The organism is Wolbachia endosymbiont of Kerria lacca (genome assembly GCF_051602725.1).
Taxonomy (GTDB): domain Bacteria; phylum Pseudomonadota; class Alphaproteobacteria; order Rickettsiales; family Anaplasmataceae; genus Wolbachia.
Genome location: NZ_CP192272.1, coordinates 922,739 through 980,409 on the forward strand (window position 1 = coordinate 922,739; position 57,671 = coordinate 980,409).

The window sequence follows — 57,671 nt, forward strand, 5'->3', positions numbered from 1 at the left end:
GCTGTGGAACAAGATTATTGAAGTAGGAGTTGTACCGCTTATTAATATCAGCGATCAAGAAGTGGATGATGCAAGAAAGCAAAAAGAGAAGTCTGATTACCTTATTACGTTTCAGGAGTTCATAATTCCCGATCAGAAGATAGCTGAAGACTTAGTAAAAAAATTACGTACCAGTAATAATCCAGAATCTTCAATAAAGATGAGCAAAGCAACCGTTAATTTAAGTCAGCTAAAAGGTAAACTCAAGGACGTTTTGGAAGGATTAGAAATCAGTGATGTAGCAGGTCCGGTTAGTTTAAGCGAAGGTTACTCTGTTATAAAAGTCATAGATAAGGTACAGCTCGATCATACACTGCTGAAAAGTACTTTAAAACTGAAACAGGTTGTAGTTGAAGGTTCAGAAAGTTTACTCTCTAGTTTTAAGGAGCAAAAGGTCAGTTGTTTAAATTTTGACAAGTTAGCAGATGATTTCAAGTTGCCAAGCGTAAAAGAGTTTGAAATAAAAATGCGAAATTTAAATCCTGATTTACAGATTTTATTTAGTAAAACAAATATGAATGAAATAGTAGAATTAAGAGAAAATAGCACTGCAAAGTTGATGATGTTATGTGATATCAAAAATAATGCAATGGATATAGAAGCAATCAAACAGGAAATGTATCAACAAAAGATTATGATACAAAGCAACCTGTTATTGGATAATATGCGTAAAAATGCAGCTGTTAGTTATCAGTTTAATTGAAGTTAGAGAGGTTTTCTACTCCATAAAAAGTTTATGAAGAATATAATGCTCATTGGCGGTGGAGTTGGAAATGCAGTGTTATTTTCGATAGGGAAGGCATGTCTTGAAAACAATCATAAGGTTTTATATTTCGCTGGCTATAAAAAATTAAGTGATGTATTTAAACGAGCACTGATAGAACGTGCATCAAGTGCAGTAATTTGGGCATGTGAAGAAGGATTGATAGAAACAAGCAGAGAACAGGATAAATCCTTTCATGGTAATATAGTTGATGCAATAATCTCATATCAGCAAGGAAAGTTAGGTAAAATTACTATTAGTTTAAACACTATAGATAAAATCATCACTATTGGTTCTGATAAAATGATGAAAGCTATAAATGAAGCTAGAAAAACAATTTTAAAGCCATATCTAAAACCAAAACACATAGCAATATCATCAGTTAACTCTCCTATGCAGTGCATGATGAAAGAAATCTGCGCTCAATGTATTCAGCAACACATAAATAAGGAAACAGGAGAAATAAGTTTTGTTTATAGTTGCAGTAATCAAGACCAGGATATGGAGCTTGTTGACTTTGATTTTTTAAGTGAGCGCTTGAAGCAAAATAGTTTACAAGAAAAGCTCACTGCAAAATGGATAGAACATGTTCAAAGACACTAAACAGCACAAAGAGGAACTAAGGAAGCAATATAGAACCATAAGAAAAGATGTTGATGAAAGTTATTCCAGTTATGCAGCAAGTTCCCTTATTAATCTCTTTAATCAGAACTTAAGCTACGTTAAAGGTAAAACAATAGCAGCGTACATTCCAACAGACGGAGAAATTAATGTTGTGCCTTTGATGCATCGTTTACTCGATTTAGATTATAAAGTAGCAGTCCCTAATAAAAACAAGTTATTAAAATTTGAGGAATGGAATAAAGCAGATGAAGATATAATCCCCGATACAATCATTACTCCTGTTATTGCTTTTGATGATCATTTTAATAGGTTAGGTTTTGGCGGTGGTTGGTATGATGAAATGATAAAAAAATTACGGCCACTTGGAAAAATATTTATAGGTGTAGCCTATGAGAAGCAATATTGTAAAAATTTACCTGTGGAAAAACACGATCAAAAATTGGATATTATAATTACTGAGATGTGTGTTAGACTTGAAAGCAGGTTGCTCAAGAAAACGGATAGAAAGGAGTAGCATAGTCTACCTCTTTCTGATAGTAATTGCTTATCTGTTTAGATGCATGCAAATATTGAAACCTGTCTTGTCATCAGAGTAGCTGACACTGGGATGGCTTTGTTGCACCACTCAAGGAAAGAACAGGCAGTTACTGATGGAATTTGTTATAAAATAGATATTTAGCCGACAAAGGAAAAATATGCCAATAAGAATGAAAGTCAGTAACTGCAATGAATATAACAAATTTCTTCAAGAAAGGGGAAATGTTTTTCATTATATCAACGATGCCATTGAAAATTGGTACGAAAATAGTCCAAAAGTAGCAGGTGGCAACAATGTCTACAGCGACAAAGTAGTGATTCTAATTCACATAATAACCTATCTATTCAGGATTGGTCTTAGGCAAACAGTGGGATTTATAGAGAAATATCTTGAGCAAATAGGGAAAATTTTGCAAATTATCAGCTATTCGCAGGCTTCAAGAAGGTTTAAAAAGCTTAATATCAAAATCAACGACTGCAGAGTTGATAAGAACGATATGGAAGATATTGAAATTGCTATAGATAGTACAGGTATCAGCATCTACAATAATATTCCAGGCCATAGTAAGGCAAATGGTACAGATAGAAAGTATCGCCGCTATGAGCAAACAAGAAAGCTACATGTAATGCTAGAGATAGGTAGTAAAAAAGTTATAGCTGCAAAATACAGTAGTGGAGTTTATTCCGACCACTATGGAGCCTGTGATCTTATTGAAAGAGTGGATACCAAGTATAACATAAGCACGATATATGCAGATAGGGCATATAATCGAAAGAAGTTATACAAACTGTGCGATGAGCTTGACATAAAGACAAGGATTCCTCCGCAAAATAATGCAGTAGAGCATCCAAAGTTGGATTATATGAATGAGAGAAATTCTACAATCAAGCTCATAAAGTCATATGATGAAGATGGTATGAAGAGGTGGAAAAAAGAGATAAATTATTGGAAGAGATCTTATATAGAAAGTTTTTTCTCGCGACTGAAGCAAATATTTGGATTTAGTTTTAGGAATAAATCTGAGATTAATCGTGAGAAGGAACTGCTACTCAAGTGTTATTTGCTTAACAAATTTACTGAAATAGGCATGGCTAAGTTTGATATAGCTTCATGAATTTATTATACATTACCCACTATCCGAAGAGCTGTGCAACAAAGCCCACTGGGATCCAACTAAGTTACTTTACAACGTTTTTTGCACAAAAGGACTGGATTCTAGTGTCACGCGCTAGAATGACATCAACTTTTAAATTCCAGTTATGCAAGAAATCTATTCATTTGAAACTTGTTTGAGAAACGTAGCTATAAAAACCGCAGGTACCAGTTGGTTTTTATTAGCTAAAGTAAAGGTCAAATATCTGGAATTCTGGACATAAAATCCCCCTGTAAAAAAGATTAGAAAAAAATGCAGTGCACATACGACAGATATACACTGAAGAATACATTTTTAATAAGTTTGATTAAAAAGTCTGCAGACTAAAGATAGATTTTGAGCTCTTAAAATATCTCTATTTGTAATTATAATGAGATTGAAAATATGCGGAAGTAATTTTTTGTGTCCGATTAGCAGGGTGACAAAATAAGATAGACAGATACATTAAAACGCTCTTCAAATGTATCAATTCACCCCTTTCCTTTCCCTTCTTTCCCTTGCTTCAAACTGACATTCTCTACTTGAGAATATGGCTTCATTTCTTCAACTTTCTTATTAACTATTTCTTCCACTTTCTCTATTTCATTATTACCACTTGCCATAATTGCAGGTAGAAAATCTTTCATCAAATCTAGCAATTTCTGCATATCTTCCTCATGAGTACTGAGGCCCTTTTCCAGAAGTCTGATCATATCAGCTTCTGAAAAATTTTGAATAGTTCCATTCTTTACTAACTCTTGTATAGCAGATTGCTGACCTTCATTTCGGAGCATTTCTATTATCTGTGCTTTATCCTGAATGTTTTTTATTTCACTACCTTCTTTACCAGATTGTAAGAGAAGTTGAGATAATTCCTGAAGTAATTTATAAAAATTTTTATCTCTGTCTTGAATCGTAGGCAATTTATCGATCAGATCTTTCACAAGACTTTTCACTGCTTTTCCTGAATCAATCGCACCTTCTTTTATCTCACCTCTATGCTGATATATAGCATAACCAATAGCAGCTATAGCAACTAGTGCCATAAACCCTAAGAATGCTGCTCCACCAACAATTAATGCACCGGTCACTCCTCCTACTGTTAATAAACCTGCTAGTGCACCTGTTAGTGCTGTCACTGCTGCTCCACTTATCAATCCTTGAGCTAACAGTTGATTGCCTAAAGTTTCAAGCTCTTTCTCCATGCCTTTTACTTTATTTACTTGTTTAAGCAATATTTTTAATTGATTATCGTCTTTCTCAATATACTCCTTTACAATACTTACTACACCCTCAAAAAGATCTTTTTTTTCTATCAGAAGTTTAGATATAGCTGATTCATTTAAAGTTTCACCTTCCTTTAAAAGTTCTTCTGCTTTTAATAGAGTCTCCAATTCTTTCACCAAATCTGGCTTTTCCCTAATATACTTTAATATATTTTCAATGAACTCGTCCGAATTGGTTGGGTTTACTACACCACCTTGTACCATATTCAATTCCCATCAATTATAAATATACCTAATTATATATACTAATTATTAATTATATTATAATTGACATAAAACAATTACTCCTTTCCAAATATGGAATTTGTATTACAATACCTAGATTATATGAAATCAAGGTATTTTATGGGTGAGAAAAAATTAAGAGCCGCTGTGGTTTTATCAGGATGCGGCCACCTCGACGGCACAGAGGTGAGAGAAGCAGTCTTAACTCTGCTTGTGTTTGATCAGCAGGAAGTTGAAGTCACGTGCTTTGCTCCTGATGTTGATATCACACAAGTTATGAATCACAAAACAAAAGAAGCAGTAAAAGAAAAAAGGAATGTACTTGTAGAAGCAGCAAGAATTGCAAGAGGTGAGATAAATGATTTAAGAGAAGCTAAAGCTGAAAATTTTGACATGCTAGTCGTACCTGGTGGATATGGAGTTGCGAAAAATTTATCTGACTTAGCTGAAAATAAAACAGTAATGCCTGAGTTTGAAAGATTAGTCTTAGAGTTCTTTGTTGCAAAAAAGCCAATAGGAACTATATGCATATCTCCAGCCATTATTGTTTTAATTTTAAGTAGCAAGATAGGTAAAGAAGAAAGTAAGATTAAGGTAACTATAGGAGACGACAAAGACCAGTTGATAGAGAAGCTCGGCGGCGAACATATAACATGCGATACAAAGCTATCAATAGAAGACGAAAAGCATAATATATTTTCCTGCTCTGCTTATATGCGTAGTGATGAAAGTACACACTCTGTATATCAAGGAATAAAACACATGATTGACAGTATGGTGAAAAAAATGAATAAAAAAACCAAACAACCATTTCTCTAAAGTGTAGTTTCTTATACAATTAATTATGTCAGTTGCATTATTGTTGTAGCTAAAGTAATCTGTAGTTGCTTATTAAGAGTAAGCTATATTTAGTATATAAGTTTAGTTCTTTTTTTTATAGATGTAAATATGTTAGACCTTTTTTATATTGAAAGTGAGTGTTGTGTAGATGGTCAGTGTGATACTTATGCAGGAGAAGTGAGTATTAATGATGTCATGTTGGGCAAGTTTAGTCTAAATTCAGACAATGGGAAAAAAGCCATGGTAAATATAGACATCGTTACATTCGATATCCATATTGCTATGGATGGCCAAGATGGAAAGACAATAAAAAGAGACCTCAAGAGTCCTGAATTTACAATTAAAGATGACGGTTCCTGGTATATTAACAAGAGTCTTGGTAGTGATAAATTTGAAATTATAGTAAAGCAGTCATGATATGAAACATAGTGAGCGGAGCTTACTTTTTAGCAATGTTTACATACTTACTTAAAAAATGGAGATTATCTTAGCTGAACCACGCGGTTTCTGTGCAGGGGTTAAAAGAGCTGTAGACATATTAGCAATCACTTTAGAGAAATACAAAAATGAACGCCAAGTTTATGTACTACACGAAATCGTTCATAATAAGTATATAGTAGAGGACTTCAAGAAACAAGGAGTGGTTTTTGTAAGCAGCATAGAAGACATTAAAGACAATAGAGGAATATTGATCTTTAGCGCACATGGAGTGTCGAAAAGTATAGAGGATGAGGCAAAAAGAAAGGGTGTTCAAGTGATTGATGCAACATGTCCATTAGTTAGCAAAGTACATAAAGAGGCAAAAAGGTATGAGGATAGTGGTAAAGAATTAATTCTAATTGGACATGAAAATCATCCAGAAGTTAAAGGAATTATGGGAAGAGTAAGTAATCCTATATCTCTAGTGCAAACTATGCAAGACGTATACAATTTACAAATCAAAGATCCAGATAATTTATCTTATGTAACACAAACCACGTTAAGTATTGACGATACCAAAGAAATTATTGCTACACTGAAGCTCAGATTTCCAAGCATTACAGGCCCCGACTTAAAAGATATATGCTATGCAACACAAAATAGGCAGAACGCTGTTAAAAAATTGGCTAAAATTACAGACGTAGTGTTAATTGTAGGAAGCAAAAACAGTTCAAATTCAAACCGTTTATTAGACCTGTGTATTTCCAGAGGAAAAAGAGCCTATTTGATTGATAATTATAAATGTATGAACAAAAATTGGTTGCAGGGCGCAGAAAAAATAGGAATTACTGCAGGTGCTTCTGCTCCTGATATATTAGTTGATGAGCTAGTAAATTACTTAAAAATAAATATGAATACAAAAGTTTCAGTCATGCCAGATGGATTCACTGAAAATGTTCAGTTCAAGTATACTAAATGGTAATGTGCAACAACGTGCGTCAAATCAAGTCTTTAGCTCAATTCAATTTTCAGTCTGTTGGAGAATAAAATATCAAGCTGAGATATAATTAATCCTCGTTTGTCAGGTTAAGTTGTGTCTAGCACAAATATAAAAAACCTTCATCATACAAAAGGGTTAATATTACTACTAATTTTATCAAAAACTTATAATATAAGTAATATTGTCATCTAATGTTTAATGAATTTCAATAAATTACCTTTTTAATTCTAGATGAGTATACACTTTGTTAATATGTTTGGGTCAAAACCCAAAAGTAAGTTTATGCTTTCTATAGGAAAAGAAGGCACAATGTTACTATATTTTAAAAATGATACTTTAAATAAAAGATATTTTGCTAAGGACAAAAATAATAAAGTTGTTTCTGACTTAATTTCATGTCTCTCATCAGATAAAAAAGCACCCTTATATCTGGTTCTCAATCACACTGATCAGAACTATTTGCTACAGTCTATCCCAAGAGTAAATAGGATTAGTGCTTATCTATCAGCAAAAACAAAAGTAGAGCATTTTGCTCATAATAACGATATAAATTCTATTCTCTTGGTCGAAAAGCCGAATAAATTTAATCAAAACTGGTGGTATCTATTTGTTTCATCAAAAGCAAATCATTTAATAGAATATTGGTTGGACGTGTTTGTTGAAATAGGCTCTAACTTTAAAGGAATATTAATGTTTCCTATAGAACTAGTCAGTATAGCAAAAAAGATTCTACACAAAGATCCTAGTAACTGGAAAATTATAGTTGCTGCAACTAAAACAGGTGGCTATAGACAAGTGGTTCTTAAAGAGAACAAAATGATATTTACACGTTTAATACCATTTACTAATGATAATTTACCAGGAATCATTGCTGGTGAAATATATCAGGAAGTGAAAAATACAATTCAATCTTTAACTAAGTTTGGATTTGAAAAAAATGACCCTGTCGACCTCTGCATTATAGTATCAGAAGCTATTAAATCTAGTTTATCAGTTATAAATTTTTCAGAGAATAGTGTGAACATATTGACTCCATATGAGCTGGGTAAACTATTGGGGGCAGAATTAGCTATAAGCGAAAAAGATAGCTTTTGTGATACTACAATTTTGTTTCACAGCTTTAAGAATAAGCCAATAAATATTTTTAACACAAAAGAAACTAAAGAATTTTATCTATTTAATTATCTTTATTTAAATTCTCCTCAAATTTTTCTATACCTACTCTTGGTTTTAGTTGTAATTAACGCCTTTTGTTTGCAAAATTTGTATTCAAATTTTAATGTTGCTGATAATTTATCTGCAACGCGGAGTGCTTTAAATAACAAACTAATAAAACTTAGCCAAATCTATAATGTAAAAAAGATAGATGAAGTTTACGATTTTATTAATATAAATAATATTTTATCAAAAATAGAGTACTCTCCCCTTACACAAATTAAGTATGCAGAAAAGTTAAAAGTACCAGGTGTAGAGCTTCAATCGTTTGAGTGGAATTATAATGAGGCAAAAAGTTATATTACCACAACTTTAAGGTTTAATTTTCAATCTGGTAAAGACATTTCTTATCAATACGAGAAACTACAGAAAAATTTAAACGATAATTTCCGTACTCATGATATTAGTATCTCTAGCTTACCTACTACTAAAGAGAAAAATCTATCTATTGATGTTGAAATAGGAGAGGCAATGTAGATTGATGACTATCTCTCAACTAAAAAGAAAAGCTACAATTCAGTGCATATATTACTTATTGTTATCTATTGTATTAATAGGGTTATCAACGTGTTTTATTATCTATAACAAAAAGGTTTATAATAAAAATCAAACTGCAGCTGAGGAAATACGCTCTATTAATTTACAGATCATTGAAATTCAAAAGAAAGAAGTCGTTCTAAATAAAAACCTAGATTTATGGAAAAGAATTTCTTCTTCAAACTTACATAGTAGCAGATACATTACAAATTTAAATTTTGAGCTTAACAAGCTATATAAAAAACACTACATGTTAGAACCTGAAATATCAATTTCTATACCTGAAGAAGCTGAACTCCACAATAAAAGTGAACATACAAAAGTAATAAGAAGTGAAGTGGTTCTAAGTTTAAGCTCAATTAGCGATAAGCATATTTTTTTATTTCTACAGTCTATTCCAAATCTTCCTGGTTATGTTATGATCAGATCTCTTACCTTGAATAAGCAGAGAAATATAGATGCTAAAGTTATAAACCAGATTTTAAGTGGTAATATGATAGAGATAGTGAGAGCTAGTATAGTTTTTGATTGGTATACCATATTAAGTAGATGAATATAAAGTTGTTTTTTATTTTTACGCTGCTGTTTTTTAATGTTAGTGCATATTGCAATTGCGAAGATCTTGTAGAAAATATAGGGATTTGTAAAAAATATTCTTGCCAACAGCATATTAGTAATGAAGATTTTATTGAGCATAAAATATTAGGGTTAAATAGTGAAAATTTATGTGTATATATAGAAAGACAAGGCAATGATGAAATGGTCTGTCATCATTCTAATGATGGAATCATTATAGAAAAGAAGTACTTAAAAAGTATTTTAAAAGTTGGAAATCAAGAAATAAATGACTTCATTGATATAGCAAATTTGCGTGCGAAGGAGTGTTTTTTTATCAACAATTATTATATAGATCGAGACGATATAATAAAAGAGGCAGCAGAGAGTACTTTATCGCAATATGGTAGCATAAAAAGCATTTTTTTTGATGAAGAGCAGGTTAATAGAATAGTTAGTGAGATGGAAAAGTTTAACTTACAGTCTTCAGGAGTTACAGAGGAAGAAAATTTCAATTGTAAAGTAGTCAGTTTAGATTCAATTTTATACTTTTCCCCCGATACATGGAAAATATGGGTAAATGGAAAGTTGTTTATAAATACTAAGGATTTAAAAGTGCACTCAGTAACTGAAAATTATGTAACTTTTTCATGGGCTGTAAACCAAAAGATAACAAAAGAACGGATAAGCAATTCTAAAAATGTACATTTTGGACATGGAGGTATTATGTTTACGCTTTATCCAGAACAAAAATTTGATTTAGATAGTTTATCTATTAAATAATCTAATACATCTGCGCTTGTAGCTCAGTTGGATAGAGCGTTGCCCTCCGGAGGCAAAGGTCGTGGGTTCGAATCCCTCCAAGCGCGTTTTTAATTAAATTTGACAATAATACTCTCACATAAGATAATAAAGAGATTTATTTTAAAGCATAATTATGTCTAGTGGTACTATAAATAAAGTCATATTAGTTGGTAATTTAGGAAAAGATCCTGAAATTAGGACTACACAAAATGGAAAAGAGATGGCAAGTTTTTCGATAGCCACATCTGAAAGTTGGACTGACAAATTTTCTGGTACGCGCTCTGAAAAGACAGAATGGCATAATATTGTAATTTTTAGTGAAGGACTAGTAAAAATTGTTAAAGACTTTGCACGGAAAGGTAGTAAAGTTTACGTTGAAGGTTCTCTGAGAACTAGAAAATGGACTGACCAAAATGGTAGTGAAAGGTATACGACAGAGGTGGTGCTATATAACTTTAATAGTGCCCTTACCCTTTTAGATTCACGAAACAGTATGTCAAACTCTGATTACAAGCCAAGTGAATACAAACAAAATGAAACAGAACAAAAAGATAAACACGGAAGTTTTGACAACGATATAAAAGACGAACTAATCGATGATGAAATACCATTTTAATAACTTCAATTGAAATCTACATTTTTATGGACTGCTTGTGTTACTCCTTTTAATTGCAGTGGAGATAGTATAGATTACCAAAGCTTGCAGCGTTTACTAACAATGCAAGCTGAAGCTGAAAATGGTGTAGTGTTGCTAGGTAGCACAGGTGAAAGCTTATCACTTACTGATTCTGAAAAGCGCACATTAGTTGAATTTGTATGTGAGCTAAAATTAAATACGAAAATTATAATTGGTGTACCAGGAGTGAATCTATATCAGACTCTTGAATGGCTTGATTTTTGCAAGGGTATGCCTATTCATGGCTATCTAATGACAACTCCCATTTATGCAAAGCCTGGAATCATGGGGCAAACTTTATGGTTTGAAAAGCTGCTTGAAAAAGCACATGTGCCAGCCATGCTTTACAATATTCCATCAAGAGCAGGAGTGAGTCTTCACGCTGAAACTGTACGCAACTTATCCAGCCACGAAAAATTTTGGGCTATCAAAGATTCAAGTGGCACCGTTGATACTTTAACTCAGTATAAGAAAGTTGCACCAAATATTGAGGTGTTTTGTGGGGACGATAATATGATATTTGATATGGCTGCTAAGGGTGCGGCTGGTCTGGTTTCTGTTGCTGCCAATGTTTGGCCAAGTGTAGTACATGAATATGTTAAGCAATGCATGAGCGGCAAGAACCCTCAAGCAGACAGTTTGCAACAAGCTTGCAAAGCTCTATTTACTGCCAGCAATCCAATACCTACTAAAGCACTTTTGCATGACATTGGGCTCATAGAACACAAAACTGTTCGTCTACCACTAAGCACAGAAGACTTGCCTTCTATTGAAACATTGAGGCAAGCTAATAAAATGATTCTTGGATGGAAAGAATTGACTAATAGCTAAAGCTAGGAACACACATCATCAACTTCTACACCTGCATCAAATAAACTAACTTGTTATAAGAAAACTAACCATGTGAAATTCTTGTTGATATGACTTAATGAATAATTATTTTAGGTTACTAAGTTATTTAAGAAACTTTGATAATATTTAGCCCACTTACTTTTCTATTTTCCATGTCACGATGAGCCTCTATTATTTCATCAAATTTATATTTTTTATTAATTCGTACAATTAAAAGTTTTTTTCTTATCATTTCAAAAATTTCCATTGCAGTAAGCACTAACGTAAGTCTATTGTGCTTGTAGTGATATATCGAAGTTCCAGCTGCAAATAACGAACGCGAACTAAGTAAAGAGAAATTAATAGGAGCATTACCTGATATCTGCCCATAGGAAACATATATGCCAAACTTACCTAAAGATTCAAAAGAGAGCTTGCTTGTAGCGTAACCTATAGGGTCATACACCGCACCTACTCCTCTATTTTTCGTAATCTCCATGATTTTAGAAACGAAGTCTTTATCATTGTAGTTTATTGCGTATGTGCAGCCACTTTGTAAAGCTATCTTCATTTTTTCGTCAGAGCTTATAGAACCTATCACTACACCTTTTTTATCCTTTGCCCATTGGCATATTATTTGCCCCAAACCACCATTAGCTCCATGAACTAGTACAAAAGCACCAGGCCTGATTCTATAAGATTGATTAACTAAATAGTGAGCTGTCATACCTTTAAACAATACTGCAGCAGCAACTTCATCAGGTATATCATTCGGAATTTTTATCAAATATTTCTGGTGTACAATGCGCTTTTCACAATATGCCCCTGGAAGAGCTGTGCAATATCCAACTCTATCTCCAACCTTAAGTCCATCACTAATTTTTTTACCAAGCTTTTCAACAACTCCTACTGCCTCTACTCCAAGTACTGATGGCAGATCTTTAATTTTGCGTATACCTTTTCTATGTTCTAAATCATAACGATTTAAGCCGATAGTTGTATGACGTATTAAGACTTCCTCATCTTTTGGCTCACCTATGCTCTTATCTACAAATTCTAATACTTCTGGCCCCCCAGTTTTTTTAATTTGTATAGCTCTAACCATGATAAATGTAAGACAAAAACTTTAATTATGTTATCTAGCAATTAATATTTTGCAAAATGTTATTTAGAGTTTATACACTACATAAGCGTATTGTTAATAGTTTTGAGGCACAAATTATCATGAACAGAGAAATTTGGCTTTATGGTGTTTTATTCAATGTGTTGTGCAAAGTGGATGAAGATAATGATTTGGATGTTAACAATGTAATAAAAAAAATAAAAGAAAGGTTAGAATATAGAATACAAAAATCAGATAAAAAAAGAGATTATTGTAAATATTTATATACTTCTTGGGAAAAAAAAGGATTTGATATTAATCACCAATTTGACTTGAAAGATTATGATGGCTTTCCAATAGATAGTCTTTTTTCTATTGACATTAATTATAAATTATACACTTTAACAAATTTAGCGCAAGTTTTAATAAAAGCAGGAGCTAATGTGCAAAATGAAAAAGGATATTTACATGCCTGTGTTTTGACCCATTCTCCGGACATATTAAAGGCTCTCATAAAAGCGGGAGTGAATGATAGCCCAGATGAAAACTACAATGGAAACACTGCTTTAGAGTGTGTTGCTGAATTATATTGTAAGGATAAGTCAATTGAACGCAAAAATTGCTGTGAGATTCTAATTAAGCATACATTAGAAAAAAATCCCAACATAGAAATACCAGATTCTGTAAAAAATAATAAGGAGTTGGCTCAATGTTGGAATGCTTGTGAAGCAAATAATGAAGGATGGGAATTAGCAACAACGAACACTGAAACACAAGTAGTCAGTGTGCAAAAAGCAAATAAGAGCTCCTGCTCAATTCAATAGATATATCGTACAACCTTGTTCGGATTACAATAGGAAAAGGTTTGTTATTTAAGCTTAAAAAACGTATATGATAGTGTTATTTCACTTAAATCTTTTGTACTATTGTCACGCATTATTTCAGGGTCTACGTAAAAGGATACGGGCATAGCCGCTTTTTGTTTTGGTAGCAGCATTTGCTCTTCAAAACAAAAGCATGCAACTTTATTGAAATATTTACCTGCTTTAAAAGGTGTGACATTATACACTGCCATTCCAAAAGAAGGCTGATCAGATAAATTTTTTGCATAATAAAATACTAAACTTTGTTGCCCTATATTTGTATCGATGTAGTTAGTTTCTGATTTAAATTCCCAAGGCAGACCGGACATTACATCAGCATTGAAGTAAACCCTGATTTTTTGGTCAGTTGCATTTATTGTCGTATTAGTTGCTTTTCTCGTTGTGCCACCATATCCAGTAGCTTTGCAAAAGATGCTATACAACGGTACTGAAGCATATGCAATACACAGCATCAATACCACTAAAGATATTAGGAGGAAAACTATAGAACTTTTATTGTTTCCCCTTAAAAAGGAAATCATCTAATCCTTATTGTTGAACAAGTTAAGTAACCTGAGTAAATTGAGGAATATATTGATGAAGTCAAAGTAAAGATTAGTTGCACCAAGTATTGCCAGCTTAGTAGTTGCAACTTCTGAGCCATCATTATATCTATAATAAACATCTTTGATTCTCTGAGCATCGTATGCAGTCATTAAAGTAAACACTATCACTGATACAAACGATATTGCAAAATAGAGAGGACTGCTTCCAAGAAACAGATTAACTATAGATGCAATGATTAACCCCCAGATTCCCATAATCAAAAAAGAACCCATGCTGGTAAGATCTTTTTTTGTAGTATTACCATATAAAGCCATAGAACCAAACATGATCGATGTAATGAAAAATGCTCTCGCTATATTTTCTGCAGTATAAATTATAAAAATATGAGATAAAGAAATTCCCATTAAAACTGAGAATAGAAAAAATACAGTAAGTGTTGACTGAGCACTTAGGTGTTGAAGCCTCAAAGACATATAAAACACCAATGCAACTGGAGATAGCATTACCACAAGCGATAGAACAGGATTGGAATAAATCACCTGGAAAAGACCAGAAAACACTGTTAAAAACGCAACAAGCCCTGTAACACCTAAAGCTAAAGCCATATAATTGTATACTTTAGTTAGGTAACTCCTGAGTCCAGCACTATAATAAACGCCCTGAGAGCGAATATCCTGTTCGTTTTTCATATAAGACATATGTAACTCCTTATTATCTCTTGATGATATATTATAATACAATACAGCGTTTTTATCAAGTATAAAATGACATACTACAATTGAATGGTGTGGTATGCAATTAGAGAATTTCTTCCATAACTATAAGCAAATCGGTTTTCAGCAGCATTTAACTATTATAACAACCTCTGGCAATAGAAATTACTTTCACCATTCCCTCTATCATGATTTAAGGGGAATGGTGAAAGTAGTTTTTGCATTTACTAAAGCATTCTTCTTATAGATACTATACCAACAATCCACTATTTTTTCTATGTCTCGCGGTTTAACCTCCGGACCTATACTGATTCTAATTGAACATTCTGCTTGCTCTTTTGTTGCTCCCATTGCAAGCAAAACATGAGAAGGCCCAACTTTTCCAGAAGAGCATGCAGAACCATTGCTGACTGCAATATTATTTAAGTCAAAATGCATGAGCTGCAGATCATTCTTTACCCTCGGCATATAAATAAAACTTGTATTTGGCAATCTTTCAGAATTTCTGCCAAAGATCTTGATATCACTGACAAGACTTAATAATTCACACTCCAATTGATCACGCAGCTTCTCCACTTCATTCATTTTTGATAGAAGATCTGGAATGTTTTGCAATGCAGCAGAAAGACCTGCAATTGCAACAATGTTTTCTGTACCACCACGCAATCCTCTTTCTTGCCCACCACCTATTATAGTAGGTTCTATTACAAGCTTTTTGTCAAATATTAAAACTCCACTACCTGCTATACCACCAAATTTGTGAGCAGATAAAGTAAGTAAATCCACTTCTAAATCTTTCATATTTAATTCGATTTTCCCAACACTTTGAGCAGCGTCAGTGTGACAGATTGCCCCGAATTTATGTGCCATTTTAGCTATTTCCTTAACAGGCTGGATAACTCCAGTTTCGTTATTAGCCATCATCACTGAAATTATTACTTTATTCCCTTCAAGTTCGCTTAGAATTTTTTCTAGCTCTAAAAAGTCAACAATACCCTCTTGATTAACGGGTATTATATGTGGATTATATGCAGAATTAAGAATTGAAGGATGCTCTGTAGCTGAAATTACATGCAGATAGCCTTTCATTCCTCTCATGACGAGGTTGTTTGCTTCAGTTGCACCAGACGTAAAAACTATTTCTTTATCATTTGGAACGTCAAGAGCATCACGTACGTTATCTCTTACCTCTTTAAGAATCTTCCTCGCTTCTTGTCCTCTTTTATGCAGCGATGATGGATTTAGTGTTTGTTTCGACAAAATCTCAAGTATACTTTTTTTTACATTTTTACTCACTGGAGCAGTTGCATTATAATCAGCATACACGCAACTACTTTCTTCCAGAGAGAATAAACTCACAGGCTTATTTGTCACTTACCATCAACCAATTATGTATGTTAACTTTAACACGATAAAAATTTATTGCAAAAACAGGGAAATTAATACATAATTAATAAACAATTTACATTATCAATCCCTGTCAAAACAGGTTTTTATTAGGAGTCATCATGGTAGAAGTCTTTTTAAATAATTCAACAAAAAAGATAGAAGGTAGATACCATCAAAGCAAAGATGCCAATGCACCAGTTGTGCTAATTTTACATCATAACCCTCAATATGGTGGTAGTATGGATAGTAAGATTATACATACTATATATGAATCTTTTATCGATAATAACTTTTCTGCATTGACAATTAATTTTCGTGGTGTCGGAAAATCTACCGGAACTTTTGATAAGGGTATAGGAGAATTAACTGATGCTGCAGTAGCTATTGATTGGCTTCAGGAGCATAACTCTAACAATGTTCCAATTTGGATAGTTGGTTTTTCTTTTGGAGCATGGGTAGCTATGCAGTTGACAATGCGCCGTCCAGAGATAGTAAGTTTTGTTGCCCTTTCTCTTCCAGCAACTAAGTACGATTTCTCTTTTCTCTCTCCTTGCCCAGTTCCTGGACTTATAATACAAAGTAATAATGATACAATTTCAGAAGAAAGCGATGTAACAGAATTAGCACAAAGGTTAATAAATTCGGTAAAAAATAACCATATGGAATACCATATAGTAGACGATACTAACCACTTTTTAAGGGATAAAGAAGAGGAAGTAGCTCAAATTATAGATAATTATATAAAACTACGCTTAAACAGTGCAGTCACTTCCTCCAAAAAAGTTAAAAAAGAGATAAGGGTAAAAGAATATGCCTAACTTTACAAATGAGAGAAATGAACGTATTAATATAAATAAAAAAAGTCTTGTTATGTTTAGGCAATTATTATTTCTCGTTTTAGCAATGTTTATGCTGTCAGGATGCTTTCTAAGTAAACAGCGTAAGTTAAAGAGTCCGTGTATAAAAAATAATGAAAGCATTTCATGCGAATTATACTCCGTTAATGACCATTGGTTAAATAAGTACAAGTTATAGGTAGCTTTGTATTGTACTTGTTTCTTCCATTTACAGCTTTACTAATGATCGGTTTTTTAACTGAAAAATGTGATCTGCTTTTTCTGCAAGGATATAGTTGTGTGTTACTATAAGCATAGAGCTGTTATTTTCCTTTACATATGAATGTAATAGCAAAAACACATTCAAAGAATTTGTTGGGTCTAAATTTCCCGTTGGCTCATCTGCAAGTAAAAGCTTTGGAGAGTTTACAATACTTCTTGCAATTGCAACCCTCTGCCTTTCTCCACCAGAAATTTCAGATACCATACTACTTGCTTTATTTTCCAGACCAAATTTTTCTAATATTGCTTGCGATTTTTTTTTTGCTTCAGCTTTGCTTCTTCTTGCAATAAGCTGAGGAAGCATAACGTTTTCCAACACTGATAACTCTTGTAATAAATAGTGAAATTGATAAACAAAGCTAAGAAAATTTCTTCTTACATGAGTTTTATATTTATTGCTGGCTTGCGTACAATTTACTCCATCTATTGTCACTACACCTAAAGTTGGCTTATCCAATAGGCCTGCAATTTGCAATATAGTTGTTTTTCCTGATCCTGAACTGCCGATCAATGCAACTACTTGCCCTCTTGTAAGACTCAGATTGATATCTTCTACAATAGCAGGACTTTTTTTGAAGCTCTTACTCACAGAAGCTAGCTCTAGTGCTACATCACTGTCCATATTATAAAAAGATCCAGGAGGGAGAATTAGACCGAGAAACTGTTACCACACCCACATCGAGACTTAGCGAGAGCATTCTTGATTTGAAAACCAGAACCACTTAGATCTTCAGTATAATCTATAGTTGAATTATTTAAAAATTTCGCTGAACAATTATCAACCATTAACACAGGGTTTCCATTCTCATCATTAATTACTATATCTTTACCTTTTTCACTAAAACTGGAGTGGCTTCTATAATCCTCGCTATCTTCGTCATCGTCAAAATCGTCGTCTTCATCATCGTCAAAATCGTCACCCAAAGACATCTTCTTATTTATTTGATCCATAAGAAAATTATACTTGAAGCCAGAGCATCCACCACCTGAAACTGCAACCCGCAAAACAGAACTCTCATCTCCTTCCTGTTCTACAAGGGAGTGGATTTTCCTTAATGCATTGTCAGTTAAGCTAATATTGTAATCTGTTGACATAACAACCACCGTTCATTATTGATAACCTATTATAGTAGAAATTTTACATGTCAAACAATAATTTTCTATTAAGTTACGCGTGCTTTCCAAATAAAACAAAAGGAAGAAATTTTAAAGAGCCAGAAGATGAAAATCGCAGCTGCTTTCAGCGTGATAGGGACCGCATTATTCACTCTAATGCGTTTAGGAAATTGGGGTACAAAACACAAGTTTTTATCAATTATGAGCATGATTACTATCGTACTCGGCTAACTCATAGCCTTGAAGTTGCACAAATTGCAAGATCCATCGCACGCAGGCTCAGATTAGATGAGGACATCACCGAATGCATAGCGCTTGCACATGACCTTGGTCATCCTCCATTTGGTCACACAGGTGAGAATGCTCTAGTTCAAATTGATAACGAGAAGTATAAGTTTGATCATAACGTTCAAGCTATAAGGATTTTAACTTATCTTGAACAAAAACATGCTGACTTTAATGGTATGAATCTAAGTTGGGAAGTGATTGAAGGCGTTGCAAAGCATAACGGTCCTTTACTCGGTCAAAATACGGTATCCCACACAAATAATCAGCTACTATTAGAATACAATGAAAAATATGATCTAAAGCTTGAAGAATTTTCAAGTCTTGAAGCACAAGTTGCTTCGATTGCTGATGACATTGCTTATAGTGTTCATGATCTTGATGATGCACTCAGGGCAAATTTAGTAATAACCGAAGATTTGCTCGATGTTCCTTTAATTGGCAAAATGTTCAAAGAAGTAAAAAGCGAATATTCAGAATTGGCTCAAAGCAAACTCATACATGAATCACTGAGTAGAACTATAGGAATTATGATAAATGATGTCGTTTTTCAGACTGAAAGAAATATTAAAGATCACAAAATAAAAAGCGTAGAAGATGTAAGAGGTCTAAATACAATGCTAGTCACATTTTCACCAGAAATTGCAAATGCCACAAAAGAGATGAAAAAATTTAACATGGAAAAAATATACAGAAGTTATAAACTGACCAGAACAATGAACAAAGCAAAACGTATAGTACAGGAGCTTTTTCAATGTTTTTATGAAAACCCAAGGTTATTACCCACAGAGTGGAACAAGCTTGCTTGTGAATCTCAGCGTTCAGTAATAATATGTGATTATATCTCAGGTATGACAGATAGATTTGCCATACACGAGCACAGAAGAATTTTTGATACCTCATACGAAATGACTTCTTTCTAATGACCGATGATTATTTCATGTCGATCGCATTAAAACTTGCAGAAAAAAGTCTTGGAAGTGTTGCACCAAATCCCGCTGTTGGATGTATCATTGTAAAAGATGGTATGATAATTGGTGAAGGCTACACAGGAATCGGTGGACGTCCACATGCAGAAGTAATTGCTCTACAAAATGCTAAAGATTTAACTCATGGTGCAACTATGTACGTCACTCTTGAACCATGCTGCCACTTTGGAGTTACAGAACCTTGCACTGCAGAAATCATAAGATCTGGAATAAAAATGGTAGTAATTGCAACTATTGACCCAGATAGTAGAGTTTCAGGTAGAGGGATAAAAGCTTTAGCAGATGCAGGAATTGAAGTAAAACAAGGGATTATGCAGAAAGAAGCAGAGAAACTGAATGTTGGCTTTTTTACCACCAAGAAACTCCATAGACCATTCATAGCTTGCAAAATCGCAACAACTCTTGACGGAAAAATCGCAACATTTACAGGTGATAGCAAATGGATAACAAGCGAAGATACAAGAAATTGGGTACATGAGCTCAGAGCAAAATACGATGCAATTATGATTGGCAGTAGTACCCTTATCAATGACGATCCTCTCTTAACTTGCAGATTACCAGGACTCGAAGACAGGTCGCCAATAAGGCTAATTATCGATAGCCAAGGGAAATTGAAGGAAGAGCATAATATTGCAAAAACTGCAGACAAAATAACAACTTGGGTGATTACAAACAGAGAAATAGAGAAAAAAATAAAAAACATTAATTATTTGATAGTCAATTCAAATCACAAACCTCCTGTTATTCCAGATGTTACCCCAACACACTCTCCTGTCATTCCAATGCCTTCTCCTGTCATCCCAGTGCCAAGACCAGAAAACTTCAAGCAATTGCATAATGAAAACTGGTCACGCGCTGGAATGACATCGGAGCCTGACATTATCGATAAAGTCTGCCTAAAAGACATGGCATCAAAACTTGTTTCAGAAATTGGCATAACAAGGTTATTAGTTGAAGGTGGAGGAATATTAATTACAGAGCTATTAAAGCATAATTTGATTGATAGATTAATAATCTGTCGCAGTGGTAAAATTCTAGGCAATGATGCCACTCCTTTTATAGGAGATCTAGGGATTCAATCCATAAACAACTGCCATAAATTCAAAAAAGTAAAGATAATAGAGTTCAGTGAGGATGTAGTTGAGGTGTGGGATAGATCTTACGTACCTAAATGATAGAGAAAAGAAGTAGAGATAACTCTACCTCTTTTTTTCTCGATTTAAAACTGCTTACTTCTGAGCAATTTTTGATAGAGCTGCATTTACTGCAACCTCTACTAATTTAGCTTGAACTTCATTCTTTAAAGCTTCAAGATCTTTATCACCTACCGCAACTGTTAATGACTTAGAATCAGGAGCCATAGCTAACTTTTCTTTCATTTCAGCAACAGTTGTTTTTTCAGCAACTTTAGTTATTTGCACCTTATATTCAGTAGCATTATTTTCGGGACCTAAGTGTGCAAGCTCAACAACTTTCCCATCTGCTAATAATATGTGAACTGGTTCATTATTTTTTGCTAGTTCTTTGTAATCAGCAATTGGAAGTGTCAGGAATAATTGCTGAACATCCTGCTGATTTTCGTCTTTAGTTGTTTCTTCAACAACTTCACCACTCTTTACCATATCACCAAGAAGAACAAAGAAATCTGTATCTTTACCATTCACTCCTATTTCTTCATTCTTATGCATTTGCTGATATGAAGCATAAGCTGCTGCGGCAAAATATACAGCGACAATAAACAGAACTGCAATTCCAGCAGGGCTAGCAATAAGTGCTAAAGACGCAGGTCCAGCAATTACTTTAGTAGCAATCAATAATGTTGTTATTGCTGCTGCTAAAGATGCAGTTGCAACTGTACTTTCAATACTCATTTTTGTTATGGGTGCTATATTTTTCAATTTCCATATAGTAGTCATAATTACTTTCTCCTTAATTAAGGTTAATAAAAAGTTAATTGTATATTAACAATGCACACTAGTCAAGCATTTTTATTAACAACTTAATATTTTATCTACTTTCTAAATTGTTACTAATTATGTAAGATTGATACATGGTAAATGGCTGGCTGAATCTTGATAAACCAACAGGAATGAGTTCTGCACAAGCTGTAACTCAAATTAAAAGGATTTTTGGAATAAAAAAAGCCGGACATTTGGGAACACTTGATCCTTTGGCTTCAGGTATATTACCGATCGCTCTTGGTGAAGCAACAAAAACTATACCGTATTTATCTTGTGACTTAAAGGCATACAATTTCACAATAAAATGGGGAAAACAAACAACTACGGATGATTTGGGTGGTGATATCATTAGAACTAGCGATATAAAACCCGAATATAACCAAATAAACTGTGCGATTAAGGATTTTATTGGTGAGATAACACAAACTCCTCCTCAATTTTCAGCAGTGAAAATCAAGGGAGCAAGAGCATATAAATTAGCAAGAAGTGGGCAAAAGGTAAATATAAAACCTCGACAAGTCAAAATACATGAACTAAAGATGATATTTTTGGACACCATAAATAATATTGCCGATTTTTCTATGATCTGCGGTAGCGGCGTATATGTAAGATCAATTGCAAGAGATCTTGGAATTGAATTAAATTGTTTTGGACATATTACACAATTAAGAAGAACGATGGTAGGTGATTTTAAGGAAGATGAATCAGTGACAATTGAGCAACTTACTAAAAAAAACACAACAACTTACTCTCCCCAGTGCTTGACACTGGATACAAATACTTACAAATCATGTAATGGACAAAAGATTCTAGGAGCATATGTCAAAAACAATGTTCGTGATGAAATAGGCTTGATCCCAGTGCTTGACACTGGGATGACATCGGAGGGTGGGATGACAGAAGATGATGGAGGTAATACAAAAGGCTTCATCATTCCCATTGAATCGGCTTTAAAATCGATGTTCAAAGTTGAAATTTCCTTAGAGGAAGCGGAGAAAATCAGAAAAGGTCAAGAAATTATATTAAATAACTTGCGTAATTTAAAGAATTATGATATTTTTTGTACGATAGTGGGTAATGTACCTATTGCAATTTGCAGTTTTACTCATGGTTATGTGAAGCCTATTCGTGTTTTTAATATTTTGAAATGAGGTTTAGATGTCAATAACATCCCAAAAGAAAAAAAGTTTGATTAGTACATATGCAATTAAAGAAGATGATACAGGTTCATCTTTTGTACAGTGTGCAATTTTAACCGAGAGGATCAGTAATTTAACTGAGCATTTTAAAGCGCATAAGCATGACCATAATTCTAAGCGCGGTTTACTTATATTGATAGGTAGAAGGCGCAAGCACTTAAATTATATAAAACGTAAATTTGGTAATGAAGCCTATCAAGAGTTAATAGAGAAGTTAGGCATTAGAAAATAATCGAGGAATTTTGTATGTTTGAAATTATAAAAAAATCTATAGATTGGGAGGGGCGTACCTTATCTTTAGAAACTGGGAAAATAGCACGTCAAGCTGATGGTTCATTAGTTGTAAATTATGGAGATACTTCTATCTTAGTCACTGTTGTACGAAAAAAGAAGGAAGAAAGTGTTGATTTTCTCCCTTTAAATGTGCAGTTTATTGCAAAAAGTTATGCCATGGGTAAGATTCCTGGTGGTTTTTTTAAAAGAGAAGGAAAACCATCTGATAGAGAAACTTTAATTTCAAGAGTAATAGATAGAAGTATAAGGCCGTTATTTCCTGAAGGTTTTCATGATGAAATTAGTGTAGTATGTAATCTGTTAACTTACGATACGGTCAATTCTCCTGAAGTACCAGCATTGATAGGTACCGTCGCAGCTCTTGCAATTTCTGGTGTTCCTTTCCACTTTACTATAGCTGGAGTCATGGTCGGTTGTGATGAAAATAACAATTATATACTCAATCCTTCCGTTCAAGAGATGAAAGCGAGCAACTTGGATCTGTTTTTGTCTGGTGATGAAAATTCGATCTTAATGGTCGAATCGGAAGTCAAAGAGCTCTCTGAAGAAAATGTTTTAAACGCAATAAAATTTGGTCATGAACACCTTCAACCTGTTATTAAGCTCATAAAAGAATTTGCTGATACAGTTGGCAATAAACCTGAAAGCTTTGCTCCTGTTGATATATCAGATATAACTCAAGAACTTGAAAAATATCGAAAAGACTTTGAAGAAGCATATTCAAAAACAGTAAAACAAGAGCGAGTCCAAGCTCTAGAAGTAGTCAGGAATAATATATTGAATACTCTTAAAGAGGCTGGAAAAGACGAAAAGTTAATTACTTATGCAGTAAAAAGCTTTGAAAGATCTTTAGTGCGTGAAATGATTAGAAGGAAAAGTGTGAGAATAGACAGCCGTAAGTATGATGAAATACGCCAGATAGAAATTGAGGCTGACATTCTACCCAAGACTCACGGTTCTGCGCTATTTACAAGGGGTAGCACTCAGGCACTAGTTGTTACTGCTCTTGGTACTACACAAGATGAGCAAATTGTGGATGACATTGAAGGGGATAGACGTGAACATTTTATGTTGCATTATAATTTTCCTCCATTTGCTGTTGGAGAGGCTTCTGCTATACGCGCACCAGGAAGGAGAGAAATTGGTCATGGTAAACTTGCTTGGAAAGCAATTCATCCTGTTTTACCTGATAAATCTGAATTTCCTTATACAATAAGGGTAGTATCTGAGATTATGGAATCTGATGGTTCTTCTTCTATGGCAACAGTTTGTGGAACTTCCATTGCATTAATGGATACAGGTGTGCCAATAAAGGCTCCCGTTGCAGGAATTGCTATGGGCCTCATCAAAGACAAAAATGAGCATATAATACTTTCTGATATACTGGGCGATGAAGACTATCTTGGTGATATGGACTTCAAAGTAGCAGGAACTAGCGAAGGGATTACAGCACTGCAGATGGATATGAAAATTCCTGGTATAAGCTTTGAAATTGTTGAAAAATCTTTAGAACAAGCAAAAGTCGGAAGATTACATATCTTAGAAAAAATGAATGCAGTAATTTCAGAACATCGTAAGGATATAAAAGATCATGTACCAAGAGTGTTATCGTTTTATATAGATAAAGATAAAATTTCTGCAGCTATTGGTGCTAAAGGAAAAAATATACGCAGTGTATGTGAAAGAAGTAATGCAAAAATTGAAATAGGGGATGACGGTAAAGTTTCTGTTTTTGCCATTAGTAGTACTGAAGCTGAAGCTGCAAAGAATATGATGATTGATTCAATAACAGAGCTAGAACAAGGTTCTATAATTGATGCTAAAGTTGTAAAGATAGAGAAGTCTATTGTAGAGCTAGAACTTCTTAATGGAAGAAAAGGAAAAATGCATATAAGCGAGGTAGCTAATCAACATGTAGAGTCCATTGAGGATATACTTAAACAGGGTGATACCTTCAAAGCTTTGATAATTGACTTTGAAAAAGGTGGATGTCCAAAATTATCAAGACGTCGTGTTGATCAAGAAACAGGTGAATTTTTTGAAGGTAAGCTTTACAATGAAGAAAGGAGAGATGATTTAAATAATAGGGATAATTATTATAACAACTCGTTTAATAAAAAACCTGAAGATAATTATCATAGTAATAGACCTACTCGTCCTCGTTCTGGTTTTAGTAATAGAAGCAGACCAAAATTTGGTAATAATGACTCGTCATCAGGTTTCTATTGAGGTTGAACTTACTTTCTATTATCTCAGTGTCGAAACACTGGGATAATAGGAATTTTTAAAACTGACAAGATAACAAAAATGGTTTGTGTTATCTGTAGGGTTATAACGAAAGATTTTTAAGATCGTTTACAGCCTTTTTCATGTCTTCAGCTTTAAATATTGCTGATCCAGCAACTAATATATTTGCACCTGCTTTTATTATATCAGCTGCGTTAGAAAAGTTAACTCCACCATCTACTGAAACTTGTGTTTTAAGATTACGGTCCTGTATCATTTTCCTCACAGTAGATATCTTACTCAACTGCGAATGAATAAACTCCTGTCCTCCAAATCCAGGATTGACTGTCATAATTAGCACAATATCTAGCTCATCTATTATATACTCAAGCACGCTTGGAGAAGTTGAAGGAACAATTGAAGCTCCAACTTGTATTATTTTTTTTGTATTGTTTTTATATGATTTTATCTTTCTTACTAGCCTCTCAAGATGTATCTCTGCTTCTGCATGTATAGTGATAATATCAGCACCAGCATTTATAAAACTTTCAATATGGTCACCAGGAGATTTAATCATTAAGTGCACATCAAAAGGAAGGTTGCTATATTTACGTATCGCATAGATAACATTCGGACCTATTGTAATATTTGGAACAAAATTTCCATCCATAACGTCTATGTGTATATAATCTACATTCAAGTCGCTAATTCTTTTTACTTCCTCCCCTAATTTTGCAAAGTCTGCTGAAAGTATAGAAGGTGCAATTTTAATACCCATAGACTACTTTTTACCAAAAATAAAAAAAGTAACTTATTTTTTAAACTCTGTCATCCCAATACTATATTAATCTCATTTAGAAATTTTTGTATACTTCCAGATGCATGTGCCTTTATTTTTCTCTGCCCATGCATCTGGTCATTGTAATACTCATTAGACTTCTTTCTTCGCCTTTTCTAAATATTCCAACACAGTTTCATGTAGCGCAGTCCAAGACATTTGCCTTTCCATATTCGGTATAAATTTTTGTTTCCAAGTGTCCTTAAATTCTTGAAACCATTGCTTTTCAAAATTTTGGAAATCAGATAAAATTTTCGACCTAAACTCATTAATCAAATTCGAGACTTCTATAGCCTTTTCAGGGCTTATAGACTTAAAAGATAATATTTCATTCTTTAAAATATCTAGCTTTTCAAATGAATTAAGTCTAAATGGAATATAAAGTGAAGATCTTATATTGTATCTTAGATAAGAGTCATAATATAGCTTAATCTTGTACATGAGCATAGCAAATGCATCAGAAGAAATATTATTTTCATATTCTGCAAGAGAAGATAATAAATGCTTATAATCCTCTTCATTCAAAAATGGTGGCTTTAAGCTTAATTGAGTTTTATCACTTAAAGATAAGAATTCACTAAAAATAAGATTTCTATACTTAACTAAAAATTCAGGCAAAATATCTTCTTGTTCTAATTTTAGAGGCAAGTCTTTTCTAATCTCTTTCGGCAAGTGGTGCATTGAAAACTGATTGATAACCCACGCAAAATTTTCATCAAACTCATTTGAGTAATTAGCATTATTGTCAGGAAAAATCATATTACCTTCCCTATCATTCCAAGGCAGTATTTTATAAAAAAAACCGTTTAACCTTTTTTTTAATTTCAAAATATTTTCACTCTTATCACCTACCTTATACAAAACCTCATTTACTTTTTGTTCTGCGTCTTGAGGACTGATTCTATCACCTATATGCAATCCAATACCACTTTTCTCTAATAACTCCCAATCAAATAACTTATGTGGATCAGGCTTACGCATTGCGTAACCTTCAATTGCTGAGTTGTACACTATAGTGCCTATCTCAGCGTGACTAAATATCATATCTTTTCTAATCTTAAAGCGCTTCATGAGGTACAAAATCAGATCTTTGACAGATTTCATTTGCTCTTCTGGAAAAGGCTCAAGCCCTGTGTTTACAATCTCTATACCTATAGAATAATCATTCAGTTTTCGTAGCTCTTCAACCACATTATCTACTTGAACTTTCGCATAACTTATACCAGCATGCCATGCTCGTTTTTCAAGTGGAACCATCAGAGTAATGCTACCATCTCTATCAACAATAAGCTGTACTGATATCCCTGAAGAATTTAATGCGTATTTTGTACTTTTTAATGTTGGTGATTCGGTATGGTGCACCACCACCATCAACACTTTTTTGCCTTCTCTATCATCATAATTTAAACTCGGTGCAGGATCTAAAAATATTGGATTTTTTAATGATGTTTTCAAATCTTGAAAATCGTTCTCAATATCACTTAAACAAGATTGTTGTCCATATAAAAGAGGCGCTACAAGCAGCAACAGAAATAAAACAGACAAACATTTTTTTACTATAAGTTTCATGTAGCTCTACAAATTGCCCTTAATATAACTAAATTAGCATAACACACATAAAATGTTTACTTTTTTTCAGCCAATCAAGACTTGCTACAGCTACAATTAATACTCTTATCATTACATTTTGGTGTTAAGTCAGGATAGAATGTGAGTATAGCGTCTTTCTTTCTCACAAACACTGATTGATAATTGTCATCTTCCATTTTATACAGACACATTCCATCTTTTCCCAGCTCCTTAAACGCCTTAGTTGCAGAAACTAAAATATCATCAGCATGAAGGTTATACGCGTACCCACTTGGGCACTTAACTTTCACTTCTCCATCCTTACCTAGATATTTCATTCCAAATGTGTAAACAGGTGGCTTAATATCTAATTTATTGCACAGAGATTCATTATCCCAAATCGCACCCGCCCACTTATTTTCTTGAGCCTCAACATATCTACCTACAAAATGCATACCACCTAGCCCCAATCTATCTGGTTCACCACAAAAAATATGCCCAAACCCTATAGTTTCTTTTTCAGTTCCGCTATTTGTAAACCAAATCTTAGTCAATTCATCTTTAAACAACCCCAAGTCTGCACTAGGTGTAATCACCTGATGATCAAGCTTATCGTATATCCTTTTCACCACTTCTTGATGCTGCGGACAATCAAGCAAAATTCTGAAATCTTCTTCATCAGGCTGTGTTCCCCAATCTCCACAAACCCTTAACACTCCTCTATCAAAATCAGTCAACTCTGGAAGTGGTGGAATATAGTCTGGATCTGAAGAATCTGTTTTGAAAAACGGCTCAAAGCCAATTTGTGAATTTGCATCATTGAGATAATGCTCCTTAATGTAAAAAACAAATCCTATTACTGGTATTATTAAGCACAAGATTAACTTAGCTATTTTCGACATAATCATATTCATAAAGAAGCTAGGGTATAAGCAACAACTTAAAAAAGTTTTAATCTAATGTTGATCGCAGTCCTGGCATCTCATCACCACTTAGCCAACTTAAAAACGCTCCCCCACCAGTTGAAATATATGTAAAATCTTTATCGGCAAGACCTGCAGTATTTATTGCAGATAGACTATCTCCTCCTCCTATTACACTGGTTAATTTTCCTTCGTGTGTCAAATCACTTACTACTCTCATCACCTCTACTGTACCATTTGCAAAAGCTGAATGTTCAAAAACACCAATAGGTCCGTTCCACAGCAGAGTTTTACTGCTTGCTATTATACCGCTTATTGTGCTTAAAGTTTGAGGTCCGATATCTAAAATTATATCACCGTCCAAAATGGATTCAATTTTTCTTAAAACACCAGTGCTATAATCAGAATTTACTGCAACCAAAACGTCTTCTGGCACAACTATTTTGCAATTGTTTTTATTTGCCGTCTCAACAATATCGTGCAGAAGATCATCAACGCCATTTTGAAAAAAAGACTTGCCTATATTAACTTTATTAAATAACAAAAAATTATTAGCAATTGCGCCGCCCAGAATAAGGTAATCAACCTTTTCTGCTAGCTTTATAAGCATTTTTATTTTAGTTGATATTTTAGCTCCACCAACTATCGCAGTAATAGGTTTAGCGTCAAACGATATAGCTTGCTCAAGATACTTTAGCTCATCTTGCAAGCAAAATCCTGCATAAGAAGGTAAAAATTCCGTAATGCGTGAAATAGAAGCGTGAGCTCTGTGAGAGCAAGAAAACGCATCATTTATATATATATCTGCTAGAGATGCTAATTGTTTAGCAAAATTTGAATCATTCTGCTCTTCTTCTTTATAAAACCTCAGATTCTCTAGTAATATTATATCTCCTCCATCCATCGCATTTATTGCTCTTTGTACTCTCTCACCAATACAATCATCAATAAATTTCACTTCTTTGCTTAGCAGCCGCGATAAAGTTTCAACTACGTTTTTTAGCGATAAGTTACTGTCTTTGGCTTTTGGACGCCCAAAATGTGAGATAACAATAACTTTTGCACCCGCATTTGCCAAATACTGAATGGTAGGTAGCGCTCTCAAAATACGAGTGGCATCACAAATTCTTCCATTTTTTATAGGAACATTGAAGTCAACCCTGAGCAGAACATTTTTATTGTGAAAATCACAACTCTCTATGCTAGGTACATTTATCATAAAATTAAAGAGCTATAAAATCACTATACAATAGTTTAATCCAAAGTAAAGGAAGGAAATTCCAATGCTAAATAAATTAATAAATAGGAAAATTACTACAAATACTTTCAACTTTATTTTTCACTGCTTTTTCAACATCAGGGCTATTTCCATCAATTAATCCCTGAATTATTTCATTTATCAGATCAGCTATCTCTTTAAAATCTTTTTTCTCAAGTCCGCGTGTTGTCTCAGCAGCGGTACCAAAACGGAGCCCTGAAGTAATCGTTGGCTTTTCCGTGTCAAATGGCACAGAGTTTTTATTGCAGGTAATGCCAGCTCTCTCAAGGCTATTTACAACGTCTTTTCCCTTCAACTTCTGTGATCTTAAATCAACTAGCACTATATGAGAGTCAGTGCCACCGGTTATAATGTTCAGCCCATGCCCTTGCAGCGCTTGAGCTAACACTTTCGCATTTTCCACAACTTTTTTACTATAAGTTTTAAACTCTGGCGCTAATGCTTCCTTAAATGCAACAGCTTTTGCAGCTATCACATGCATAAGGGGCCCACCTTGCAACCCTGGAAAAACCGCAGACCGAATTTTTTTATGTAATGCTTCATCATTTGTCATTACCACTCCGCCACGAGGACCACGTAGAGTTTTGTGAGTTGTAGAAGTCATAACATGCGCATATTCAGCAGGTGATGGGTAACAACCTGCAGCAATAAGCCCTGAATAGTGCGCAATATCTGCAAGCAAATATGCACCAACTTTATTCGCAATTTCACGAAAGCGCTCGAAATCTATTTCTCTTGGATAAGCGGAAGCACCAGCAATGATTAGCTTCGGTTTATGCTCTAGCGCTAGCCTTTCCACCTCATCCATATCAAGCAGGTAAGTGTCTCTATTAACTGTATACTGGATCGACTTAAACCACTTACCAGAAAGGTTTGGTGCTGCACCATGAGTTAAATGTCCACCACAATTCAGTGACAATCCAAGTATTGTATCACCCGGAGTAAGTAGTGAAGCAAACACTGCTTGATTTGCCTGAGAACCAGAGTGAGGTTGAACATTTGCAAATTTAACATTAAACAGCTTACAAAGCCTTTCTATAGCCAGATTTTCAACTTCATCTACATACTCACAGCCACAGTAATATCTTTTACCAGGATAACCTTCTGCATATTTATTAGTCAGAAAAGAACCCTGTGCTTCCATCACTGCTTTACTTGCAAAATTCTCCGATGCAATCAATTGCAACTGCGATCTTTGACGCTGCAGTTCCTTCTCTATAGAGAGATAAACTTCATTATCACAAGACTTTAAATTATTTTCAGAGTTACAAATCCTTTCTGAAGCAATTGTCATAAGACCTTTTCCTTAACCACATAAATCCAAAAACAGCCAAAAGCAGACATACAGGAATAATTGATATTGCTTTTACCAGCAAATCAGTACCATACAAAGGATTTCCTTGTATTACCGTTCCATTCCAACATAAGTCTATTATTTTTGCAATTCCAGTATGAAAAAAATAGCCAAAAACCATAACTATCATGTTTGATACAGCTGTGGCTAAGCCTACCAAGTTATTGTTTACATAACTTATTGCCTTGTAAATAGTAATTACCTGATACCCAGATGCAAAGCCGATAACAAGAAGTGTAGGTAATGCAATATATAAACCGCCAACTTGTGTAAAAAGCAAGAGGAAGCTAGCGATCATTGCAAAAGAACACGCAATAATCACCTCGTAATGTTTGTCTGGATACTTCTCCAGTAAATAAGCGAGAAAGAATGATCCAGCTCCCATACCTATAAACATGAGAGAGGAAAGTGAAGATGCCAAATCTCCGTTCATTTGATATGCTTCACATAAGAACGCTTTCGCCCAACCATCAGCAAAACCTTCTAGTGGTCCAACCATTAAGCCACCAAAAAAGCTAATCAGAATGATATGTTTGTTGAAAAGTACAGTTTTTAAATCTTGAAATATGTTATCATTTCTACTCTCTTCTATGTTAGAGTTTGGCGTTATTAAAAGCAACAGCAGAGCAAGTAAACAACCAAATGCTGAGAAAGTGTATATAACATAATTCCAACCAAATTTATTGAGCAAGAAGTCTAGAGGTAATCCACCATAAATAGCTCCTAATAACCCTATTATTATAGATAAGCTAGCCATCCTTGCTGATTTTTCTTGTGAAAAATACATGCTTGCAACTTTGAAAAGTCCAATTGCTGAAGCAGACGATCCAATTCCGACAATCATTCTACCAAGTATTGAGTAATACCACTGATCAAAGCATATTAGCGGCAATGTTCCAGCAAATGTTAAGACAATACACGCAGGTAAAACAAACTTTGGCCCAAATCTATCAAGGGCAAGACCAACAGGTATGTGAGCAAGCGTATAGCCTATATAATATAGCCCACCAAATTGACCAACATCTGTAATACTTATGTTAAATTTTGTTATTAATTCAGGCGCGATTATATTTGGAATTACACGCAATATATACTGGTATGCATAAAATAGTGATGCTAGCAACCATATGAAAAAATTTCTCTGCAATGCTAATATTACCTAAAAAACGGAATTATAGGTATTTTATCAGCAAGGAGCAACACTTTTGTAAATAGCTACTCTAATCCGAGTATCTTTCTTAAAAGAGACCTTTTAGCATATCTATAACTGGTTCATGGATAAGGTATATGAAAAAAATTATACCACAGATGATGATGATAAGGATTTTTATAATTTTACCCTTGTTCATCTTAAGCTTTATTTTTTTACTATAAGTTTTAGTTTTGTTACAAAATTCATTTTACTTACGCTTTTATTTCGTGATAACAATTATATTTTAAATAATATAATTTTTAGTAAAACTTGGCTTTAGAGACGTCTAAGTTAACTTAATATTAACCTTTTCGCGTGTAAAATATAACATAAAAGCAAGGTGAGTGAATGAACATAGATACAATAGACAATACGCTACAAAACTACATAACAAAATACATTGAACAAACATTTGCCTCACACACAGGCAATAGATACGACAAGTTATACAGGGAACTTTTAAGTAGCACAGAAGAAATAATAAAACTTACTGTAAATGAAGCAAAACAATATGATAAAATCATAGAAGAACTACATAACAATTCAATATTTCACGATAAGAAATTTATTCAAGCTGTTGCTAAACACCAGATATTAGAATTTCTGAATACTCATCCAAAGAAGAAAGAAATCGTTGCAGAATTTAAAAATGAACATCATATCAACGAAAGCGATTTAAAAATTTTAAAGGAAGGAAAAGATTTAATGAATAAAATAAACGATATTAACTTAATTCAACAAAATGAGAAAAATGAAACATTGAACATCAGAAAGGTACTTGCTAAATCAATAGGAATGCCCTCTTCAAGAACCGAAAAATCCAAGGCAACTTTAGTAGAAAGTCCTGAGATGGTAAAATAGACGTACTTAACTTTTCCTAATTGGAAAATATTTTTAATCCTATAATACCCAGCACTACCAAAGCAAGGGAAAATAAACGCCCAAAATTTACTGGGTCATTAAAAAACATTATTCCTATTATCGCTGCACCTATAGAACCTATACCAGTCCAAACTGCATAAGATGTACCAAGGGGGATAGACTTCATTGCTAACGATAGCCAGTAAAGACTTACAGAACCGCTAACTAAAATAATTACTACAGGTATAACACGAGTAAAGCCATTGCTATATTTCAGTGCTGTGGTCCATATTATTTCAACCAAACCAGCTAATAGCAAATATACCCACGCCATAAATCAACTCTATCTTACTGAAATATTATACATAAGAATATTAAAAAGTTAACTTAGCATTTCACATGCTTTAATAATACTATTACATCCAATTTCTAATTGTTCCTGAGAGGTTGCATAAGAAATTCTGATAAAATTTTTCAGACCAAACGCAATTCCTGGAACAACAGCAACTAAATGGTCTTCCAACAAATATTCAGCAAAATCAAGATCACTATTTATTACTTTACCACTTTTCGTGCTCTTACCCAATAAACCTTCACATGCGACAAACAAATAGAATGCACCTTGTGGAATAGATGCTGACAATCCTGAAGCAGAATTTAGCTTTTTTACTACAAAATCTCTACGATCCTTAAAGATTTTTGTTCTTTCTTTCAAAAAACTATGATCACCGTTTAACGCTTCAACTGCTGCTGCTTGTGCTATCGAGTTTGGGTTAGAAGTACTTTGAGACTGCAGTGTAGAAATAGCTTTTATCACATCACTCCTGCCTGCAATATAGCCTATTCTCCAGCCCGTCATTGCATAGGCTTTTGATACTCCATTGACCACAAAAACTCTATCATAAAGTTTTGGCTCAACCTGAGCAATGGTAAAAAACTTTTCGTCGTATACTATGTGCTCATAAATATCATCTGTAACAACATTCACATGTGGATGTTTAAGCAATACTTGCGCTATGCTTTTCAATTCATCATATGTATAGACAATTCCTGCTGGATTATTTGGTGAGTTGAGAATTAACCACTTAGTTTTCTCAGTTATATTGCTTTCCAGTAACTCCGGTATCAGCTTAAAGTTTTGTTTGCACTCTACAACAACTGGCAGTCCGCCAAAAAGACTTACCATATCAACATATGAAACCCAATAAGGAGCTGGTATTATAGCTTCATCCCCAGGGTTAATTGTTGCCATGAACAAATTGAATAACACCTGCTTAGCACCAGCACCAACACAGATTTGGCTAAGTGTGTATTCTAGAATGTTATCCCTTTTTAACTTATTGATTATCGCCTCTTTAAGCTCACGCGTTCCATCAACAGCAGTATATTTAGTTTTGCCTTCATTTATCGATTGAATAGCTGCCTTTTTTATATGATCTGGAGTGTCAAAATCCGGCTCTCCCGCAGCTAAAACGCAAATTTTCTTTCCTTCGCTTTTTAATCTGTTTGCCTTATCGGTCACAGCGATTGTAGGCGATGGTTTTATCAGAGACATCCTCTTTGCAAGGTCTGACATAATCTCACTAAAGTTAAATAAAAATGATAAACTCTACACAACAAAAAAGCTAGAAGTTTTATTATTTTACATAAAGGTTGGTATTTTTGTACTCTTAAATATATTAACTATAGATATTAAAAAGCTTAATAAATTTAAAAAGGCAAATAAATCCCCGTATAGCGAGTTTTGACCCTATAATAATGTAAATTGGCATTGTAATAATGTGCTAACGCTTAAAATAAGCGCGATTTGGCTGAATGTAGAAAAAATAAAAAAGACATGCAGCCGCTATAATTTTTTGTAACCTGCCAATAGATATCTGAGTTTTTTTACTGAATTTTGTCGTTGAGCCCAAAAACAAGGATAAATACTCTTATTGCCATAATAAGGAAAGTGTAAAGATTTGTCAAGTAAGGTTTTCATTCCACCCTCATAAAGGCTTTTCATACAAGAGTTTTAGTAGTTTCTTACTAGGTCCACTAATGCAGCAATATTTTCAACCGGAGTATCAGGAAGCACTCCATGTCCAAGATTAAATATAAAAGGTAACCCTCTAAAACAATCTATTATACGCTTTGCTTCTTCAATTGCTTCTGCCTTATTGTAGGCCAAAAGACTAGGATTAAGGTTCCCTTGCAGAGGAATTTTTAGATTTGCTTTCGCCCATTCTATTGGAACATTATAATCTATACTTACTGCAGATACACCTGTTTTCTCATAGTAATCCTTATAAAGATTTCCAGCAGAGCGTGGAAAACCTATTATAGGAAAATCAGGAAACTTATTCTTTATTGCTGAAACAATTTCCTTTGTTGGCTTGATTACATACCTTTCAAACAGTTCTCCCTGCAATATACCAGCATTGCTGTCGAATAACTGAATAACATCTGCTCCAAACTCTATCTGTTTGATTAGATAAATAATTGTCGCTTCTGTTATTTTTTTAATTACTTCTTCTAGTTCTAGGGAACAGAAATGTAATACTTTAGAAAAAGTTTTACTACTACCACCCTCTATGATGTAGGAAGCTACCGTCCACGGCCCTCCAGCAAAGCCTATAAGGGACTTTTCCTCTGATAATTGGCTTCTTACTTTCCTGATGGCATTTAAGATTGGAAAGGTTTTAGTTTCAAATTCTTGTGAATTTTTTAACTCCTCAGAGCTTTTCACAGGTTTTATTATTGGACCCACACCGCGAACAAAATTCACATCACAACCTAAAACGTCAGCTATTATTAAAATGTCTGAAAAAATTATGGCTGCGTCCATATCAAATCTTTTTATTGGCTGTAGCGTCAGCTCTACCACTAAATCTATGCTATAGCATATCTCCATGAAATTACTCGTTTTTTCTACGGCTTTGCGATACTCAGGAAGAGATCTACCAGCCTGGCGCATTAACCAAATAGGTACTTTTTCATTTGGCTTATTCTGCTTAATAATTCTTACTATCGCTGGTTTGTTGCTTTCCAATCTATTTTATCTACTTTTTTCTATACTAAAGTATAGTAGTAATAATAGTTCTATCAATAAATTGTTATTAACTTAAAATTCAGTAAAAATTATTGTTACTTAACTTGTGGATAAATATGTTAATAACTTCTATATACTATTGATTTTGCCTTATAATTTATGTGTATAAGTAAGATATTTATAATGTTAGTAATTTTCTTTTACGGAAAATACTTTACTATCATGTATTGTTACACAATTATGTATATGTCGTTGAGAAAGTTGTTGATCAATTGTTAGTATTTTATATTAACAAATAATTCACAAATTAATTTGACATTATTCACATGCTTATTAAACATTTAATAACAGTTTTCTTGATAGACCTTATCTAAAGATATTTTCACCATTAAAGGGAATAAATTGAATAAGAAAAGAACTTTAGTAGAAAAAATAGCATACAAAATTTTTTTCTTTCTCTTCAACAAAACTTCTGTGTTAAAAAAATGTGCGACTGAGGCATTAATGGGTGATCTGTCAGGTCTTGACATACTTAATAGTCTATTAAAATTCCGTGATTGTAGTATCATGGATATAATGACTCCACGTAAGGAGATATGTGCAATAGACATTGAATCGAGCAAGGATGAGGTAATAAAGAAGGTGAAAAACACTTACCATGCTAAGATACCAACTTATAAGAATAACTTTGACAACGTAATAGGCTTTTTTTACGTAAAAGATATCATTTTCAATAAGAATAAAGATTTTAATCTGAGAAATATTATACAAAATGTAATATTTGTCCCAGCCTCAATGAAAGCAACAAATCTTTTTGTTAGAATGAAATCTTCCAAGTCATATTTAGCTATTGTACTGGATGAATATGGCGGAACTGATGGTTTAATTTCGATAAATGATCTTATAGAAGAATTGATACCAAATATTGATAACGAGAATGAGGTAAATTCAGAACACACCATTACTGAATTATCTCAAAATAAGTTTGAAATATCGGCAAGGGCCCTTATAAAGGATATAGAGGAAAATCTAAAAATAGAGTTGTGTGACTCTGAAGAGCATTATGCCACACTTAGTGGTTTGGTTCTTTCAATTGCTGGTAAGGTACCTTCTGTAGATGAAGTTATAAGATATAAAAATGGTATAAAATTTATCATCAAGGATGCAAATGAACGATACATTAACAAAATAATACTAGACTTAAGTGATTACAAAAATTAAATTCAATATTTTTTAGTGAAAGGTACTTTATCTTGGAAGTAGGAGACATAGTAGCCAGGTATGCAATTTAAACAATTTCTTAATATACAAAAGTTTGTAGTTCTATACGTTACTGTTTGATAATTAAGGTGGGAATAGTTTTTTTGGTATAAAGTTATAAAAATTAGTTGTTTAAATATTTTTAGCGATCTGTAACTTTCAAAAAGGGAGTGTTAAATAAACTGTGTCAAGCCGCATTTTTAATTCAACTCTACAAGAAAAAAAAATATCAAGTTGAGACATAGTCAAAGCCCAATCATGTATAGGCATACCCCATTTTTCTCCTAACTTTTTTATAGCACAATATACCTGTTCATAGAAGGCATTTGTGCTAGTAAATGAGCCCTTAGTTTTAGTAAATTTTCTGATCTGTCTATGTAACCCTTCAATAGGATTTGTGGTATAAATTAATTTTCTTACAGGGCCGGAATATTTAAAATAACTAGACAGATTTTCCCAATTATTTTCCCAAAACTAAAGTATAGCTGTTCTCATAATAGTGGAAACAAATGAAGAAAAGCAGAATCGACAGCTTGACGAAAAGATTTAAAAAGAGGAATGTTTTTCCTGGCTCTGTTTTTTATAGCAAACCAATGATGCTCAATTTTATTGAAATCTGGAGAATATGGAGGCAGATACAGAATGTCTGCACCAACCCTTTTGGCAAATTCGACAATCTTTTTAGACTTATGAAAAGTTGCATTATCTAAAATCACTGTTTGTCCAGGCTATAAAGTTGGTGCCAGAAATTGCTCGAACCAGCCATTAAAAACCTCTGTATCACAATAGCCTTCAAACGTCATAGGTGCAACGATTTTTCCCTTATTTAAAGATGCAATCATGCTAACTCTCTGAGTTTTCTTGCCTGATTTTAGTGCATGAAACCTCTCTCCCTTTCTGCAATATCCGTATGGGTAATCTTCTGTATTGTCTATACCAGATTCATCAATATATACCAAATTTTTAGGGGACTCTGCCGATATGACTTTCAGAAATTCAGCTCGTTTTTCTTCGTTTCTTTCTTCATATCCATAAATCTTTTTTTGCGTGTAAATCCAAATTTTTTTAGAGCTCTATGAATCGTTTGACGACTTATATTGCCCCAGAGTTTGGCCACCTCTGATTGTGTTTTACCGCCGTGCTTTTTTATAAATTCTACAAACGCATTCCAATCGGTGATTTTATGATTATAGCCTCTATTTCCCAGTTTCTTCGATTCCTGTTTCTTTCCGCCTTTTCTCCCATTTGTACAATGTCACTCTACCGATTTTGAACCTCTTTGCTACTGCTGTTTTACTCTCTCCTTCATGGCTTTTTTCCTTAAGTCATAACTGTATGCTGCTGGCACTTTTACCTTCTTATTACCCTAAGTCTCTATTTTATCCTGTTTCCACTATTATGAGAAGAGCTATATATTTTTCTCACCATTTTTCCTCTAGCTCAAGCAAATAATTTTCGGCAGTTTCTCTACTTGCAGCACGGTATATTTTTTTCAAATCATTCATGAAAATTTTCACATCTTTGCTCGATGCATATTTCAGTGAATTTCTTATCTGATGTACAATACATAGTTGTATTTCTGCTTTAGGAAATACACTGTTTATTGCTGTAGGAAAGCTTTTAGCCCATCTACACATACAATCAGGATATCTTCTACTCCTTTCTCTTTTAAGTCATTTAACATCCCTAGCCAAAAGTTAGCTCCCTCACTTTCTGCTATATAAAAACCTAAAACTTCTTTCCTTTCATTCTGCTAATATATTCTACATGTATTTACTTACGCAATGCCTGTCTTCTTTGACCTTAAAAAACATAAACACTATTGGATACACTGATTGCAGTGGACGACTACGCCACTCATTGATTACAGGCAATAATTTATCAGTAATACTTGATATCTCTGCTACAGATATTTTATATCTTTTCTACATGCGACGCTATATCTCTATATACCATGCCACTGGCATATACTTAAAACCTTTGCTTCAAGTTCGGTTGTTTGCCTTTTTCTGACTACTTGTGGCTCAAAGCTTCCTTCCCTATCCCTTGGTGCCAATAACTCAAATGAACCTACACTTGTCCGTAAAGTCTTTGAATTTCTTCAATTTCTTCGGTTATTTTCTTCGCTTTTAGCCGACAAGTGATTTTTTATTTCACCTTCCAGACTCGATTCCAGTAGCCTTTTTACAAACGGTGTTAATGCACCATCTCTTTCCGTCAATGGTCTTCCTTCTCGTATAGACGATAAGATATTTGTTTCTAATTCTTTATAGTCTACCAAACCGGTAGTTCTGTTTGCTTGACTCATTGTCAAACCTCCATTTTTTGTTTCTATTTTATTATTACTTCTCGGTTTGATACAGTTTATTTAACACTTCCCTAAGTACGTAAAAAAAACACTCCTATACTGAAAGTACAAGCATTTGTTGAGATTATTAGGAATGTAAAACCTAGCAGAAATCTTGATAATTCAAACGCTGAACAACTTCAAGCTATTGATAGAAAAATCCCTTAATTGTACATAGGCCAAGTTGGCTTATGTGTTCTTATTCTCACTTTGTAAACATGCCAATAATTTTATCCACTATTCCACCCATATTTGCTTCAGCTTGAGTATACGCTATTTTACCACCGTGTGAAATTAATTTAGGATCTGCACCAGGTAATATATTAACAAATTTACTACCAACAACTCCACTACTAGCGATTAGAGCTGAGCTATCAATTGGCAACTTTATGTCTCTGCTTATGCACATATCGATTCGTGCTATGTAGGTAGCTTTGTCAAGTGATACACCAGTTATGCTTCCGATTTCTACACCAGAGATCTTGACACTATCACCAACCCCTACACCGTTAGCATCAGTAAAAAGGCCATGTATTTTATAGCAATCCTTATAATTTCTCTTTATGTAAGATAGCTTATTAATAGCGAAGAAGACAAGAAAAATAGTGAAAATTAATACAAATGATCCAGCAATTATTTCAAGTATATTTGACCTTCGCATCTTTAATTATTAGGATTCCAGCTTTCATAGTAGTTTTTCACCTTTTGATTTGGGTAGTATGCACCTTTCGTACCTGTTAAATTAGGAGTTTTTCTTTTGTTATTATTAACTGGTACTTCATTATTAGTATAATGCAGCCATATATGCCATTCTGGAGGAATTGTTGTGGGCTCAGAAACATTACCATATATTACCCATCTTTTCCCTTTACTTGACTCATAGTAAGAATTTACGTTTTCATCCCTACCTATAAGTTTACCTTTTCTCCTTAATAAGTTTGTTACTGCATTATAAATTTTAGATAACATAAAGGTATTAAAACAAAAAGTATTATATATACTAATACTTTAACGATGTATTAACAACAGTTTAATGCAATTACCAATTCTACAAGTTATTATACCAATAATTGCATCGATGTTCTGCTTTCTTACCAGGAAACATAAGGTGTCCTGGTTTATCTCTTTTTTTACAACGGCAGCTACTTTCTTTATTTCATTAATGTTGCTAGTGAAAACATACAATGGTGAAATTATAACTTATTATCTTGGAGATTGGGCTCCTCCATACGGAATAGAGTTGAGAATCGACATATTGAACTCCTTGATTCTAACTTTGGTGAATTTTATAGCGCTGATTAGTGTGCTTTATAGCTTTCATATTAATGAAAAAGAGATTAGCAAAAACAAAATCATTGGTTTTTATTCTCTATTTTTACTGTGCTTGAGTGGATTACTTGGAATTTTAGTAACAAACGATATATTCAACCTTTATGTCTTTTTAGAAATTTCATCTCTTTCTTCTTATGTTTTAGTTTCAATGGGAAGGGATAAGAAAGCTTTAGTTGCAGCATTTGAATACCTCATTAGTGGTACTGTAGGAGCAACATTTTACTTGTTTGGCATCGGCCTTTTATACTCTATGACCGGAACGCTCAACATGTCTGACATGGCTGAAAGAATAGTACCATTATACGATAATAACATCATAAGACTTGGTACATTATTCATTTTTGTTGGTCTCTCAATCAAAATGGCACTGTTTCCACTCAGCAGATGGCTGGTTAACGCATATAGTGAAGCACCTAGCTTCATTAGCATATTTTTTTCAGGTACAGTAACCAAAGTGATGATATATGTTTTTATTAGAATCTTTTACACTGTTTTTCAGCAAAATTTTTTCTTACCACTAAGCAACGTGATGATCATCCTTGCGCTTTGTGCTGTTGTATTTGGATCAATATCTGCAATGATCGAAAAAGATATAAAAAGACTGTTTGCTCACTCCAGTATCAGTCAGATTGGCTATATAATTTTAATGCTGGGTTTAAATTCAAAAGCAGGTTTGTTTTCAGCAGTTCTTCACATAGTAAATCATAGCATGATAAAAACGTCTTTATTCATGACTGCAGGGTGTATTTCTTATAAGTTTGGTATGACAAAAATAGAAAATTTATCAGGACTAAAAAAGTCAATGCCCTATACAACACTTGCATTTACTCTACTTAGTTTCGCATTAATCGGTGTACCTTTGACAAATGGCTTTGTAAGTAAGTGGTATATGATGAAAGCAATTATCGAATCTCATGCATGGATTTCCCTTGCAGTTTTTGCTGCTGGCTCTTTTCTTGCACTAATATATATGTGGAGAATGGTTGAGAAAATATATTTTGAAAACAGTACAGCATCAAACGCTGAAATGACACTTAATGAGGTACCATTGCTTATGCTCTTTTGTCTATTATTTATGGCAATTTTAACGGTAATAACTGGGATATATAGTAGTCCAATTCGGTTGGTAATTAATAAATTTGCTTTTTGATTTTCTTATGTTTTATTGTATCTCAAAGTCTGTAAAGTTTTTGCTGTGGATAAGCTGAAGAAGATTCACTTATTATTAGTCATTAACGTAATAGCTCTGTTTTGCGTTGGCATTGTTGTGCAATATTCTTCTGCTGGAGGAAAGTGGGCTCCATTTGCAATTCACCAATTGGTCATATTCTCTTTCTTCTTTTTGCTTGCTATAGCTATGTCATTTATAGAGCTAGATTTTTATTTGAAGCACGCTTATTTTTTTTACATAGTAGCAGTAATTGCGCTGTTAGCAGTAAATTTTTTTGGCTCGCATATAATGGGTGCAACAAGATGGATAAGAATTGGGTCAATTAGTTTACAACCATCAGAATTTGTAAAAGTGGGCTTAATACTTGCACTTGCTCGTTATTTTAATAAACAAAGTGTGTATAAAATGATGAAATTTCAAAGTTTATTTAAGCCACTTATAATTATTTTCTTACCTGTATTCCTTGTATTGAAGCAACCTAATTTAGGAACAGCTGTAATAATATTGTTTATAGGAGCATCAATTATATTCACAGCAATAATGGAAAGACCTCATTTAATAATTTTTGGAGCGCTTGGCATTTTCGCAATACCAGCTATTTGGCCTTTTTTGCGCCCTTATCACAAGCAAAGGATATTATCATTTTTGGATTCATCAGTAGATCCACTTGGAATAGGTTATAATGCACAGCAATCTCAAATAGCTATTGGTTCAGGAGGTTTATTTGGTAAGGGATTTGTTAATGGGAGTCAAACTCAACTTGGATTTTTGCCAGAGAAACGCACAGATTTTGCTTTTGCGGTACTGAGTGAGGAATGGGGTTTTTTAGGCAGCATAACTTTGATTTTACTCTATACCACATTCCTCGCTATAATATTCTCTATCGCTTACAGGTCAAAAAATTATTTTTCTAAGTTAATATCTATCGGGGTTTTCGCCTTTTTTGGTGCTCATTTCTTTATAAACATTGGAATGACAATAGGCCTTTTACCTATAATAGGTGACCCACTTCCATTTCTATCCTATGGCGGAAGCACAACTGCTGCGAGCTTAATATGTATAGGATTGCTACTTAGTTCCGTGGCATCTACAAAGAACTTAAAGCTAAGTTTCCGATTTCACCCATAGAAAGAGCTTAGACAACCATCACTCTGCTAATGGTTAACGTCTTATTCTTCAATGAGAATCCCATTTTACGGTGCTTAAATCTATTCCCTCTTGTACCATTTCCAAAAGTGGGCTCATTTCTCTTAGCCGTCCAACATTTTTAGTAACAAGATCTGCTGCATATAGAACTTCATCTTTAGTTGTAAATCGGCCAAGGCCAAATCTAATTGATGAATGCTCAAGATCGTGGCCATTGTTTAGTGATCTTATGACATAAGAAGGTTCAAGAGATGCAGATGTGCATGCAGAACCAGAGCTTACTGCTAAATCCTTGATTGCCATGATAAGAGACTCACCCTCAACGTAAGGAAAACTTAAGTTAAGGTTACCTGGAATCCTATTTTCGTAGTCACCATTTAAAACAACATCAGGAAATGCCTCTTTTATTTTGTTGTACAAAATATCTCTCAACTCTTCTAATTTGCTTGCTTCTATTTCCATTTCTTCTTTAGCGATACGTGCCGCTTCACCAAAACCAACTGCAAGGGGAGTAGGAACTGTTCCAGAGCGCATGCCTCTCTCCTGTCCACCACCACTAATTAGTGGCGTCAACCTAACACGAGGATTTTTTCTACGGACATATAATGCACCTATTCCCATAGGTCCATAAATTTTATGGCTAGAAAGGCTCATAAGATCAATGTTCATTTCATTTACGTCTATTGGAACTTTTCCAAAGCTTTGAGCAGCGTCTGTATGAAAAAATATATTATGCTTTCTACACATTGCACCAATTTCTTTGACAGGTTGCATTACTCCGATCTCATTATTTGCCATCATCACTGAAATCAGAATTGTTTTATCAGTGATTGCCTCCTCAAGTTTCAACAAATCTATAATTCCGTTTTGCTTAACGGACAAATATGTAACTTTAAAGCCTTCATTTTCCAGATGTCGACAAGAATCTAAAACGCACTTATGCTCCGTGCAGACAGTTATTATATGATTTCCCTTATTCTTATAAAAATGAGCAACACCTTTGATAGCCATGTTATTTGATTCGGTTGCACCCGAGGTAAAGACGATTTCTTTGCTGTCTGCATTCACTAAATCAGCAATGTGCTTCCTTGCTTTTTCTACTGCTTCCTCAGCTGTCCAACCAAATGAATGACTACGAGAGTGTGCATTACTAAACTCACCAAAATAAGGTATCATCACCTCCAAAACACGAGGATCTACTTTAGTAGTAGATTGATAATCGAGAAATATTGGTAATTTTATTTTAGCATTGCGTATTTTTTCCATATTCATAGTCAGGTTTCAGCATAGAAGTTACAATATTTAGTAGCACTAAAGCTTAATTTTTTCAAGATATAATCTTGCCTAAACGAAAGTTGTCAGCGCTCTCTCCTACGTTATTCCAGTGTCCCTGTAATGTCATTTTCTATGATCAGTAGTTTATGCAGCTAGGTCGAATACGTGCTAGGTAACCCTACTAGTGCTAGCAGCTTCTTGACGCCCATCCATTAAGACTGCTACTCCATCAACTTTAGTACTGGGCTTTAACATCATATATGTAGCACCACCAACTGCTAGTGCTACTGCTATAACTGCAACCACTGCTATAGCTATAGGTATTGCAATTGTTTCAGTTGCAAAAAGTACCGCTGCTATAGCAGTGCCTAATAATGCAGTTTTTACAGCGGTAGCAATCCCTTTATTAAATGCTTTCACAAAAGAACGTCCTCCTGCCTTTAATAGAACTTCTACGTTTTGACCCTTGGCATAATCTAAAGGGGTCATTCCATGTGTATTTACTGCATTAACATTTGCTCCTTTTTCGAGTAAAACATCTACTGTCTCTTTGTGACAATAAGAAACAGCATAATGTAAAGGAGTTCCATACAAATGTTGCGCATCAACATTTGCTCCTGCTTGGAGTAAAACCTCTACTATCTCTTTGTGATCTTTATGAACAGCATTGTGTAATGGGGTAAACCCATGTTCATTCCTTTCATCAATTTTAATTCCTTCGATCTTTAATAGAGCTTCTACTGTTCCTATATGGCCATGTTTAGCTGCTAAATTTAATACAGGAGTCCAACCTTTTCCACTCTTATCGCTAATGTTTGATCCTGATGATATTAGAGCATCCAACACATTTGCATAGCCTGCCTCAGCAGCTATCCTTGATAACGTAAACTTTAAATATTTAGGATGATCTGAGGTAAATTCATGATTTATATCGAATTTCTCATCAATCCACTCTTTATGTAAATCTTGATCCTGCCTCTCTAGTTCTTCTTGTATTTTCTCAATTATGTTATCTTTATTAAAATCTTGCTTATCGTTAATTACATTCAATACTTTTTTCAGTGTTTCATATCCTTTTGCCATAACTTTACCTTTAAACTAGAGTAAAACATCTAACTATCATATATTATACTAGAAAAGCAATATTTATTTTAAATGAGCTTATAATCGAAATTGTGGGTAGCAAATTATTGCCTCTTGAATCACAATGTTCGTATAGCTGCAACCCTGAAGCTACTATCTCTCATCCACTGAAGGTATTGCACAGTGCTGTCTACTTGATCGTCGTGGCGGGTTTCTGGGAACATTAAAATTTCATACTCAAAATCGCTGAGCCATATTGCTTGATGCGGCAGAAAAACCTTGCCGGATTCTATTATCGGAACAATCTGGTGGAATCGAGCGATTTTACTGTTATGAGGCACTATCTCAATAACAGGTATTGTCTTTAGCTCTTGAATCAATTGTTGACCGCTTGTTTTTGCTTCGATTAAAATTGCGTGTGGCTTCCACCTTGCAGCTAGTGATAGAACTTGTTCTTTAAGTTTTGGATACTCAAGCTTCGCACGGTATACATCGAGTAAATAAAACTTATTATTCACCTTTGTCCAGGTGGTGCAGACACTAAAGCCGCTAGAATCGTTTGTTGAAACTGCAGTATCCCAGCTCTGAGTTATATGTGAGAGATTGTCAGGAAAATTTCTATAGCGTTTCAACCATTCTTGCTTAATTATACCACTTGAAAGCGGCAGAGGATTTTGTTGATATTGAGCAGCAAAAGCGTAACTCCCAAGTTCAGCCTTTATCATTTCAATTTCTCCTACATCTAGGGGATATAGCAGCTGACCTTCCTTTTTTAAGTATAAAATCCTTGAAGATGTAGCGCCTGTTGAGCTTTTGCACTCATTTGTAGTTACTTGAATAATAGGAACAGGAGAAGGGAGAATGGATCTTTTGATTGAATAGATAATTTCCTTATTTTCAGAAATCATTGGCAAACAAACATGATGCCATATATTTTTCGGCTTGGAGAGAAGATGCCCAGTCAAATCCTCTTGATGTAGTCTGTGCATTACAACAACGATAACTCCTTTTTTCCTGTCATTAAGCCTGGTTATTAGAGTCTGATCGAACCAGTTTGTGGCACGTTTTCTAAACGTCTCGCTCAAAGCTTGAGAGGAACTCAGTGGATCATCCACGACGATAAAATCTCCACCTTCACCAGTCAGTGTTCCACCAACAGATGTTGCAATCCTACATCCTCTCTGCACTGTTTGAAATTTATATTTAGTGTTCTGGTCTTTGCATAGTTCTACCTCTGGAAATAGCACTCTATACCAACTAGACTGCATCACGCACCTGGTGTCAAGCGAATGCTTTTCGCTAAGCCGCTGAGAATAGCTTGCAACTATTATTCTTGCGGTTGGCTGATTACCAAGTATCCATGCGGGCCATGCAACACTCACGCACATAGACTTCATCGAGCGCGGAGGCATATTGAATATTATTCGCTTCACTTCACCAACACTTGCTGCTTCAAGCCTGTCTGCTATGATTTTTATATACTGATAATTGTTATACTCACATCCCGGCATCACCGTTTGAAAGCATAGTTCGATAAATTTTAAAAAGTTCATGTTAGTCTCCTATAGTGTTAGTGGAATTTACTTTATGGTGGTGTCAGCCTCTTTGGTGTCATATCAGCGTCCTTTTTCTTGTCATCCAAGTAGCCCTCTCCTTGTCATTCCAGTGCTTGACACTGGTTCACCTTATGATGGTGTTATTCAAGTAGCCTCTATCCAAGTGCCCCTTTGGTGTCATCCGAGTAGCTGACACTGGTTTCTTACCAACAAAACCTAGCATAACTTTTGTGCTCAAAAGATTTCTGGATTCCAGCAGGCTTTGTTGCACAGCTCTTCGGATAGTGGGTAATGTATAATAAATTCATGAAGCTATATCAAACTTAGCCATGCCTATTTCAGTAAATTTGTTAAGCAAATAACACTTGAGTAGCAGTTCCTTCTCACGATTAATCTCAGATTTATTCCTAAAACTAAATCCAAATATTTGCTTCAGTCGCGAGAAAAAACTTTCTATATAAGATCTCTTCCAATAATTTATCTCTTTTTTCCACCTCTTCATACCATCTTCATCATATGACTTTATGAGCTTGATTGTAGAATTTCTCTCATTCATATAATCCAACTTTGGATGCTCTACTGCATTATTTTGCGGAGGAATCCTTGTCTTTATGTCAAGCTCATCGCACAGTTTGTATAACTTCTTTCGATTATATGCCCTATCTGCATATATCGTGCTTATGTTATACTTGGTATCCACTCTTTCAATAAGATCACAGGCTCCATAGTGGTCGGAATAAACTCCACTACTGTATTTTGCAGCTATAACTTTTTTACTACCTATCTCTAGCATTACATGTAGCTTTCTTGTTTGCTCATAGCGGCGATACTTTCTATCTGTACCATTTGCCTTACTATGGCCTGGAATATTATTGTAGATGCTGATACCTGTACTATCTATAGCAATTTCAATATCTTCCATATCGTTCTTATCAACTCTGCAGTCGTTGATTTTGATATTAAGCTTTTTAAACCTTCTTGAAGCCTGCGAATAGCTGATAATTTGCAAAATTTTCCCTATTTGCTCAAGATATTTCTCTATAAATCCCACTGTTTGCCTAAGACCAATCCTGAATAGATAGGTTATTATGTGAATTAGAATCACTACTTTGTCGCTGTAGACATTGTTGCCACCTGCTACTTTTGGACTATTTTCGTACCAATTTTCAATGGCATCGTTGATATAATGAAAAACATTTCCCCTTTCTTGAAGAAATTTGTTATATTCATTGCAGTTACTGACTTTCATTCTTATTGGCATATTTTTCCTTTGTCGGCTAAATATCTATTTTATAACAAATTCCATCAGTAACTGCCTGTTCTTTCCTTGAGTGGTGCAACAAAGCCATTCCAGCATCAAGTGCTGGCCTGAAGCTTTAGTTACAAGTATTAAGAAATTCACCAAATGAAGAAAAAAGGCAAAAGAATCCCCGTGTAACGAGTTTTGACCCTATAATAATGTAAATTGGCATTGTAATAATGTGCTAACGCTTATTTAAAGCGCATTTTGGCTGAATGTAGAAAAAATAAAAAGACATGCAGCCGCTATAATTTTATGTAATCTGCCAATATATACCTGAGTTTTTTACTGAATTTTGTTGTTAAATCTGCAGAGATTAAAAACAAGGATAAATACTCTTATTGATATGATAAGGGAGTTGGGGAAATTTGTAAAGTAATCTTTTTCGTTTGTATTCCCTTATGCTTGAGATAACTGCATGCAGGTTCATGGATCTCTTTACTCTTTAATTTCGATGAATTCCCTTTGAAGTTGAATATTGAAAATTAACTGGAGAATTGTGAATTACTTTGTATATGTGATAACAAGCCATGGCGCTCTCAGCAAAACCATTTAGTATCAATTTTAGTTTGTCTGGATAAGTAGCTATATCTCCGATTGCATATATTCTATCTCTACTGGTTCTAAGTGTAGCTGGGTCGACAATTATGCGGCCATGTTCTAACTCTATACCCCAATTGTTTATTGGACCAAGATTCATTGATAATCCAAAAAATGGCAGCAAAAAATCAGCGGATATTTCTCTTTCTTCCTTAGAGGCAATGTTTTTTACTATCACTGCTCTCAACTGCCCATTACCTCCTGCTAGTTCGTGTAATTGATATGGCACTACCAGTTCTATCTTTCCGTCATTTTCAAGTGATTCTAATTTATTTCTAGTTTCAGGAGTGCAGCGAAATTCCTTTCTCCTATGTATCACATAAATTTTCTTCGCAACTTTAGAAAGTTCTACAGTCCAATCAGCCGCAGAATCACCCCCCCCTGCAATGACTATAGTTTTGTCCTGAAAATCAGAAATTTTATTTACACTATAAAATACAGATTTATTTTCATATTCTAATATACCACTTAAGGGTGGACGGTTAGGTTCAAACATTCCGTTACCTGCAGCAATGATAACGGCTTTGCATTTTACCTCTGTACCTATGTTCGTTATGATAGTAAAGTTTTCACCTTCGTTATTTGAAATCTTTTCCACTTTTTGACTTAAATGGTAAACAGGCTCAAACGGTGAAGCTTGCTCCATTAACTGCTCAATTAATTTTTGGGCAGTAATTACAGGATAACCAGGTATATCATATATTGGCTTTTCTGAGTAAAGAGCTGTGCATTGTCCTCCTGCTTGATCCAAAACATCTATTACATGACATCTCATATCAAGCATTCCCGCTTGAAAAGCAGTGAATATTCCAATAGGCCCTGCACCTATTATTACTATATCGGTTTCCATATTCAGATGGTGATCTATTTATAGATATTAGCTTTCTTTGCTAACAAGGTCAATTTACAAAGGGATGTATTTTTAAAAGATGTGGCTAGATTAGATAAGATTTCCAGCGTTATGAACCATCTAAATAAGCTCTAAAAATTAACTAACATTTTAAATCTGAGAAGTAAGTGCGGACGGAATGGGATTCGAACCCATGGTACGTTTCCGTACGTCAGTTTTCAAGACTGGTGCCTTAAACCGCTCGGCCATCCGTCCACCTCTTTTTTACCACAATATTTAATTTCAAGCAATCTATAAAAATCTTACTTGCCTACACAAAAGCTACTAAACACACTATCCAATATTTCCTCAACATTAATAATTCCAATCACTGCACCAAGTTCAAATGCAGCAAGCCTCAAGTCTTCAGATATCAACTCAATTGGATTATCGATTTTAAAACGTTGTAAATGTTCCAGTGCTTTCTGCATGTGACTCCTATGTCTTTGCCGAGTAATCACAGGAGTGTCTCTATCATGCCCAAATTTTTCCTCTGCCTTCTTTTTTATGAGAGAGATCAACTTGTTTGTACCTATTCCCTTTAAAATAGAAATAGGTAGAAAATCTACACCGCCAATCAGTATATTTCTGTCATTAATTGCATCGTCAGCTTTGCTCAATACATAAATAGTATCGCTATTTACAACGTTGCAATTGATATTATGACGCTGTTCAAAAGGAAATAGTTCTATTCTTAAATCAGCTTCAAAAGACCTTTTTTTCGCTCGACTTATACCTTCTGATTCTATTGGATCTGAACTCTCACGAATTCCAGCAGTATCAGAGAGAATGATTGGGTATCCCCCAATGTCAATATGAGCTTCAAGTATATCTCTTGTTGTGCCTGCATATTCAGAAACAATAGCAATATCACGCTTGGCTAAGAAATTAAACAGAGTTGATTTACCGACATTTGGTTCACCAGTTATTACAATATGTAAACCCTCACGCAACCTTTCGCCCCGTCTATTATCATTTAAATGCTCTTGTATCAACTGCACGAGAGATTGCACTTCATTATTAATTTTTTCCAATTCACTTTTTTCTGCCCAAATGTCCTCTGGAAAGTCTATATATGCTTCGATTTTGGATTGTATCGTTATTAATCTTTGCCTCCAATTGCTGTATAGTCTCTCCAATTCTCCTGATATCTGCTTAATCGCTTGTTTAGCTTGCATTTTCGTTTCAGCATCAATTAAGTCTGCAATTCCTTCTATTTGCGTTAAGTCAAATTTACCATTTAGAAAAGCCCTAAGTGAGAATTCTCCAGGCCTGGCCATAACGAAAATTTTTGATAATTTCTCCAAGATGATTTTTATGACGGCCTTGCTTCCATGCACTTGTAACTCTATAACATCCTCGCCAGTGAAACTGTTTGGAGCAGGGAAATAGATGATTATTCCATTATCTATCAATTGATTGGAATCATCATATAGATCAACTAAAGTAGCAAATCTTGGTTTGATTTTTTTCTTAATATGAAAATGATTTAAAGCTTTAAGGGTGTAGTTGCCTGAAATTCTGATTACTGCAACTCCTGACTTACCAAATACGGTCGACAAAGCAAAAATAGTTTCATTTGTGTTTGTCATTATTTATATAAACTACTTAGCAATTTAAGAAATCGAAATACCTAATCTAAAAAATTTTTGCTTATATTACTTATTCATATTAATGCAGTATTAGTAAATATATTGTATAGAAAAACTACAAAAGTCATCCAGATGAAAATATTTATTTTGAAAACTGATAATATGATTTATAATGACTGACACAAGTTTTAAATATTATGCTCAAGAAATTAGCTTGGTATTGGTCTTCTGTAGAGTTAATTAAAGGGTTTGTTATTACATTAAAATATATGTTCAAACCAAAGGTTACTTTGAGGTATCCTATGGAGAAGGGCCCTTTAAGTCCAAGGTTTCGTGGTGAGCATGCGCTGCGTAGGTATCCAAATGGTGAAGAACGATGCATAGCTTGTAAGTTATGCGAAGTTATCTGCCCTGCTCAAGCAATAGTTATTGAAGCAGAGGAAAGAGAAGACGGTAGTCGCCGCACCACACGCTATGATATTGACATGACAAAATGCATATATTGCGGACTTTGCCAAGAAGCATGTCCAGTTGATGCAATTGTGGAGGGTCCTAACTTTGAATTTGCTACTGAAACAAGAGAGGAGCTAATGTACAATAAAGAAAAGCTATTGCGTAATGGTGAAGTTTGGGAAGAAGCAATTGCACTCAGGTTAAAAAAGAATAGGCCGTATTATTAACTAGGTATGTCAACAATTAAAATTTCTTACAGCAAGTATGTAATAGATCTCTTGTACAACTGTTATTTAACTGAAAGATCAGTAGCTCACCTTTTGGTGTCATTCCAGCGCGTGGCGCTGGAATCTAGAAAAGAAAGAAACATGGATCCCAGTGTCAAGCACTGGGATGATAAAAGGTCTAATGAATGATAAAAGTTACCTTTTTAGCCGAACAAAAAGTAAAAGAATACAGTGGTAGAGTCACTGGCTTTGATATATTACAACCGGATGCTTTGAGAGAAGCAATTGCCTTTAAGGTAAATGGTGAGTTGTATGATCTCTCACGTGAAATTGAATCTGATACAGAGATAGAGGTAATACAACTGAGTGACGAAGCGGGTTTAGATATAATAAGGCATGATGCTGCTCATATAATGGCGCAGGCAGTAAAAGAGCTCTTTCCTAATACTCAGATTACTATCGGGCCAACAATTCAAGATGGTTTCTACTATGATTTTGCTACAGATCGTACCTTTACCACGGACGATCTTGCTGCAATAGAAAAAAAAATGAAGGAAATTATAAAAAGTAACCACAGATTCGTCCGAGAAGTTTGGACTCGTAAGCAGGCAATTGATTTCTTTAGTGATATAGGTGAAAGATACAAGGTTGATATTGTCTCATCAATACCAGAAAACGAAAACCTAACTGTTTATAAACAAGGCAACTTTGTAGACCTATGTCGTGGTCCGCACTCACCATCAACTGGCAGAGTTAAAGCGTTTAAACTTATGAAAGTAGCAGGTGCATACTGGCGTGGCGATTCTAAGGGCCCAATGTTGCAAAGAATATATGGCACCGCGTGGAGAAATAAGGATGAATTAAATACTTATCTTAAACGTCTGGAGGAAGCAGAAAAACGCGACCACCGCAAAATTGCTAAGGATATGGACTTATTTCACATTCAAGAGGAAGCTGTTGGGCAGATTTTTTGGCATGAACAGGGATATACTTTATATAATGTTCTTGAGTCTTACATCAGAAAAAAGTTAATGAACAATGGCTACTTTGAGGTGAAAACCCCTATTTTAGTAAGCAAAGAGCTGTGGGGAAAATCGGGACATTGGGATAAGTTTCGTGAAAATATGTTCATTATTGATGAATCTGAAAGTAAAAAGCTAGCAATAAAACCCATGAATTGCCCTTGTCATGTGCAGATTTTTAATTCTCACATCAGAAGCTATCGTGATTTACCGATACGTATGGCAGAGTTTGGCACATGCCATAGAAATGAAAGCTCAGGCTCATTGCATGGACTGATGCGAGTGCGTGGTTTTACGCAAGACGATGCACATATTTTTTGTATGGAAAAACAAGTGAATTCTGAAACTGTAAAGTTTTGTGACCTTTTAAAAGAAGTATATTCAGAACTTGGGTTCAATGAAATTTCTGTGAAATTTTCAGACCGTCCAGATACTAGATCAGGTAATGATGAAGTGTGGGATAGAGCTGAAAGAGCACTGCTTGAAGCAGTTAAAGAAGCAGGGCTTAGTTATGAACTTAATCCTGGTGAAGGTGCATTTTATGGTCCAAAGTTAGAGTTTATTTTGAAAGATGCAATAGGTAGAAATTGGCAATGTGGAACGTTGCAAGTTGATTTTATTTTACCGGAGCGGCTTGGAGCTTTTTATATAGGAACAGACGGGCACAAGCATCACCCTGTCATGTTACATAGGGCAATTCTTGGAACTTTTGAGCGTTTTATTGGAATTTTAATAGAAAATTATGCAGGAAAATTTCCAGTTTGGCTTGCTCCAACACAGCTTGCTATTCTGACCATTACAAATGAGTCTGACGGTTATGCTACAGAAATCAGCAACGTTTTAAAAGAACAAGGTGTGAGAATCAAAACTGATTTGACCAATGAAAAAATTAGCTATAAGATACGTTTGCATAGTTCAAGTAAGGTACCTATATTATGGATCATAGGCAAAAATGAAGTTACAAATAAAACTGTGTCAGTGAGAAATTTAGGATCGGAAAAACAGGAGTCTTTTTCTTTGGAGAATGCTACTGAATTGCTGTTAAAGATTATTAATTTGAATTAATGGAGCTAAAATTTGCAAGTCAAAAAGAACAATAAAAACAGAATTAATGAACTCATCACAGCTAAGGAGGTACGCTTAGTTGATCATAGTGGTGAAATGGTCGGAATTGTTCCAATAGAAAAAGCTTTGGAAGTTGCACAAAGTGTTAATTTAGACTTGGTAGAAATCGCACCTGATTCAACTCCTCCAGTATGTAAAATTCTGGACTATAGCAAACAAAAGTATGATATAAAAAAGAAGGCAAGTGAAGCAAAAAAGAAACAAAAAACATTAACTATAAAAGAAATTAAACTGGGTCCTAATATTGGTGATCACGACTACGAAACAAAATTGCGTCAAGCAAGGGATTTTCTTGTGCATGGACATAGAATTAAAGTCACAATGAGATTTAGAGGGAGAGAGCTTGTAAACACTGAAGTTGGACTGAAAAAATTAGAACGGCTAATTAGAGACGCTGAAGATATTGCAAAAGTAGAATTAGCACCTAAAAGGGAAGGAAATCAATATTCTTTAACTTTAGCTGCTAAGTAGTAAAATCATTTAAAAGTATAAGTTAAGTTACTATCCTCTCTTCAATTATATGACGAAAATGTCTGATTAATCCTTGAACTGGCCAAGCTGCAGCATCGCCAAGTGCACAAATTGTATGCCCTTCTATTTGAGTTGTAAGGTCAAGTAGCTTATCTACTTCACCAGGTTTAATATTTCCTGCTACCATTCTTCTCATAATCCTCCACATCCATCCAGTGCCTTCACGGCATGGTGTACATTGTCCGCAGGACTCATGCATATAGAAATGTGATAATCTTTCTATTGCAGCTATTATGTCAGTTGATTTATCCATCACTATTACAGCAGCAGTACCAAGCCCTGATTGTGCAGCCCTTAATGAATCAAAATCCATTTCAATAGTATCACATATAGATTTTGGAATTAGTGGGACTGAAGACCCACCAGGTATTACAGCAAGTAAATTATCCCAACCTCCTCTCACTCCACCTGCGTATTTTTCAATTAATTCACGCAGTGAAATTCCGAGCTCTTCTTCAACATTACATGGATTATTTACATGCCCTGAAATGCAAAAGACCTTAGTGCCAGTATTATTTGGTTTACCAAGAGATGCAAACCACTCTCCTCCGCGATTTAGAATATCTGGAACCATGGCTATAGTTTCAACATTGTTTATTGTAGTTGGACAACCAAAAAGTCCAACACCTGCAGGAAATGGAGGTTTCATGCGAGGAAAGCCCTTTTTTCCTTCAATGGATTCGAGTTGAGCTGTTTCTTCCCCACATATGTAAGCTCCTGCACCCCTATGGATAAACACATCAAGATCATAACCTGATTTGCAGGCATTTTTTCCAATTAAGTTTTCTTTATAGGCTTCCTCAAGTGCCTTTTTTAGAACTAAATATTCATTATAAAATTCACCCCTGATATAAATATATGCAACTGATGCGCTGATCGCTCTGCCAGCTAGAAGAATTCCCTCAAGTAACTTATGTGGCTCATATCGTAATATATCTCTATCTTTACACGTACCAGGTTCTGACTCATCTGCATTGACTACTAAATACGCTTTTAAAGGATTTTTAGGCATAAAGCTCCACTTAAGGCCAGTAGAAAATCCTGCACCCCCTCGACCTCTCAAGCCAGATTTCTTTACTTCATCAATGATTTTTTCTGATCCTAAATCCAGTAATTCCTTTGTTTTTTGCCAACTACCACGTTTTTTTGCACCTTCAAGTAGTGGTGTTTCTTTACCATTTAAGTTTATGAATATTTTATCCTGTTCTTTTAGCATGCTTTTAAGATTCTAAGTGATCCCGACGCGATTCGAACGCGTGACCCACTGATTAAAAGTCAGTTGCTCTACCGGCTGAGCTACGGGATCATTTTATTTTTCAGCTACACTAAACAGTAATATAGTTTTTATCCGTTTTAATCAAACTAAAATTTTCATGTGTGGTTAAATAAATTACATAATGTACTGCATTAGTGATAATTTAATTAAAAATTTTTGAAGGAAAACTTCTTGTTAATTCAAAGATTCATTTTGGTAAAGCTGACGTACAACTCTAAAAAGATAGAGAATTATACATAAATGCAGAATTTGTGCACTATTTAGCAATAGCCTCACAAATAAATATTTCTTGCATTTCAGCGTGAGTGATTTATGCTTTAAGCAAGAATTGGGGGCATAGCTCAGCTGGTAGAGCATCTGTTTTGCACGCAGAAGGTCAGCGGTTCGATCCCGCTTGCCTCCACCAATATAGGTTCTAGCGTATCATAAAGTCAGCTTATTTTAATCTAGGAGTGTTTTATACTAGTTTCCTAAAAAATCCCTCTTTCTGTAACTTTTCTTTATGCAAGTAATGTGTGTTATTATAATTCTGATATATGCTAACTTAAAAATAAATTAATCAATAAATGTTAGAATAGCTATAATTAAGTTGATTAGGAAATACTTATGAGTAGCAAGAAACGCGTTTTTAAGATGGTACCCGGAGAGGAATTATCAAAAGGATTTGGTAACAACGTCTATTGGCCTGAATTTTCTCTTTTTCAATCGGTTAAAAAAGTTAAGCTTGTGCAACTGGGAAAAGAAGATGAAACGATAGAATTACCAATAAGATTATGCGGCAATAACATCCTTGGAGATATCTTTTATTGCATAAGGAACGAAGAGGGAAATACTTTGAAAGGTAGTTTTTCTAGAGATAAACCATGTTATACAAAAAACAGTTGTGCATTTGTATATTATAATGATATGTTAGTCAAGCTATCAATGAAATCGTACTCTGTAGACTGCGAAGAAGGTTGTTCTGGTACTTTGCGTAATGATATTAAATCTGAGAGATCTAAGTACATTTATGTAACACAGGAAGAATTGTCTGATACTTATAAATATTATTTCTCAGATTATCAAGGAAATATTGTTAATTCACCTGACAATCAGGCATTACAATATATTGGGCTGGACGTCAGTGAAGAAA

Annotated in this window: 54 protein-coding genes, 4 tRNA genes and 3 pseudogenes (2 of these 61 running past the window's edge); 30 read left to right on the forward strand and 31 right to left on the reverse strand. The window is 34.4% G+C overall.

From position 1 onward, the window contains the following. The 5 genes in view from ACQ4M0_RS04145 to ACQ4M0_RS04165 are tightly spaced (at most 42 nt apart) and all read left to right on the forward strand, a layout consistent with a single transcriptional unit that may run on beyond the window. On the forward strand, positions 1 to 742 hold the 3' portion of the coding sequence (locus ACQ4M0_RS04145; RefSeq protein WP_012481918.1) for a SurA N-terminal domain-containing protein. 386 nt of this gene lie to the left of the window's left edge; the window shows 742 of its 1,128 coding nt (coding positions 387-1,128); its start codon lies beyond the left edge, outside the window; its stop codon occupies positions 740 to 742. A gap of 33 nt (positions 743 to 775) precedes the next feature. Next, positions 776 to 1,405, forward strand: coding sequence for a hypothetical protein (locus ACQ4M0_RS04150; protein WP_019236782.1), 630 nt, complete (start codon positions 776 to 778; stop codon positions 1,403 to 1,405). Continuing rightward, entirely contained in the window at positions 1,389 to 1,940 is a 552-nt protein-coding gene (locus ACQ4M0_RS04155) for a 5-formyltetrahydrofolate cyclo-ligase (protein WP_019236783.1), read from the forward strand. Before ACQ4M0_RS04150 ends, ACQ4M0_RS04155 begins: the two co-directional genes overlap by 17 nt. 42 nt (positions 1,941 to 1,982) lie before the next feature. Next, the gene (locus ACQ4M0_RS04160) at positions 1,983 to 2,105 is read left to right on the forward strand and encodes a hypothetical protein (RefSeq protein ID WP_438456283.1); all 123 of its coding nucleotides are present in this window, start codon (positions 1,983 to 1,985) and stop codon (positions 2,103 to 2,105) included. Between the two features lie 16 nt (positions 2,106 to 2,121). Beyond that, entirely contained in the window at positions 2,122 to 3,078 is a 957-nt protein-coding gene (locus tag ACQ4M0_RS04165) for an IS5 family transposase (protein ID WP_213863789.1), read from the forward strand. 509 nt (positions 3,079 to 3,587) lie between these two features. Here the strand turns inward: ACQ4M0_RS04165 and ACQ4M0_RS04170 are convergent. Continuing rightward, on the reverse strand, positions 3,588 to 4,586 hold the full coding sequence (locus ACQ4M0_RS04170; RefSeq protein WP_438456284.1) for a glycine zipper family protein: 999 nt from the start codon (positions 4,584 to 4,586) through the stop codon (positions 3,588 to 3,590). 141 nt (positions 4,587 to 4,727) lie between these two features. Between ACQ4M0_RS04170 and elbB the strand changes: the two genes are divergently transcribed. From elbB to dapA, 9 genes are all read left to right on the forward strand, one after another. Then, positions 4,728 to 5,426: an isoprenoid biosynthesis glyoxalase ElbB gene (elbB, locus tag ACQ4M0_RS04175; RefSeq protein ID WP_438456285.1), complete on the forward strand. Its 699-nt coding sequence runs from the start codon at positions 4,728 to 4,730 to the stop codon at positions 5,424 to 5,426. 129 nt (positions 5,427 to 5,555) lie between these two features. Continuing rightward, entirely contained in the window at positions 5,556 to 5,864 is a 309-nt protein-coding gene (locus ACQ4M0_RS04180; RefSeq protein ID WP_438456286.1) for a hypothetical protein, read from the forward strand. A 58-nt stretch (positions 5,865 to 5,922) separates the two neighbouring features. Beyond that, positions 5,923 to 6,849, forward strand: a complete 927-nt coding sequence (ispH, locus tag ACQ4M0_RS04185; RefSeq protein WP_015588050.1) for a 4-hydroxy-3-methylbut-2-enyl diphosphate reductase — start codon at positions 5,923 to 5,925, stop codon at positions 6,847 to 6,849. Between the two features lie 270 nt (positions 6,850 to 7,119). Then, complete coding sequence (locus tag ACQ4M0_RS04190; RefSeq protein WP_264376884.1) at positions 7,120 to 8,559, forward strand: hypothetical protein; 1,440 nt, start codon at positions 7,120 to 7,122, stop codon at positions 8,557 to 8,559. Between the two features lie 4 nt (positions 8,560 to 8,563). Next, complete coding sequence (locus tag ACQ4M0_RS04195) at positions 8,564 to 9,172, forward strand: hypothetical protein (protein WP_010406999.1); 609 nt, start codon at positions 8,564 to 8,566, stop codon at positions 9,170 to 9,172. Beyond that, positions 9,169 to 9,957, forward strand: coding sequence for a hypothetical protein (locus ACQ4M0_RS04200; protein WP_438456287.1), 789 nt, complete (start codon positions 9,169 to 9,171; stop codon positions 9,955 to 9,957). The genes ACQ4M0_RS04195 and ACQ4M0_RS04200 overlap by 4 nt, the downstream gene beginning before the upstream one ends. 12 nt (positions 9,958 to 9,969) lie before the next feature. Beyond that, a tRNA-Arg gene (locus ACQ4M0_RS04205) sits at positions 9,970 to 10,043 on the forward strand. A gap of 68 nt (positions 10,044 to 10,111) precedes the next feature. Then, positions 10,112 to 10,594, forward strand: coding sequence for a single-stranded DNA-binding protein (ssb, locus tag ACQ4M0_RS04210; protein WP_006014313.1), 483 nt, complete (start codon positions 10,112 to 10,114; stop codon positions 10,592 to 10,594). A 9-nt stretch (positions 10,595 to 10,603) separates the two neighbouring features. Continuing rightward, complete coding sequence (gene dapA / locus ACQ4M0_RS04215) at positions 10,604 to 11,485, forward strand: 4-hydroxy-tetrahydrodipicolinate synthase (protein ID WP_438456288.1); 882 nt, start codon at positions 10,604 to 10,606, stop codon at positions 11,483 to 11,485. A gap of 127 nt (positions 11,486 to 11,612) precedes the next feature. On the opposite strand, the gene ACQ4M0_RS04220 is transcribed toward dapA, so the two are convergent. Next, the gene (locus tag ACQ4M0_RS04220) at positions 11,613 to 12,590 is read right to left on the reverse strand and encodes a quinone oxidoreductase family protein (protein ID WP_213863833.1); all 978 of its coding nucleotides are present in this window, start codon (positions 12,588 to 12,590) and stop codon (positions 11,613 to 11,615) included. Between the two features lie 119 nt (positions 12,591 to 12,709). On the opposite strand from ACQ4M0_RS04220, the gene ACQ4M0_RS04225 reads away from it, so the two are divergent. Then, a complete protein-coding gene (locus ACQ4M0_RS04225) occupies positions 12,710 to 13,411 on the forward strand; it encodes an ankyrin repeat domain-containing protein (protein ID WP_438456289.1) in 702 nt (233 codons plus the stop codon). A gap of 44 nt (positions 13,412 to 13,455) precedes the next feature. On the opposite strand, the gene ACQ4M0_RS04230 is transcribed toward ACQ4M0_RS04225, so the two are convergent. The 3 genes from ACQ4M0_RS04230 to ACQ4M0_RS04240 form a co-directional block, all read right to left on the reverse strand. Beyond that, positions 13,456 to 13,992, reverse strand: coding sequence for a cytochrome c oxidase assembly protein (locus tag ACQ4M0_RS04230; RefSeq protein WP_438456290.1), 537 nt, complete (start codon positions 13,990 to 13,992; stop codon positions 13,456 to 13,458). Then, positions 13,993 to 14,715 (reverse strand): Bax inhibitor-1/YccA family protein, encoded by a 723-nt coding sequence (locus ACQ4M0_RS04235; RefSeq protein WP_438456291.1) that lies wholly within the window; start codon positions 14,713 to 14,715, stop codon positions 13,993 to 13,995. A 201-nt stretch (positions 14,716 to 14,916) separates the two neighbouring features. Continuing rightward, positions 14,917 to 16,104 carry a cysteine desulfurase family protein gene (locus ACQ4M0_RS04240; RefSeq protein WP_213863835.1) on the reverse strand — a complete coding sequence of 396 codons (1,188 nt, stop codon included), beginning with the start codon at positions 16,102 to 16,104 and terminating at the stop codon, positions 14,917 to 14,919. 134 nt (positions 16,105 to 16,238) lie between these two features. On the opposite strand from ACQ4M0_RS04240, the gene ACQ4M0_RS04245 reads away from it, so the two are divergent. Then, positions 16,239 to 16,937, forward strand: coding sequence for an alpha/beta hydrolase (locus ACQ4M0_RS04245; RefSeq protein WP_438456292.1), 699 nt, complete (start codon positions 16,239 to 16,241; stop codon positions 16,935 to 16,937). A gap of 247 nt (positions 16,938 to 17,184) precedes the next feature. Here the strand turns inward: ACQ4M0_RS04245 and ACQ4M0_RS04250 are convergent, their stop codons facing one another. After that, complete coding sequence (locus ACQ4M0_RS04250; RefSeq protein WP_214303172.1) at positions 17,185 to 17,859, reverse strand: ABC transporter ATP-binding protein; 675 nt, start codon at positions 17,857 to 17,859, stop codon at positions 17,185 to 17,187. 26 nt (positions 17,860 to 17,885) lie between these two features. Beyond that, on the reverse strand, positions 17,886 to 18,332 hold the full coding sequence (locus ACQ4M0_RS04255) for a HesB/IscA family protein (RefSeq protein WP_019236790.1): 447 nt from the start codon (positions 18,330 to 18,332) through the stop codon (positions 17,886 to 17,888). 47 nt (positions 18,333 to 18,379) lie between these two features. Between ACQ4M0_RS04255 and ACQ4M0_RS04260 the strand changes: the two genes are divergently transcribed. Further along, positions 18,380 to 19,561 (forward strand): deoxyguanosinetriphosphate triphosphohydrolase, encoded by a 1,182-nt coding sequence (locus ACQ4M0_RS04260; RefSeq protein ID WP_264685535.1) that lies wholly within the window; start codon positions 18,380 to 18,382, stop codon positions 19,559 to 19,561. Next, positions 19,561 to 20,802 carry a bifunctional diaminohydroxyphosphoribosylaminopyrimidine deaminase/5-amino-6-(5-phosphoribosylamino)uracil reductase RibD gene (gene ribD, locus ACQ4M0_RS04265; protein ID WP_438456293.1) on the forward strand — a complete coding sequence of 414 codons (1,242 nt, stop codon included), beginning with the start codon at positions 19,561 to 19,563 and terminating at the stop codon, positions 20,800 to 20,802. Before ACQ4M0_RS04260 ends, ribD begins: the two co-directional genes overlap by 1 nt. A gap of 54 nt (positions 20,803 to 20,856) precedes the next feature. Here ribD and ACQ4M0_RS04270 read toward each other — a convergent pair whose 3' ends face one another. Then, positions 20,857 to 21,543, reverse strand: coding sequence for a hypothetical protein (locus ACQ4M0_RS04270; protein WP_438456294.1), 687 nt, complete (start codon positions 21,541 to 21,543; stop codon positions 20,857 to 20,859). A 134-nt stretch (positions 21,544 to 21,677) separates the two neighbouring features. Here ACQ4M0_RS04270 and truB point away from each other — a divergent pair, with 134 nt between their 5' ends. The 3 genes from truB to pnp are packed head-to-tail and all read left to right on the forward strand — an operon-like array spanning position 21,678 to position 25,310. Beyond that, on the forward strand, positions 21,678 to 22,739 hold the full coding sequence (truB, locus tag ACQ4M0_RS04275) for a tRNA pseudouridine(55) synthase TruB (protein WP_007302236.1): 1,062 nt from the start codon (positions 21,678 to 21,680) through the stop codon (positions 22,737 to 22,739). A 7-nt stretch (positions 22,740 to 22,746) separates the two neighbouring features. Continuing rightward, complete coding sequence (rpsO, locus tag ACQ4M0_RS04280) at positions 22,747 to 23,019, forward strand: 30S ribosomal protein S15 (RefSeq protein ID WP_007302237.1); 273 nt, start codon at positions 22,747 to 22,749, stop codon at positions 23,017 to 23,019. Between the two features lie 14 nt (positions 23,020 to 23,033). Further along, on the forward strand, positions 23,034 to 25,310 hold the full coding sequence (gene pnp / locus ACQ4M0_RS04285) for a polyribonucleotide nucleotidyltransferase (RefSeq protein ID WP_438456295.1): 2,277 nt from the start codon (positions 23,034 to 23,036) through the stop codon (positions 25,308 to 25,310). Between the two features lie 100 nt (positions 25,311 to 25,410). On the opposite strand, the gene rpe is transcribed toward pnp, so the two are convergent. The 6 genes from rpe to ACQ4M0_RS04315 form a co-directional block, all read right to left on the reverse strand. Further along, positions 25,411 to 26,085, reverse strand: a complete 675-nt coding sequence (rpe, locus tag ACQ4M0_RS04290; RefSeq protein WP_007302239.1) for a ribulose-phosphate 3-epimerase — start codon at positions 26,083 to 26,085, stop codon at positions 25,411 to 25,413. A gap of 153 nt (positions 26,086 to 26,238) precedes the next feature. After that, a complete protein-coding gene (locus ACQ4M0_RS04295) occupies positions 26,239 to 27,714 on the reverse strand; it encodes an N-acetylmuramoyl-L-alanine amidase (RefSeq protein ID WP_007302240.1) in 1,476 nt (491 codons plus the stop codon). A gap of 74 nt (positions 27,715 to 27,788) precedes the next feature. Then, a complete protein-coding gene (locus tag ACQ4M0_RS04300; protein WP_012481925.1) occupies positions 27,789 to 28,616 on the reverse strand; it encodes an EndoU domain-containing protein in 828 nt (275 codons plus the stop codon). A gap of 49 nt (positions 28,617 to 28,665) precedes the next feature. After that, positions 28,666 to 29,853 carry a phosphoglycerate kinase gene (locus ACQ4M0_RS04305; protein WP_179943647.1) on the reverse strand — a complete coding sequence of 396 codons (1,188 nt, stop codon included), beginning with the start codon at positions 29,851 to 29,853 and terminating at the stop codon, positions 28,666 to 28,668. 79 nt (positions 29,854 to 29,932) lie between these two features. Beyond that, positions 29,933 to 31,210 carry a serine hydroxymethyltransferase gene (glyA, locus tag ACQ4M0_RS04310; protein WP_213863839.1) on the reverse strand — a complete coding sequence of 426 codons (1,278 nt, stop codon included), beginning with the start codon at positions 31,208 to 31,210 and terminating at the stop codon, positions 29,933 to 29,935. Beyond that, positions 31,182 to 32,417, reverse strand: coding sequence for an MFS transporter (locus tag ACQ4M0_RS04315; RefSeq protein WP_213863840.1), 1,236 nt, complete (start codon positions 32,415 to 32,417; stop codon positions 31,182 to 31,184). Before ACQ4M0_RS04315 ends, glyA begins: the two co-directional genes overlap by 29 nt. Positions 32,418 to 32,810: 393 nt before the next feature. Between ACQ4M0_RS04315 and ACQ4M0_RS04320 the strand changes: the two genes are divergently transcribed. Beyond that, positions 32,811 to 33,323: a hypothetical protein gene (locus ACQ4M0_RS04320; RefSeq protein ID WP_213863841.1), complete on the forward strand. Its 513-nt coding sequence runs from the start codon at positions 32,811 to 32,813 to the stop codon at positions 33,321 to 33,323. Positions 33,324 to 33,339: 16 nt separating this feature from the next. On the opposite strand, the gene ACQ4M0_RS04325 is transcribed toward ACQ4M0_RS04320, so the two are convergent. From ACQ4M0_RS04325 to hemE, 3 genes are all read right to left on the reverse strand, one after another. Then, positions 33,340 to 33,657 carry a DMT family transporter gene (locus ACQ4M0_RS04325; protein ID WP_438456296.1) on the reverse strand — a complete coding sequence of 106 codons (318 nt, stop codon included), beginning with the start codon at positions 33,655 to 33,657 and terminating at the stop codon, positions 33,340 to 33,342. 48 nt (positions 33,658 to 33,705) lie between these two features. Further along, on the reverse strand, positions 33,706 to 34,899 hold the full coding sequence (locus ACQ4M0_RS04330; RefSeq protein ID WP_017531947.1) for a pyridoxal phosphate-dependent aminotransferase: 1,194 nt from the start codon (positions 34,897 to 34,899) through the stop codon (positions 33,706 to 33,708). Between the two features lie 438 nt (positions 34,900 to 35,337). After that, positions 35,338 to 36,279, reverse strand: coding sequence for a uroporphyrinogen decarboxylase (gene hemE / locus ACQ4M0_RS04335; RefSeq protein WP_410543650.1), 942 nt, complete (start codon positions 36,277 to 36,279; stop codon positions 35,338 to 35,340). Positions 36,280 to 36,756: 477 nt separating this feature from the next. Between hemE and ACQ4M0_RS04340 the strand changes: the two genes are divergently transcribed. Further along, entirely contained in the window at positions 36,757 to 37,575 is an 819-nt protein-coding gene (locus ACQ4M0_RS04340) for a transporter associated domain-containing protein (RefSeq protein WP_007302250.1), read from the forward strand. A 198-nt stretch (positions 37,576 to 37,773) separates the two neighbouring features. Here ACQ4M0_RS04340 and ACQ4M0_RS04345 read toward each other — a convergent pair. The 5 genes and pseudogenes from ACQ4M0_RS04345 to ACQ4M0_RS04365 all read right to left on the reverse strand — a co-directional run. Continuing rightward, positions 37,774 to 38,085: pseudogene (locus tag ACQ4M0_RS04345) on the reverse strand (transposase); the annotation flags it as partial. Positions 38,086 to 38,105: 20 nt separating this feature from the next. Then, positions 38,106 to 38,962 (reverse strand): annotated as a pseudogene (locus ACQ4M0_RS04350) (IS630 family transposase). 76 nt (positions 38,963 to 39,038) lie between these two features. Next, positions 39,039 to 39,922: pseudogene (locus ACQ4M0_RS04355) on the reverse strand (IS256 family transposase); the annotation flags it as partial. A gap of 244 nt (positions 39,923 to 40,166) precedes the next feature. Next, entirely contained in the window at positions 40,167 to 40,622 is a 456-nt protein-coding gene (gene mlaD, locus ACQ4M0_RS04360) for an outer membrane lipid asymmetry maintenance protein MlaD (RefSeq protein WP_438456297.1), read from the reverse strand. 2 nt (positions 40,623 to 40,624) lie between these two features. Next, positions 40,625 to 40,930, reverse strand: a complete 306-nt coding sequence (locus ACQ4M0_RS04365) for an NADH-ubiquinone oxidoreductase subunit NDUFA12 family protein (RefSeq protein WP_007302403.1) — start codon at positions 40,928 to 40,930, stop codon at positions 40,625 to 40,627. A gap of 64 nt (positions 40,931 to 40,994) precedes the next feature. Between ACQ4M0_RS04365 and ACQ4M0_RS04370 the strand changes: the two genes are divergently transcribed. Continuing rightward, positions 40,995 to 42,443 (forward strand): proton-conducting transporter transmembrane domain-containing protein, encoded by a 1,449-nt coding sequence (locus ACQ4M0_RS04370; RefSeq protein ID WP_438456298.1) that lies wholly within the window; start codon positions 40,995 to 40,997, stop codon positions 42,441 to 42,443. A 45-nt stretch (positions 42,444 to 42,488) separates the two neighbouring features. Continuing rightward, positions 42,489 to 43,592 carry a rod shape-determining protein RodA gene (rodA, locus tag ACQ4M0_RS04375; RefSeq protein ID WP_213863856.1) on the forward strand — a complete coding sequence of 368 codons (1,104 nt, stop codon included), beginning with the start codon at positions 42,489 to 42,491 and terminating at the stop codon, positions 43,590 to 43,592. Positions 43,593 to 43,640: 48 nt separating this feature from the next. Here the strand turns inward: rodA and ACQ4M0_RS04380 are convergent, their stop codons facing one another. From ACQ4M0_RS04380 to mnmE, 7 genes are all read right to left on the reverse strand, one after another. Continuing rightward, positions 43,641 to 44,882 carry an IscS subfamily cysteine desulfurase gene (locus ACQ4M0_RS04380; protein ID WP_007302400.1) on the reverse strand — a complete coding sequence of 414 codons (1,242 nt, stop codon included), beginning with the start codon at positions 44,880 to 44,882 and terminating at the stop codon, positions 43,641 to 43,643. A gap of 171 nt (positions 44,883 to 45,053) precedes the next feature. Further along, positions 45,054 to 45,968 carry an ankyrin repeat domain-containing protein gene (locus ACQ4M0_RS04385; RefSeq protein ID WP_213863855.1) on the reverse strand — a complete coding sequence of 305 codons (915 nt, stop codon included), beginning with the start codon at positions 45,966 to 45,968 and terminating at the stop codon, positions 45,054 to 45,056. 119 nt (positions 45,969 to 46,087) lie between these two features. Beyond that, entirely contained in the window at positions 46,088 to 47,521 is a 1,434-nt protein-coding gene (terL, locus tag ACQ4M0_RS04390; RefSeq protein WP_213863854.1) for a phage terminase large subunit, read from the reverse strand. Between the two features lie 307 nt (positions 47,522 to 47,828). Beyond that, complete coding sequence (locus ACQ4M0_RS04395; protein WP_213863789.1) at positions 47,829 to 48,785, reverse strand: IS5 family transposase; 957 nt, start codon at positions 48,783 to 48,785, stop codon at positions 47,829 to 47,831. A gap of 484 nt (positions 48,786 to 49,269) precedes the next feature. Next, positions 49,270 to 50,274, reverse strand: coding sequence for an NAD(P)/FAD-dependent oxidoreductase (locus ACQ4M0_RS04400; protein WP_007302395.1), 1,005 nt, complete (start codon positions 50,272 to 50,274; stop codon positions 49,270 to 49,272). A 170-nt stretch (positions 50,275 to 50,444) separates the two neighbouring features. Further along, positions 50,445 to 50,529: transfer RNA gene (locus tag ACQ4M0_RS04405), tRNA-Ser, on the reverse strand. A 47-nt stretch (positions 50,530 to 50,576) separates the two neighbouring features. After that, positions 50,577 to 51,905: a tRNA uridine-5-carboxymethylaminomethyl(34) synthesis GTPase MnmE gene (mnmE, locus tag ACQ4M0_RS04410; RefSeq protein WP_007302394.1), complete on the reverse strand. Its 1,329-nt coding sequence runs from the start codon at positions 51,903 to 51,905 to the stop codon at positions 50,577 to 50,579. A gap of 197 nt (positions 51,906 to 52,102) precedes the next feature. Between mnmE and nuoI the strand changes: the two genes are divergently transcribed. The 3 genes from nuoI to infC all read left to right on the forward strand — a co-directional run bounded on the left by nuoI (position 52,103) and on the right by infC (position 55,203). Beyond that, on the forward strand, positions 52,103 to 52,585 hold the full coding sequence (gene nuoI / locus ACQ4M0_RS04415; protein ID WP_012481971.1) for an NADH-quinone oxidoreductase subunit NuoI: 483 nt from the start codon (positions 52,103 to 52,105) through the stop codon (positions 52,583 to 52,585). A 185-nt stretch (positions 52,586 to 52,770) separates the two neighbouring features. Next, positions 52,771 to 54,672 carry a threonine--tRNA ligase gene (gene thrS, locus ACQ4M0_RS04420; RefSeq protein ID WP_213863851.1) on the forward strand — a complete coding sequence of 634 codons (1,902 nt, stop codon included), beginning with the start codon at positions 52,771 to 52,773 and terminating at the stop codon, positions 54,670 to 54,672. A gap of 12 nt (positions 54,673 to 54,684) precedes the next feature. Then, positions 54,685 to 55,203 carry a translation initiation factor IF-3 gene (gene infC, locus ACQ4M0_RS04425; protein WP_007302391.1) on the forward strand — a complete coding sequence of 173 codons (519 nt, stop codon included), beginning with the start codon at positions 54,685 to 54,687 and terminating at the stop codon, positions 55,201 to 55,203. A gap of 22 nt (positions 55,204 to 55,225) precedes the next feature. On the opposite strand, the gene nuoF is transcribed toward infC, so the two are convergent. Together nuoF and ACQ4M0_RS04435 are read right to left on the reverse strand one after the other, a co-directional pair. Continuing rightward, on the reverse strand, positions 55,226 to 56,479 hold the full coding sequence (nuoF, locus tag ACQ4M0_RS04430) for an NADH-quinone oxidoreductase subunit NuoF (protein ID WP_007302390.1): 1,254 nt from the start codon (positions 56,477 to 56,479) through the stop codon (positions 55,226 to 55,228). A gap of 17 nt (positions 56,480 to 56,496) precedes the next feature. Then, positions 56,497 to 56,569 (reverse strand) — tRNA-Lys (locus ACQ4M0_RS04435). Between the two features lie 300 nt (positions 56,570 to 56,869). On the opposite strand from ACQ4M0_RS04435, the gene ACQ4M0_RS04440 reads away from it, so the two are divergent. Both ACQ4M0_RS04440 and ACQ4M0_RS04445 read left to right on the forward strand, forming a co-directional pair. Then, a tRNA-Ala gene (locus tag ACQ4M0_RS04440) sits at positions 56,870 to 56,945 on the forward strand. Between the two features lie 200 nt (positions 56,946 to 57,145). After that, positions 57,146 to 57,671, forward strand: partial view of an MgtE intracellular N domain protein gene (locus ACQ4M0_RS04445; RefSeq protein ID WP_438456299.1) — the beginning only. It continues 920 nt past the right edge of the window; the window shows 526 of its 1,446 coding nt (coding positions 1-526); the start codon lies at positions 57,146 to 57,148; its stop codon lies beyond the right edge, outside the window.

Bases quoted from the DNA above. Each gene is read 5' to 3' on its own strand.
- ACQ4M0_RS04150 (WP_019236782.1), top strand. From the start codon at position 776: ATGAAGAATATAATGCTCATTGGCGGTGGAGTTGGAAATGCAGTGTTA.
- ACQ4M0_RS04155 (WP_019236783.1), top strand. From the start codon at position 1,389: ATGTTCAAAGACACTAAACAGCACAAAGAGGAACTAAGGAAGCAATAT.
- ACQ4M0_RS04160 (WP_438456283.1), top strand. From the start codon at position 1,983: ATGCATGCAAATATTGAAACCTGTCTTGTCATCAGAGTAGCTGACACT.
- ACQ4M0_RS04165 (WP_213863789.1), top strand. From the start codon at position 2,122: ATGCCAATAAGAATGAAAGTCAGTAACTGCAATGAATATAACAAATTT.
- ACQ4M0_RS04170 (WP_438456284.1), bottom strand. From the start codon at position 4,586: ATGGTACAAGGTGGTGTAGTAAACCCAACCAATTCGGACGAGTTCATT.
- elbB (WP_438456285.1), top strand. From the start codon at position 4,728: ATGGGTGAGAAAAAATTAAGAGCCGCTGTGGTTTTATCAGGATGCGGC.
- ACQ4M0_RS04180 (WP_438456286.1), top strand. From the start codon at position 5,556: ATGTTAGACCTTTTTTATATTGAAAGTGAGTGTTGTGTAGATGGTCAG.
- ispH (WP_015588050.1), top strand. From the start codon at position 5,923: ATGGAGATTATCTTAGCTGAACCACGCGGTTTCTGTGCAGGGGTTAAA.
- ACQ4M0_RS04190 (WP_264376884.1), top strand. From the start codon at position 7,120: ATGTTTGGGTCAAAACCCAAAAGTAAGTTTATGCTTTCTATAGGAAAA.
- ACQ4M0_RS04195 (WP_010406999.1), top strand. From the start codon at position 8,564: ATGACTATCTCTCAACTAAAAAGAAAAGCTACAATTCAGTGCATATAT.
- ACQ4M0_RS04200 (WP_438456287.1), top strand. From the start codon at position 9,169: ATGAATATAAAGTTGTTTTTTATTTTTACGCTGCTGTTTTTTAATGTT.
- ssb (WP_006014313.1), top strand. From the start codon at position 10,112: ATGTCTAGTGGTACTATAAATAAAGTCATATTAGTTGGTAATTTAGGA.
- ACQ4M0_RS04220 (WP_213863833.1), bottom strand. From the start codon at position 12,590: ATGGTTAGAGCTATACAAATTAAAAAAACTGGGGGGCCAGAAGTATTA.
- ACQ4M0_RS04225 (WP_438456289.1), top strand. From the start codon at position 12,710: ATGAACAGAGAAATTTGGCTTTATGGTGTTTTATTCAATGTGTTGTGC.
- ACQ4M0_RS04230 (WP_438456290.1), bottom strand. From the start codon at position 13,992: ATGATTTCCTTTTTAAGGGGAAACAATAAAAGTTCTATAGTTTTCCTC.
- ACQ4M0_RS04235 (WP_438456291.1), bottom strand. From the start codon at position 14,715: ATGTCTTATATGAAAAACGAACAGGATATTCGCTCTCAGGGCGTTTAT.
- ACQ4M0_RS04245 (WP_438456292.1), top strand. From the start codon at position 16,239: ATGGTAGAAGTCTTTTTAAATAATTCAACAAAAAAGATAGAAGGTAGA.
- ACQ4M0_RS04250 (WP_214303172.1), bottom strand. From the start codon at position 17,859: ATGGACAGTGATGTAGCACTAGAGCTAGCTTCTGTGAGTAAGAGCTTC.
- ACQ4M0_RS04255 (WP_019236790.1), bottom strand. From the start codon at position 18,332: ATGTCAACAGATTACAATATTAGCTTAACTGACAATGCATTAAGGAAA.
- ACQ4M0_RS04260 (WP_264685535.1), top strand. From the start codon at position 18,380: ATGTCAAACAATAATTTTCTATTAAGTTACGCGTGCTTTCCAAATAAA.
- ribD (WP_438456293.1), top strand. From the start codon at position 19,561: ATGACCGATGATTATTTCATGTCGATCGCATTAAAACTTGCAGAAAAA.
- ACQ4M0_RS04270 (WP_438456294.1), bottom strand. From the start codon at position 21,543: ATGACTACTATATGGAAATTGAAAAATATAGCACCCATAACAAAAATG.
- truB (WP_007302236.1), top strand. From the start codon at position 21,678: ATGGTAAATGGCTGGCTGAATCTTGATAAACCAACAGGAATGAGTTCT.
- rpsO (WP_007302237.1), top strand. From the start codon at position 22,747: ATGTCAATAACATCCCAAAAGAAAAAAAGTTTGATTAGTACATATGCA.
- pnp (WP_438456295.1), top strand. From the start codon at position 23,034: ATGTTTGAAATTATAAAAAAATCTATAGATTGGGAGGGGCGTACCTTA.
- rpe (WP_007302239.1), bottom strand. From the start codon at position 26,085: ATGGGTATTAAAATTGCACCTTCTATACTTTCAGCAGACTTTGCAAAA.
- ACQ4M0_RS04295 (WP_007302240.1), bottom strand. From the start codon at position 27,714: ATGAAACTTATAGTAAAAAAATGTTTGTCTGTTTTATTTCTGTTGCTG.
- ACQ4M0_RS04300 (WP_012481925.1), bottom strand. From the start codon at position 28,616: ATGTCGAAAATAGCTAAGTTAATCTTGTGCTTAATAATACCAGTAATA.
- glyA (WP_213863839.1), bottom strand. From the start codon at position 31,210: ATGACAATTGCTTCAGAAAGGATTTGTAACTCTGAAAATAATTTAAAG.
- ACQ4M0_RS04320 (WP_213863841.1), top strand. From the start codon at position 32,811: ATGAACATAGATACAATAGACAATACGCTACAAAACTACATAACAAAA.
- ACQ4M0_RS04325 (WP_438456296.1), bottom strand. From the start codon at position 33,657: ATGGCGTGGGTATATTTGCTATTAGCTGGTTTGGTTGAAATAATATGG.
- ACQ4M0_RS04330 (WP_017531947.1), bottom strand. From the start codon at position 34,899: ATGTCAGACCTTGCAAAGAGGATGTCTCTGATAAAACCATCGCCTACA.
- hemE (WP_410543650.1), bottom strand. From the start codon at position 36,279: ATGCGCCAGGCTGGTAGATCTCTTCCTGAGTATCGCAAAGCCGTAGAA.
- mlaD (WP_438456297.1), bottom strand. From the start codon at position 40,622: ATGCGAAGGTCAAATATACTTGAAATAATTGCTGGATCATTTGTATTA.
- ACQ4M0_RS04365 (WP_007302403.1), bottom strand. From the start codon at position 40,930: ATGTTATCTAAAATTTATAATGCAGTAACAAACTTATTAAGGAGAAAA.
- ACQ4M0_RS04370 (WP_438456298.1), top strand. From the start codon at position 40,995: ATGCAATTACCAATTCTACAAGTTATTATACCAATAATTGCATCGATG.
- ACQ4M0_RS04380 (WP_007302400.1), bottom strand. From the start codon at position 44,882: ATGAATATGGAAAAAATACGCAATGCTAAAATAAAATTACCAATATTT.
- ACQ4M0_RS04385 (WP_213863855.1), bottom strand. From the start codon at position 45,968: ATGGCAAAAGGATATGAAACACTGAAAAAAGTATTGAATGTAATTAAC.
- terL (WP_213863854.1), bottom strand. From the start codon at position 47,521: ATGAACTTTTTAAAATTTATCGAACTATGCTTTCAAACGGTGATGCCG.
- ACQ4M0_RS04395 (WP_213863789.1), bottom strand. From the start codon at position 48,785: ATGCCAATAAGAATGAAAGTCAGTAACTGCAATGAATATAACAAATTT.
- ACQ4M0_RS04400 (WP_007302395.1), bottom strand. From the start codon at position 50,274: ATGGAAACCGATATAGTAATAATAGGTGCAGGGCCTATTGGAATATTC.
- mnmE (WP_007302394.1), bottom strand. From the start codon at position 51,905: ATGACAAACACAAATGAAACTATTTTTGCTTTGTCGACCGTATTTGGT.
- nuoI (WP_012481971.1), top strand. From the start codon at position 52,103: ATGCTCAAGAAATTAGCTTGGTATTGGTCTTCTGTAGAGTTAATTAAA.
- thrS (WP_213863851.1), top strand. From the start codon at position 52,771: ATGATAAAAGTTACCTTTTTAGCCGAACAAAAAGTAAAAGAATACAGT.
- nuoF (WP_007302390.1), bottom strand. From the start codon at position 56,479: ATGCTAAAAGAACAGGATAAAATATTCATAAACTTAAATGGTAAAGAA.